The following is a 51,230-nucleotide window of genomic DNA, read 5'->3' as shown; positions in this document are numbered from 1 at the left end:
TCGGCATGCACCCCTCCGACCCCCCCCCCCCCCCCCACCCCCCCAACCCCCCCCCCCCCCCTCCCCCCCCCCCCCCCCCCCCCCCCCCCCCCCCCCGCGCAGGCTTGGTCTAGACCTTGACAGGTACAGACCATTCCGGTTCAGTGGCGGAAAGCCGTCGGCTCCGGCGGCAACTCCCCCCACTCGAGGAGCATTTCCATGTTCCGTGCGCTACGCCGCCGCACCCTGGCCCTGCTGGCCACCACCGCCACTGCGCTCTCGCTCGCGGTCGCCATGCCCGCCTCGCCCGCCGCCGCCGCGGCCTGCGCGGGCGCCTGGTCCGGGTCCGCCGTCTACACCGGCGGGGCCACCGTCTCGCACGCAGGCCACAACTGGCAGGCGAAGTGGTGGACCCAGGGAGAGACACCCGGGACCACCGGAACCTGGGGCGTCTGGGCCGACCAGGGCGTCTGCGGCGGTACGGACCCCGGCCCGGGACCGGACCCGCAGCCGGGCGGATTCGTCGTCAGCGAGGCGCAGTTCCAGCAGATGTTCCCGAACCGCAGCGCCTTCTACACGTACAGCGGCCTGACCGCGGCGCTCTCCGCGTACCCGGGCTTCGCGACCACGGGCGGCGACACCGTCAAGCGCCAGGAGGCGGCCGCCTTCCTCGCCAACGTCTCGCACGAGACCGGCGGCCTCGTGCACGTCGTCGAGCAGAACCAGGCCAACTACCCGCACTACTGCGACGCGACGCAGCCCTACGGCTGTCCGGCCGGCCAGGCCGCGTACTACGGCCGCGGCCCCATCCAGCTGAGCTGGAACTTCAACTACAAGGCCGCGGGCGACGCGCTCGGCATCAACCTGCTCGGCGACCCGTACCTCGTGGAGCGCAACTCGGCCGTCGCCTGGAAGACCGCGCTGTGGTACTGGAACACGCAGAACGGCCCCGGCCGGATGACCGCGCACGCCGCGATGACGGGCGGCGCGGGCTTCGGCGAGACCATCCGCTCCATCAACGGCGCACTGGAGTGCAACGGTGGCAATCCGGCCCAGGTCCAGAGCCGGATCGACAACTACCGCCGCTTCACCCAGATCCTGGGCGTGCCCACGGGCGCCAACCTCAGCTGCTGACCGGCACACCGGCCGGCCGCACAGGCGCGCGCCCCTGCCGCCCCGGCACTCCGGGGCGGCAGGGGCGCGCGCACGACCTGCGGCCCGGCGCGTCAGCGCGGGCAGGCGGCCTCGATCTCGGCGAGCAGTCCGGCGTCCAGCGGGCGGTCCGCCGCCGCGGCGTTCGCGCGCACCTGCTCGGCCGAGGTCGCACCGGCGATCACGGAGGAGCAGCCCGGCTGTGCGGACAGCCAGCCGATGGCCAGTTCGAGCAGGGTCCGGCCGTGCTTCTCGGCGAGCGCCGCAAGGGCCTCGACCCGGTCGAGCCGCTCCTCGGTGACGTAGTCGTCGTTCTCCAGGCGCGAACCGGCCGGGACGGGGACACCGCGGCGGATCTTGCCGGTCAGCAGGCCGTTGGCGAGCGGGTAGTACGGCAGCACACCGAGGCCGTAGTGCCGGGCTGCGGGCAGGAGTTCGGCCTCCGCGCCGCGCTCCAGCAGCGACCACTCGTTCTGCGCCGAGACGAAGGGCACGGCACCGAGCTCGCGGGCCGTGTGGGCCGCCTCGGCAAGCTGCCAGCCGCTGAAGTTGGAGTGGCCGAGGTAGCGGACCTTGCCCTCCGCGACGAGCTCGGTCAGCGCGGCGAGCGTCTCCGCCACGGGGGTGGAGGGGTCGTGGCTGTGCAGCTGGAGCAGGTCGATGTGGTCCGTGCCGAGCCGGCGCAGCGAAGCCTCGACGGCACGCCGGATGTAGGCCCGGCCGCCGAGCGCGCCGGCCGCCGGACCGTATCCCATGTCGGCGTCGTCGTAGCCGAACTTGGTGGCGAGGACGACCTCGTCGCGGCGCCCCTCGAGGGCCTTGCCGAGGAACTCCTCCGAAGCACCGCGCGGACTGCCGTAGATGTCGGCGGTGTCCAGGAAGGTGATGCCCGCGTCCAGGGCGGCGTCGACGACTTCCCGGGTGGCGTCGGCGTCGAGGCGCGCGCCGAAGTTGTTGCAGCCGAGGCCTACCGCGGAGACCTTCAGTCCTGAAGTGCCCAGAGATACGTAACGCATGGGTGGGACGGCTCCCGTTCATGATCGGTGTGCAGTGATCCAAATGGGTGAGGGCCCCAAGCCTCGCACGAGGAGCGGCTCAGTCGGCCGCCCCCCGGTCGAGGAAGCGTCCAGACTTGGTCCTGAGCTGCTCGGCGAAGTACCCGGGGGCGTCCGGCCGCATCCGGGCGAGGGCCACCAGCGCCGTGACGGCCACGTCGGCGACCTCGGCGTGCACGTCCTCCCAGGTGTGGGAGCGCCCCTTGCGGGGGTTGGTGCCGCGGGCGCCGATGACGGCCTGGGCGGCTTCGCCGTACTCCTCGCCCAGTTTGAGCACTTGGAGGGACCAGCGCTCCTCCTGGCCGATCCCCAGCTCCGCGTGGTGGGACTCGAAGGCCTCCGCCAGCTCTCCGACGATCTTCCAGACGTCGTCCATGCGTCTCCTGTCAGTGCGCCGTGCGCTGCGGGCCGGGTCCGGGGCGCGGGCCCTGGAGCCGGGAGCGGCGCGGGTTGCCGAGCGTACGGGGCAGGCCGGGCAGGGCGGAACCGGGCAGCCCCGGTTCCGGCGGGGGCAGGCCGAGGTTCCGGCGGAGTCCGGCCAGGGCCGCGTACACGGGGGCGAGCACGCCGGGCGCCGCCGGGTGCGCGGTGGCCAGGGCCTGCGCGGTGGTCTCGATGACGTCGAGGGCGTCCTCGGCCGCTTCCCGGCTCCAGCGACCCGGTCCGACGGCGTCGTGCAGATGACAGGCGGCTTCGGCGGCGTCCGCGGCGCGCTCCCCCACGCCCGGCGCCGCCGTCTCGGGCAACACGTCCATGCCCGGGTCAACGACCCCGGGGCCCCGGGGGGAACGGGTCGGCTACGGACCGGCGATGATCCAGATGACAGCGACGGTGCGGGTGTCGGGGATGACGCGGTAGAGGACGGTGACGACGCCTCCGGTGTCGGCCGCGGGGGCGGTGAGGACCCGGCGGAGTTCGGCTCCGCTGACCGGTTCGGCGGAGCTGTCGGCCCGCGGGTCGACGGCGAGCTGCTTCAGGGCGACGTAGAGGGACTTGCGTTCACCCGGGGTGAGTTCGGCGACCTCGCGGTTGAGCCGCTCGGGCAGCAGAACGTTCCAGTCGCTCAACGGCCCCCCTCGCCGAACGCCGGTCCGCCGTACGGATCGCCGTACGGGGCATCGGGTGAGGCGTCGAGCGAGGCGAAGAAGTCCGCCATGCCCATGGTCTTCTCGCTGCCGTCGAGCGCGTCCGCGACGGCGGCGGCGACCTCGGGCCGGGTGCGCAGGGCCAGGACATGGCGGTACTCGGTCAGGACGGCCGGGACGGCGGCCAGCACGGCGGCGTCCAGCCGGGCGTTGAAGGCCGCAAGGTCGAGCGGCGCTGCCACGGCGAGTGCGGCACGCAGCTCGGCGATGGTCTGGGGGCCCTCGTCGGCCTGGATGCGGTAGGGGTCGGCATAGGGGCGGGCGGGCGGGCCCGGGGGCGTCGCGCTCATGGTGACCTCCGTCTCTTTTACCACCGTACGCCGATATCCGGCCGGGTCGAGCCCCCTGGCGGGGCCAATGTCCGGGCTGGTCAGCCGAGTTCGAGGCTGGTGATCCCGTACAGGCCCGCGAGGTGCAGTTCCGGGGCGTCGCCGGTGTACATCCGGGCGGTCTCGAAGGCCGGTTCGAGGCCGAGGGCGGACATCAGCGCGACGGCCGCGGGGTTGGCGTCGGGGACGTCGACGGCCACGGCGCGGCCGGGGGCGGCGGCCGCCAGCCGGTCCAGCAGGGCGGCCGCGGTCCGGGGGTCCTCGGCGTACAGCGGTCCGACGCGCCACGGTCCGCTGGACGGCCGGACCACGCCGAGGCCCTCGATCCGGCCGTCGCGGACGGCCGCCACGGCGGTCCGGCCCGGCAGGCCCGTCCAGGCGGCGAGGAAGCCGTCGCGCGGCTCCGGGAAGAAGCGCCGGTCGTACGCCGCGAGCAGGGCGAAGGACAGGGTGCCGGCGTCCACGAGGGCGAGGCCGCCCGGCAGCGGTTCCGGAGCCTGCGGCACGGTTCCCTGGAAGCGCGTGTTGGTCCAGGCGGAACGGAAGCCGGAACGGCGGTAGTTGGGCTGCTGCTCGACCACCCCGTCGAGGCCGACGAGCCGCCCGGCGAGCCGCTCCATCCCCGCGCGCCACAGCCGGATGCCGTAGCCGCGGCCGCGGACCTCGGGGCGGGCGATGTAGAGGCCGATGAAGCCGAAGCCCCGGCCGTACCGGACGGCCGAGATGGAGGCGACCGGCTCCCCGTCGAGGCGGCCGATGAGGAAGCCGGCGGGGTCGGTGACGGCGAACGCCGTCGCGTCGCCGTCGCCGGGGTTCCAGCCCTCGTCGTCCGCCCAGCTGCGCAGCAGGGCCATGTCGGCGCGGCTCGCGGCCGCGATCTCGAATCCCTTGGTCCGTTCCATGCCCGGTTTGTAGCAGATTCCGGACGACCGGGGCGGCGGGTGGCCTGATCCCCACCAGCGGAATGCCGGATACCGCCTACGGGCTGGTAACTTCCGCGAGTTGATCTTGCCGGCCGCCCCGTACGGCGGTCGGCCGTGCGCCGTCGCGCGCCGTCGCGCGCCGTCGCGCGCGTCCCGCCGCAGCGCTCTACCCGCTCCGACCGGTCGACCTTCTCGACTCTCAGGCAAGGAACCACATTGCACCGCCTTCGGCTCAGCCGCTCCCTGATCCCGGCCTTCGCGCCGGCCCTCGCCCTCGCCCTGCTGCCCGCCGTCCCGGCCGCAGCCGACACCGGCGCCTCCGCGACCCCGCACCTCGACTCGATCGAGCAGACCCTCCGCCAGGTCTCGCCCGGCCTCGAAGGCCGCGTGTGGGAGCGCACCGACGGCAACCGCCTCGACGGGACCGTCGCCGAACAGGACGGCTGGCTGCTCCAGACCCCCGGGTGCTGGGGCGACCCGGCCTGCGCGGAGCGGCCCGGAACCCGCCGGCTGCTCACCAAGCTCACCGAGAACATCTCCAAGGCGCAGCGGACGGTCGACATATCGACCCTGGCGCCGTTCCCGGACGGCGGCTTCCAGGACGCGATCGTCGCAGGCCTCAAGGCGTCCGCCGCGAACGGCAAGCACCTCAAGGTGCGCATCCTGGCCGGTGCCGCGCCGCTCTACCACATGAACGTGGTGCCGTCGAAGTACCGCGACGAGCTGGTCGCCAGGCTGGGCGCCGCCGCCGGGAACGTCACGCTGACCGTGGCCTCCGCGACCACGTCGAAGACCGCGCTGTCCTGGAACCACTCCAAGATCGTCGTGGTGGACAACCAGTACGCGATCACCGGTGGAGTGAACAGCTGGAAGGCCGACTACATCGACACCACCCACCCGGTGGCGGACGTCAACCTCGCCCTGTCCGGTCCCGCGGCCGGTTCCGCGGGCCGCTACCTGGACACCCTCTGGGACTGGACCTGCCGGAACAGGAGCAGCTTCGCCAGCGTCTGGTTCGCCTCGACCGGCGGAGCCGAGTGCATGCCGTCGTTCCAGCAGGAGACGGCCGGCCTGCCCGCCCCGGCCGGCGGTGACGTCCCGGTGATCGCCGTCGGCGGCCTGGGCGTCGGCATCCAGCGCAACGACCCCTCCTCGCAGTTCCGGCCCGTCCTGCCGACGGCCTCCGACACCAAGTGCGGTCTGGTCGGCCTGCACGACAACACCAACGCCGACCGCGACTACGACACCGTGAACCCGGAGGAGAGCGCGCTGCGGGCGCTGCTGTCGAGCGCCACCGGCCACATCGAGATCTCGCAGCAGGACCTCAACGGCAGCTGCCCGCCGCTGCCCCGCTACGACATCCGGGTCTACGACGCCCTCGCCGCGAAGCTGGCGGCCGGGGTCAAGGTCCGCATCGTGGTGAGCGACCCGGCCAACCGCGGTGCGGTGGGCAGCGCCGGCGGCTACTCGCAGATCAAGTCGCTCTCCGAGATCAGCGACACCCTGCGCGACCGCCTCGCCCGCGTCACCGGCGACCAGGGCAAGGCCCGCGCGGCGATGTGCGCGAACCTCCAGCTGGCGCCGTTCCGCGCCGCGTCCGGGTCGAAGTGGGCCGACGGCAGCCCGTACGCCCAGCACCACAAGCTCGTCTCGGTGGACGGCTCCGCCTTCTACATCGGCTCGAAGAACCTCTACCCGGCGTGGCTCCAGGACTTCGGCTACATCGTGGAGAGCCCGGCGGCCGCCGCCCGGCTGGACGCGGAGCTGCTCACCCCGCAGTGGCAGCACTCCAAGTCCGCGGCGACGTTCGACTACGAACGCGGCGTCTGCCAGGCCTAGTTGCGGCCGGGGTACGCCGACAGGGCGGCGAGGGCCGGCCGGGGCGTGCTCCGGTGGGCGTCGCTGACCTGGCCGTCACCCACCTCGACCACGCGCCACGCGCCGTCCTCGCGCAGCGCGAGGTCGGTGGTGACGAAGCGGCACCCGAGGGCCCGTACCGCGCCCCGCACCGGACCGAGGTCCGGCTGCGGGGCGCGGTCGTACGGGCTGTCCGGATGGGGCGTCACCAGCCGCGCGTCGCCGTCCACCCACCACACGCGGACCTCCGCGGCCGTGGAGTCGCCCTGTACGAACGGTTCGAACGCGCGCAGCACGACGCCGCCCGCCAGGTACTCGCCCTGGAGGTCGAGGAAGCGCCCCACCACGCGGGCGAGCGCGGCGGTGTCGGCGAGGTCGGGGACGTAGCAGGCCTGCGCCCATTCGTGCTTGCGGGACTTGACGTAGTCCTTGACGATCGCCGGTCCGGGCGGCAGGGCGGCGGCCAGCGCGGCGAGCCGGGTGCCGTCGGGCCGCTCGCCCGGCGCGAGAGGCTGCCACACGCTGACCGGGGTGAGCCGGTCGAACGCCCGGTACCAGCCCGGGAGCTCGTGCGCCGCCCGGTACATGCCGGGGGTGGTCAGCAGGGCGCAGCCCCGGGCCTCCAGGGCCGCGTCCAGGCCGTCGTACCGCTCGCCGGGGATCATCCACCCGCGGTACGTGACGGGTCCGGTCCCGGCCGGCACCCGCGCCACGGCCCGCTCCGCCTCGCCCCGCAGCAGCGCGTCGTGGTCGATCAGCGCGATCCGGCCGCCGTCTTCCCGCACGGCGCGGGCCTCGGCGGCGAAGTGCGCGTCGGGCAGCCGCGGATCGAGCGGGTCGGCGCAGTAGAGGACGGTCGCTGTCATGCCCGTCAGCCTAAGGGCTGTCCCGTGAGCCCCGGCGGGCGTACGACGCCGGCGGGGGTCAGCTCGCGGGGATGATCACCACGGCCGTGCCGTAGGCACAGATCTCGGTGCCGTTGCCGCCCGCTTCCGTCACGTCGAAGCGCGTGGCCAGCACGGCGTTCGCACCGCGGGCACGGGCCGCGGCGACGAGGCGTTCCATGGCCTGGTTCCGGCTGGCGACCAGGGTCTTGGTGAGCCCGCGCAGTTCGCCGCCCGCGAGGGACTTCAGGCCCGCGCCGATCTGGCTGCCGATGTTGCGCGAGCGGACCGTGAGGCCGAAGACCTCGCCGATGACCCGTTCGACCCGGTACCCCGGCGCGTCGTTCGTGGTGACCACCAGGACGTCGGTCCCCTGCTGGCCGCCGCTGTACTCATCGAGATCGGACATGTTCCGTAGTCTGCTCCGCATCCGCGCCACCCGCAGCCCGAACCGCGCCGGGGCCCGTGATGGGATGCGGTCATGGGCGAACCCCCACTGCGCGACCGGATCGAGCGGCACTACGCACGGGTGCCCCTGCCGTTCGCGGAGGCGGAGGACCGCGGCCCGCCGCGGCTGTTCGTACGCCGGGCAGCGGGCGCCCCGTACTACCGCGGGCCCTCGCACGCACAGCCGGTCGCGGGCGCCGGTGCGGGGCAGGTGACGGCCGCGGACCCGGCCCGGGTACGGGCCCGGCCCGGCAGCGCGAGCTGGGGGTGCCGGAGGCCCTCGAACGGCCCTCCGAGGTGTGGCCGGAGCTGTGCGCCCCGGTCACGGCGGCGGGGATGGCGGCACCACGGAGACCGGCGGCATCGCAGCCCTCCCCGCCGCGCGCCGCCAGGGCCTCGGGGCCGCCGTCACCGCGGGGCTCGCCGCCCACGTCGCGGCCCACGGCGTACGGACCGTCTTCCTCCCGTACGCCCTGGAGGGTCAGTGGTGGAAGCCGGTGCGGGCGGTGTCGGAGGGGCCGGCGCCGACGAGATGGGCAACGGCCCGGCGCATGTCCTCGGCGAGCAGGACGATCTGGTCGCGCGTGATGCCGTGCCGGACGAGGACGCGCTGGATGACCGTCTCCTCGCGGTCGGCGGGCAGCGGGTACGAGGGGACCTGCCAGCCGCGCATGCGCAGCTGGTCGGAGAGGTCGTACAGGCTGAAGCCCGCGCCCCCGGGGTCGGTCAGGGTGTAGGAGACGGCGGGCAGGGCGCCCTGGCCGTCGTAGAGCAGGGTGAAGGGGCCCATCTCCCCGATCAGGCCGGCCAGGTGGCGGGCCGTGTCCGCGCAGGCCTGCTGGACCTTGCGGTAGCCGCCCCGGCCGAGCCTGAGGAACATGTAGTACTGCGCGATGATCTCGCCGCCGGGGCGGGAGAAGTTGAGGGCGAAGGTCGGCATGTCGCCGCCCAGGTAGCTGACGCGGAACACCAGGTCCTCGGGGAGGAGTTCGGCGCTGCGCCACACCACCCAGCCGACGCCGAGCGGGGCGAGCCCGTACTTGTGGCCGGAGGTGTTGACCGAGGCGACCCGGTCGAGCCGGAAGTCCCAGACCACGTCGGGGTGGAGGAAGGGCGCGACGAAGCCTCCGCTGGCGGCGTCGACGTGGATCGGGACGTCCCAGCCGTGCTCGGCCTGGATGCGGTCGAGGGCGGCGGCGATCTCCTGGACGGGCTCGTAGTCGCAGGTGTAGGTGACGCCGAGGATGGCGACGACGCCGATGGTGTTCTCGTCGACGTACGTCTCGAGCTGGTGGGGGCGCAGGCCGGTGGCGCCGGGCTCCAGGGGGACCTGGCGCAGCTCGACGTCGAAGTAGCGGGCGAACTTCTCCCAGCAGATCTGGACCGGACCGCACACCAGGTTCGGGCGGTCGGCGGGCTTGCCCTCGGCGCGGCGGCGCTCTCGCCAGCGCCACTTGAGGGCGAGTCCGCCGAGCATCGCGGCTTCGCTTGAGCCGGTGGTGGAGCAGCCGGTCGCGCGCACCTCGGGACCGCGGGACGCGGGCGCGGGCGCGTTCCACAGGTCGGCGAGCATGCTGACGCAGCGCGCCTCGATCTCGGCCGTCTGCGGGTACTCGTCCTTGTCGATCATGTTCTTGTCCATGCACTCGTCCATGAGGCGGTGCACGGCGTCGTCGGACCAGGTGGTGCAGAACGTGGCGAGGTTCTGGGCGGCGTTGCCGTCGAGCAGGAGCTCGTTGTGGATCATCTCGTAGACGATCTCGGGCGGGGCGTGGTCGTCCGGCATCCGGTGCTTGGGCAGGACGTGTTCGCTCAGGACGGAGGCGAAGGCGTCGGTGCTCTCGTCGTCCGGCTGGGGCCGTGTCGCATGCAGTGCCATCACCCGATTGAACACGCGATCCACCACGGAACAGGGCATTTCACCCATCACGGCATGGCCGCGGCGGACCCTGGCCGGCCGTCCGATCTACGCCGGTTCGCGCCAGCTTTGCCCTGTGAGGGCGACCACTACAACGCGCGTAGACCGAAGATCTTCCTGCGCCTGTGGCGTGTCGCAGGGAATCCTTCTGTTGCAGCAGGGCGGCTCGCGGCTACCGCCAGGAAGATCGCCAAACTCGTTTTCCGTGCAACTTATCCCCGCATGTCCGGATCGAGCCTGAACGTTTCAGCAGTGTTTCCTCGGGCCTCGACCTCACTGATAGTCATCGGCTCGCACCATTCGAGCGACCACCGATCAAGGACTGTCATGCCTCAACTCACGCGCCGCCGGGCCCTGATAGCCGGCGCCGGCGCCGTCTCCGCGCTCAGCCTGGTTGCCGCCACCCGCGCCACGGCGACGGGCCGCACCGACCACGCGGCCCACGACGCGCGCCCGGGCACCGCCGGCCACACCGGCCACGGCACCACGGCCAACGGCACGCCCGCACCCTTCAACGAGGTGTTCCAGGGCCGCCGGATCCAGGGCGCGCCCGACCCGCACGCCGGCCACGGCGGCCACCACGGCACCGGGTACTCCGTCAGCATCGACGGCAAGGACCTGCACGTCATGCGCAACGCCGACGGCACCTGGATCAGCGTGGTCAACCACTACGAGACCTTCGCCACGCCGCGGGCGCTCGCCCGCGCCGCCGTGACCGAGCTCCAGGGCGCCACGCTCGTCCCGATCCAGACCTCCTGAGCACGTCCGAACAGGGAACAATCCGATGACCATACGCAAGAACCAGGCCACCCTGACCCCGGACGAGAAGAGCCGCTTCGTCAAGGCGGTGCTCGAGCTGAAGCGCACCGGCGCCTACGACGCCTTCGTCACGACGCACAACGGCTTCATCATGGGCGACACCGACTCCGGCGACCGGGTCGGCCACCGCTCCCCGTCCTTCCTCCCCTGGCACCGCCGCTTCCTCCTCGAATTCGAGCAGGCCCTCCAGGCGGTGGACGCGAGCGTCGCGCTCCCGTACTGGGACTGGACGGCCGACCGCACCACCCGCTCCTCTCTGTGGGCGCCCGACTTCCTGGGCGGCACCGGCCGGGCCCGCGACGGGCAGGTCCTGGACGGTCCGTTCGCCCAGGCCCAGGGCAACTGGCCCATCAACGTCCGCGTGGACGGCCGGTCCTTCCTGCGCCGCTCGCTCGGCACCTCCGTGGCCCAGCTGCCGACGCGGGCCGAGGTGGACGGCGTGCTCGCGATGGAGGTGTACGACACGGCTCCGTGGAACAGCTCCTCCAGCGGGTTCCGCAACCACCTGGAGGGCTGGCGCGGCGTCAACCTCCACAACCGGGTGCACGTGTGGGTCGGCGGCCAGATGGCCACCGGAGTCTCCCCCAACGACCCGGTGTTCTGGCTGCACCACGCGTTCATCGACAAGCTGTGGGCCGACTGGCAGAAGCTGCACCCGCAGTCCACGTACCTGCCCGCGGCGGGCACGGCGAACGTCGTCGACCTCCACGACACCATGCGGCCGTGGAACGACGTGACCCCGGCCGACATGCTCGACCACCGGAAGTTCTACACGTTCGACACCGAACCGGCCGCCTAGCGGCGGGAGTCCGGGGCGCCCGGCACCCAGCGGTAGTGGAGCTCGGGGCGGCCCACCTGGCCGTAGCGCGGGGTGCGCACGGCCCGGTCCGCGCCCACCAGGTGCTCCAGGTACCGACGGGCCGTGATCCGCGAGATCCCGGCCGCCTCGGCGGCCACGGCCGCCGTCACCCCGTCGGGCGCCCCGCGCAGGATGCCCGCGACCCGGTCCAGGGTGGGGGCGCTGAGCCCCTTGGGCAGGGCGGCGGGCTGCGGGGCGCGCAGCGCGGCGAGGGCGCGGTCGACGTCGTCCTGGCCGCCCGCCTCACCGGCCGCGGTCCGGAACTCCGCGTACCGCAGCAGCCGGTCGCGCAGGGTGGGGAAGGCGAAGGGCTTGAGGACGTACTGCACGACGCCCAGGGAGACGCTCTCCCGGACCACGGCGAGGTCGCGTGCCGAGGTCACGGCGATCACGTCCACCCGGTGCCCGGCGGCGCGCAGCCCGCGGGCCAGCCGGAGCCCGTGCCCGTCCGGCAGGTACAGGTCGAGCAGGAGCAGGTCGACCGGGGCCCGTTCGAGGGCCCGGCGGGCCTCGGCGACGGAGTGGGCGGTGCCCGCGACGGTGAAGCCGGGGACCCGGTCGACGTAGAGGGCGTGGGCGGCGGCCGCGACGGGGTCGTCCTCCACGACGAGCACGCGGACGGGCCCGGGGGCGGGCAGGGGTCCGTCCGCAGGCTCGCGCCCGGCGTGGCCCGGGGCAGGGGTCGGGGTGGTCATCCGGTCGGCTCCGATCCCTGCCGGGCCGCCGCCGGCAGTGGCAGGTGCACGGTGAACTCAGCTCCCCCGCCGGGCGGTTCGCACACCTCGACGGTGCCGCCGTAGCGGTGGGCCGTCTGCCGGACCAGGGCCAGCCCGAGGCCGCGGCCGGGCCCCTTGCCCGACCATCCGCGGGCGAAGACGTCCGCTCCGGCGGGCAGGCCGGGGCCGTTGTCGGCGACGGTGAGCCGCAGGCCGGTGCCGGTGCCGCGGGCGGTGACCGCGACCGTGGCGCCGGGGGTGCCGGTGACGGCGTCGACGGCGTTGTCGATGAGGTTGCCGAGCACCGTGACCAGGTCCCGGGCGGGCAGTACGGCGGGCAGGGCGCTGTCCGGGGTGACGACCAGCTCCACCCCGCGCTCGTGGGCCTGGGCGGCCTTGCCGAGCAGCAGGGCGGCGAGGACCGGCTCGTCGACGGCGGTGACGACCTGGTCGGTCAGCGCCTGGGCGAGTTCCAGTTCGGCGGTGGCGAACTCCACCGCCTCGTCGGTGCGGCCCAGTTCGATCAGGGAGACCACGGTGTGCAGGCGGTTGGCCGCCTCGTGTGCCTGCGAGCGCAGGGCGCGGGTGAAGCCGCGTTCGTGGTCCAGTTCCCCGGTGAGCGACTGGAGCTCGGTGTGGTCGCGCAGGGTGACGACGGTGCCGCGGCGGCCGCCGCCGGCGACCGGCGAGGTGTTCACCACCAGCACCCGGTCGGCGGTCAGGTGCACCTCGTCCACGCGGGGTCCGTCCGCGAGCAGCGCACCGGCCAGCGGGGCGGGCAGGCCCAGTTCGGCGAGGTTGCGGCCGAGGACGTCCCCGCCGACGCCGAGCAGTTCGCGCCCGCCGTCGTTGACGAGCGAGATCCGGCGCTGCCCGTCGAGCATGAGCAGGCCCTCGCGCACGGCGTGCAGGGCGGCCTGGTGGTAGTCGTGCATGCGGCTCAGTGCGGCGGCGTCCATGCCGTGGGTGTGGCGGCGCAGCCGGGCGTTGATCACGTACGTGCCCAGGCCGCCGAGCGCCAGGGCGGCCGCGGCGACCCAGGCGAGGGCGGCGAGGCGCCCGCCGAGCCGCTCGCTGACGGCCTGGACGGTGATCCCGGAGCTGACCAGCCCGAGGATCCGCCCGTCGTCGGTGATCGGGGTGACCACGCGGATCGAGGGTCCGAGGGTCCCGGTGTACGTCTCGCTGAAGGTGCGGCCGCGCAGCGCGGGGCCGGTGTTGCCGAGGAACCGCTCGCCGATGCGGCGCGGATCCGGGTGGGTCCAGCGCACCCCGGCCGGATCCATGATCGTCACGAAGTCCACCCCGGCGTCGGCCCGGACCCGCTCGGCGTACGGCTGGAGCGCGGCCGTGGGGTCCGTACCGGCGATCGCGTCCCGCACCGACGGCGAGTCGGCGACGGCTCGCGCGACGGCCCCGGCCTGCCGCTGGGCGGCCTCCTCGGCCTGGTCGCGGGCCGCGGCGTACGCGAAGACGGCGCAGCCGGCGACGACGACCGCGACGAGCACGGCCTGCATCGCGAAGAGCTGGCCGGCCAGGCTGCGGGGGCGGGGGATGCGGAACATGGCGCTCAGTGTGCACCGGTCGGTGAACTCAATGAACGCAACGGTGACCGGGGTCACAGCCTGATGGACAGTCTTCGGGACCCACTCCGATCCATCTCAGGGAGCCACCGTGTCCGCACCACGTGAGCGCAGCGCCGGCCGGGACAGAACGCACTACCTCTACCTCGCGGTGATCGCCGCGGTGGTGCTCGGCATCATCACCGGCTTCGCCGCGCCCGGCGTGGCCGTCGAGCTCAAGCCGATCGGCACGGGCTTCGTCGACCTCATCAAGATGATGATCTCGCCGATCATCTTCTGCACGATCGTGCTGGGCGTCGGGTCGGTCCGCAAGGCGGCGAAGGTGGGCGCGGTCGGCGGGCTGGCCCTCGGCTATTTCCTGGTGATGTCGACGGCCGCCCTGGGGATCGGCCTGCTGGTGGGCAACCTCCTGGAGCCGGGCAGCGGCCTGCACCTCACGGAGGCCGTGCGCAGCGCGGGCGAGGCGCAGGCGAAGACCGGCGGCGCGGAATCGACGGCGGACTTCCTGCTGGGGATCATTCCGACGACGCTGGTGTCGGCGTTCACGGAGGGCGAGGTCCTCCAGACCCTGCTGGTGGCCCTGCTGTGCGGGTTCGCGCTCCAGGCGATGGGCCGGGCCGGCGAGCCGGTGCTGCGCGGCATCGGCCATGTGCAGAAGCTGGTCTTCCGGGTGCTCGGCATGATCATGTGGGCGGCGCCGGTGGGCGCCTTCGGGGCCATCGCGGCCGTGGTCGGCGCGACCGGCATCGATGCCCTCAAGTCGCTGGCCGTCATCATGATCGGCTTCTACACGGCCTGCGTGCTCTTCGTCTTCGTGGTGCTGGGGACCCTGCTGCGGGTGTGTACGGGCATCAGCGTCTTCGCCCTGCTGAAGTACCTGGGGCGGGAGTTCCTGCTGATCCTGTCGACCTCCTCGTCCGAGTCGGCGCTGCCGCGGCTGATCGCCAAGATGGAGCACCTGGGCGTCTCGAAGCCGGTCACCGGGATCACGGTGCCGACGGGGTACTCGTTCAACCTGGACGGTACGGCGATCTACCTGACCATGGCGTCGCTGTTCGTGGCGGAGGCGATGGGTGACCCGCTGTCGATCGGCGAGCAGGTCTCGCTGCTGCTCTTCATGATCGTGGCGTCGAAGGGCGCGGCGGGCGTGACGGGCGCGGGGCTGGCGACGCTGGCGGGCGGGCTCCAGTCGCACCGGCCGGAGCTGGTCGACGGGGTCGGCCTGATCGTGGGCATCGACCGCTTCATGAGCGAGGCGCGGGCGCTGACCAACTTCGCGGGCAATGCGGTCGCGACCGTGCTGGTCGGCACGTGGACCAGGGAGTTCGACAGGGAGCGGGCCGCCGAGGTGCTCGCCGGACGGCTGCCGTTCGACGAGACGACGCTGGTGGAGGAGGGCGGACCGGAGGTATACGACGACGAGCCGCTGCTGCCGGAGCCGCGCCCGGTGGGCAAGGACCAGGCCATGGCCTGACGGGTCGGCCGCGGAAGGCCCCGGCGGCCCGCCCCCTCTGCGGGGGGGGGGCGGGCCGCCCGGTCAGTAGTAGCCGCGCTCCCCGTCGATGATCTCGCGGATCGCGTCCAGGTGGCCGGCGTGGCGGGCGGTTTCCTCGACCAGGTGGAAGAGGATCCACCGCAGGCTGGCCGCGGACGACTCGAAGTCCGGGTGGCGGCCCGTCTCGTCGAGCGGGCGGCCCGCGATGATCCCGTCCGTGACCGCGCACTGCTGCTCGTACTCCTCGAGGAGCTGCGCGAGCGGTATGCCCTCGACCATCATCTCGGAGTCCTCTGGGCCGTCGAAGCCGGGGCCGCTCGCCTCCCGGCCCAGCAGGATCACCTCGAACCACAGGTGCTCGACCCAGCGCAGGTGGGCGACCAGTCCGGCCGTCGTCATGAGGGGCGAGTGCGGCAGGACGGCCCGGTGGGCGTCCTCCTCGGAGAGTCCTTCGCACTTCCAGCGGACGACGGCGCGCTGCATGCCGAGCCAGCCGGTCAACTGGGTTCGCTCGTCCGCCTCGTAGGGAGGGCGGAGGCGGGGAGGGGGCGCAGAGGTCATGGCCGGGGACGCTACACGGCGCCCTCGCCGCCGGGCACCCGGATTTCCACCACGGTCACCACGGCGTGCCGGGCGGGGCCGGTCACGGCCAGCACCGTCATGCCTGCGGCGCAGGTGGCGTACGGCTCGCCGTCGCCGGTGCGGGCCCGGCGGCCGGGTCCGGCGGCGGTCAGGAAGGCGGTGGCCTGCGCGGCCTGGGCGGGGGTGAGCGGCCGGGCGGCCCGGAGGCGGCCGTCGGGGAGCCGTACGACCAGGCGCTTGGGCACGGCGGCCGCTCCGGTGTAGCCGAGGACGGGCAGCTCGGTGCGTTCGGCGTGCCGCCGCCGGATCCAGCTGCCCGGTGCGCCGTAGCGGGACGCCGCGTGTTTGGCGACGACCGCCTCGACGCCCTGGTCGCGCAGGGAGTCGTACCAGACCTCGGCGATTCCGGGGTCGTCCGCGGCGGGAACGGGCTGCAGGGGCGGCCCCATCAGCTCGAGCACCTCCAGGAGCAGCAGCCTGCGCTCGTGGTACGGCAGGGTGCGGACATCGCCGTGCGCGGGGTGCGCGAGGAGGTCGAACGCGGCGTAGGAAGCGGGCAGTTCACGGGCGAGCCGGGCACCGCCGGCCGGTCCTGCGGCGGTGCGCCGCCAGGCGGCGGACGGGTCGATCGCGCCGTCGCGCCAGATCACGGCCGCGCCGTCGAGCACCGTGCCCGCGCGCAGCCGCCGGCCGGCGTGGGCGAGGTCCGCCCAGGCGGCGGTGATCTCGCGTCCGGTACGGGTGTGCAGCCGGGCCCCGGACGGGTCGCGGTGCAGCACCGCGCGCTGCCCGTCGAACACCGGCTCGAACCACCAGTCCGGGCCCTGTGGCAGGGCGTCGGCGTCCTCGGCGGTGGCGGCGGCTACGGGGAATTCCACGGGACCAGCCTGCAGACGGATGCCGGGTCGCGCGCGTCCACTACGCCACCGGGCCCAGGCCGGCCGTCGCACCGCTCCCAGGACGGCCGGAACCCGGGACGGACGCGCCCGGCAGCGCTCACTTGACCTTCGGCGGGACGAGGAGGCGTTCGGTGCCGAGCCGGGTGGTGGTGTCCTGGTAGGAGGAGAGCCGGCCGTCGGCCCAGCGGACGAGCAGGTCGTCGGGGCGGCCGCCCGCGGTGTGGCTGCCTGCGGCGGCGAGCTGCGCGGTCTTGTTCCACGCGGACGGCGGCCGGAGGGTGACGCTGGGACGGATGCCCCCGGGGCCGAGGTCGGGGCTGACGGTCTGCCGGCCGTCGGCCCAGCGCACGACGAGGTCCCAGCTGCCGGTCGCACTGCCGGTGAAGTTGCCGCCGACGATCTGGGCGGCGTGCTTCCACACGGCGTTGGGGGCCTGGAGCCTGGTCTCCCTGCGGAGCTTCACGGTGGCGCTGACGTCGCTGTAGAGGCTGACCTCTCCGTCGGACCAGCGCACCACGAGGTCGTCGGGCCGCTGGTTGGCGGTCCAGCGGCCCGCGGCGATCTGGACGGCGTGCTTCCAGGTGCTGCCGGCGCCCTGCAGGACGGTCTGGCGGCCGAGCTTGTTCACGGTGCCCGGGTTCGCGTGCAGGGTGACCCTGCCGTCCGGCCAGCGCACGACCAGGTCGGTCGTACCGCCGCCGGTGAACTCGCCGCCGGTGACGGCGACGGCCTTGGACCAGGTGGTGTTCGGGGCGGCGAGCCGCACCTCGCCGGTGTAGCCGCCGCGTCCGTCGCCCGTGTAGAGCGTGATCTCGCCGTCGCTCCACACGACGAGCAGGTCGGCCCTGCCGTCTCCCGAGTATTCTCCGGAGACCATGTGGCGGGTGTGCACCCAGGTTTCGCCGCCGCCCATGACGTCCGGCAGCGGGGGCTTTCGGGCGGGGGTGCGGCCCGCTACGGCGTCGTCGTAGAGCTCGAAGACCGCGGAGTCGTAGAGCGGGCTGAAGGAGATGGCGTGGTCGTTGTTCTCCAGCCCGCCGCCGTTCCAGCCGCCGAGGTTGCCGACCAGTTCGCCGGTCCGCTTCTTCTCGTCGTAGTTCAGGAGGAACGGGCTGCCGGAGGTGCCGCCGTAGTAGCCGCCGCAGGCGAAGCGGAGCTGCTTGTAGCCGGTCAGGCGGGTGGTCGTGGTGCGGCACTTGATGGCCTGGTCGGCCGGGGCGCTGCGGCTGTTGGGGTAGCCGACGACGGTGACCGGGACGGCGTAGCCGGGCGTCCGGGTGAGCTTGTTGCCTCCCGTGACCTGCTGGATCTGCTTGCCGGCCGGGTTGGGCCGCACGGTGGCGAAGGCGAAGTCCAGGTCGGAGCCGGGGCCGATGCGGGTGTGCCGGCTGTCGCGGAAGGCCCGGTCCACGGCCCAGATGCCGTGGGGCTGGGCGGCCGGGGCCACCCCGGTGCGGTACTGGGGGACGAAGGCGGTCTTGGTGCCGAGGGAGCAGTGCGCGGCGGTGGCGATCAGGTTGCCCTGCGGGCTCTGCACCACGCTTGCCGTGCAGCTGTGCGTGGCGAGGGCGCTGTCGACGTAGTAGAGGACGCCGACCGTGGGCGACCCGGTGTAGCGGGTCGAGGTGACGGGGGCGTACGCCGACCGGGCCGGGAGGGTCGGCGGGGCGGGGGCCCCGGTGGGCGGGGTGGCCGTGGCCATGCGGTCGGCGGTCCAGAACCGGGCGGCGGCCTCGCTGGTCCAGTCCTGTGCGGCGGGCGCTCCGGCGGCTCCGCGGGCTCCGGCCTGGGCAGCGGCTCCGTCCCGGGTGACGGGTCCCGCCTGGGTGACGGGTCCCGCCTGGGCGGTCGGCGCAGCGGCGGCGGTGATCAGGGCGGCACCGGCCACCGCTGCAAGGGCTCGCGCCCGTCGAGAGGTACCCACAACGGCCTTTCTGCCATGGAAAGGACGCATGCGAGCGGTCGGCCGGGCCGACGTTTCGCCTATCCCCCCGGATAAGATCACGGCACGTGGAGGGCGAGGTCGGTGCTCTCCGTTCGAGCCAGAGGATCCCACCCTATGTCACGCATACGCCGCAGCTGCGTGGGCCTGGCCCTGCCGGCACTGCTCCTGCTCACGGCCGCCCCGGCGAGCGCCGGGACGGGCGGACTCGACGTGTCGCCGGGGTCGGTCCGGCGCGGCGACCGGGTGACCCTCAGCACGCTCAACCCCGAGCTGATGAACCACGCCGACGAGGACGGGGAGGTCGCCGTGACCTCGCCCGCCTTCGAGGGCGAGGTCCGGCTGAAGCCGGCCGGGAGGGTGAGCTGGCGGGCGAAGGCCCGGGTGCGCTGCGACACCGGGCCGGGCACGTATCCCGTCACGTTCCGGGAGCCGGTCGAGTTCGACGGCAAGCCCGTCGAGGGCCGGCTGACGGTGGTCGCCGACCGGGCCGGGGAGCCGGACGCCTGCGCGCGGACCACGGCGTCCGAGGACACGTCCGGCGGCGGGCTGCTCGCCCTCGGCGTCGGTGCGGCGGCAGCCCTGGCGGCGGCGGGCGGCCTCACGTACATCGCCCTGCGCCGCCGCAGCGCCCGCCACTGACCGCCCGCCACACGTACGCGCCGTCAGGCCGGGCCCGGCGGGACCCGTGGTGCCCGGAGGGGCGCGGTCCGCCCGCGGACGGTCGCGAGGACGGGAGCGGACGGCTGGAGCGTGAGGCCGGTGAAGGGGCGGGGGATGCCGCCCGCCGCGGTCTCCAGCCGGAAGCGTCCGGCGAGCACGGCGAGCAGCAGTACGGACTCCACGAGGGCGAAGCGCGCGCCCAGGCAGGCCCGCGGGCCGCCGCCGAACGGGAACCAGGCCTCTTCCATGGCGCCCACCGGCGGTTCGGCGGACCAGCGCTCGGGGCGGAAGGCATCCGGGTCCTCGAACCAGCGCCGGTCGCGGTGCACCGACCACTGGCTGCACCAGACGGTGGTGCCGGCGGGCACCGGGCGACCGCCGAGGGCCGCGCCCTTCCGGGCGACCGCGCTGATCAGCCAGATCGGCGGGTAGAGCCGCAGCGCCTCCTTGACGACCTGCCGGGTCCACGGGAGCCGGGCGTAGTCCTCGAAGGAGGGGAGCCTGCCGCCGAGGACCCCGTCGAGCTCCTCCTCCAGGCGCAGCCGGGCCGCGGGGTTGCGGGAGAGCAGCTGCCAGGTCCAGGTGAGGGTCGTGGACGTGGTCTCGTGTCCGCCGACGTACAAGGTGACCGACTCGTCGCGCAGTTCCTTCTCGGAGAGCGGTTCGCCGTGTTCGTCGCGGGCGGCGAGGAGGCGGCTGAGCAGGTCCTCGCGCTCCTCCCCCGCTGCCGCGGCGGCGCGGTGTTCGGTGACGACCCGCTGGATCTCGTCGTCGAGGCAGGCGACCGCGCTGCGCATGCGGCGCCGGCCGGGGGTGCTCAGCCAGGGCGGCAGGAAGAGCGTGACCCCCCGGAACTCCGCGCCCAGTTCGCGCTGGGCGACGGCCATGGCCCGGCCGATGACCTCCTCGCGGCCCGAGGCGTCGCTGCCGAACAGGGTGCGGACGGCTATCCGCTGGGTGAGTGCCGCCATCGCCTTGTGGAGGTCGATCCGGTCCCCGTCCTGCCAGCCGGCGGCCGCGGCGTCCGCGCACTCGACCATGGTGGCGGCGTACGCCTTGACCTGGCGGGGCCGGACGGCCGGCTGGACGAGGGCGCGTTTGCGCCGCCAGTCGGCGCCGGTGGCCACCACCACGCCGTCGCCGAGCAGTTGGCGGAAGGCCCAGCCGAGTTCCGTCGGCTGGAACGTGCTCTCCACCCCGGCGAGGAGCTCGGCGACGTGCTCGGGCCGGGAGACCAGGATGTTGCGCCGGGGGCCGAGGGACCAGGGGACCCAGTCGCCGTGCCGGTCGCGGAGCTGCTCGAAGAAGCCGAGCGGGTCGCGGGCGAAGGAGGGCAGGTTGCCGAGCAGCGGCCAGCCGCGCGGTCCGGTGACGGTGTGGGGCTCCAGAGTGGCGGTCACCGCGGCATGGTCCCACCGCGGCCGTGCGGACACCAGACCGATGGGGCGGCGCGGTGGCCGCACCGCCTGCCGTGGGTGCGGGCTCTCAGCGGCCCGCGACCAGGTCGGCGAAGCGGGTCAGGTCGATGTTGCCGCCGCTGACGAGGACCCCCACGCGCCGGACGCCCTGTTCGCGCAGTTCACCGGCGCGGGCGCGCAGTGCGGCCAGGCCCAGGCAGCCGGTGGGTTCGACGATCAGCTTCATGTAGGTGGCGAACATCCGCATGCAGTCGACGAGTTCGTCGTCGGTGGCCGTGACCGCCTCCGGTGCCTCGCGGCGCAGGATCGCGAAGGTCAGTTCGCCCAGGTGCTGGGTCTGGGCGCCGTCGGCGATGGTCTTGGGGGTGTCGATGTGCACGATGCGGCCTTCGCGGAGGGACCGCCGGGCGTCGTCGCCCGCCTCGGGCTCCACCCCGTACAGGCGGCAGCCGGGGGCCAGTTCGCGGGCGGACAGGGCGGTGCCGGAGAGCAGCCCCCCACCGCCGAGCGGCACGAAGAGCGCGTCGAGCGGACCGGCTTCCTCGAAGAGCTCCTTGGCGGCCGTGCCCTGTCCGGCGATGATGTGCGGATGGTCGTACGGCGGGATGAGCGTGAGGCCCTGCTCCTCGGCGAGCGAGCGGCCGATGGCCTCGCGGTCCTGGGTGAAGCGGTCGTACGTGACGACCCGTCCGCCGTACCCGCGGGTGGCGGCCACCTTGGCGGCGGGTGCGTCGTGCGGCATCACGATGGTGGCGGGGATGCCGAGCAGCTGCGCGGACAGGGAGACCGCCTGGGCGTGGTTCCCCGAGGAGTAGGCGACGACGCCGGCCTCGCGCTGGCGGGGTGAGAACCGGCTCAGCGCGTTGTAGGCGCCGCGGAACTTGAAGGCTCCCATGCGCTGGAGGTTCTCGCACTTGAACACCACCTGGAGGCCGAGCTGTTCGTCGACCAGCCGGGATCTCAGCACCGGGGTGCGGTGGGCGACCCCCTCGATCCGCTCGGCTGCCGACAGCACGTCCTCGTAGGCGGGGAGCCCCGTCATCGCGGTCATCGCACACGACCCTCTCGGTAGGGAGCGAACCAAGAAGGGGGAACTTATCAGGGTGATCACCCGGAGAAGGAAGTGATGTGTCTGGGCGCCACCCCCGTGGGCGCCGAGACACATCACGTGCACGGCCGCCGGTCATACCGGCCGCCCTGCCGGGCCATCTAGTCAACTAGATGGAACATCCAGAACCTACGCCAGGACCCTCGACCGTTGTCAAGCCCGCAAGACGCCCCACCCCCGGTTGCGACCGTTTCCGTCTAGTCGAGTAGATTGCTCGCGGCACGGCGAATCCGCCGGGCAGGACCGGTGCACGGAGGAGGGCCCCCCGCGATGAGTGAGCGACCCCCCGGCAGCCGGCCCGACATCGCCCGCAAACTGGGCCACCTCATCGACACGCTGCACCCCGAGAACCGCGGCCCGTACACCTACCAGGAGATCGCGGACCTGATCCGCCGGCGAGCCGGGGAGGGCGACCCCACGGTGTCGCACGGGACCATCCAGTCCATCAGGACCGGCAAGGTCACCAACCCGAGCGTCGACTCCCTGCGGGCACTGGCCTCGTTCTTCGGCGTCCCGCCGGGCTACTTCCTCGACGACGCCGTCACCGAGGCCGTGGACCAGCGGATCCGCGAGATCAAGGAGAGCGTCGAGCGGGCCACGGCGGGCGACGAGCTCGCCAAGGCGCTGGAAGACCAGGAGGTGCGGGCGGTCGCGTTCCGCCTCAGCGGCCTCTCGGCCCGTTCGCTGCGCGGCATCAAGGGCATCGTCGAGGGCTTCCGGCAGGCGGAGGGACTCCCCGAGGTCGAAGCGCGCCGGCGGCGCCGCGGCGGCCGCGCCGAGTGACATTTCGGTCCGTGCGCCACCTCGCCCTCTGCCTGCGGCTCCACGGGCACTAGGGTGTGGTCGCAGCGCTGACGACCCTCGGCCTGCGCGGCGGAGGACAGCCCCCGCCGCTCGCCGGACGGACGGGGCAGAGCGGGAATGTGGCGGTGGGGACGTCGGCGCAGGACGTGCGCCGCCCTCGCGAACGGCCTGGAGATTCCGCAGCCGTTCGACCTCGGCGCGTTCTGCGACCTGATCGCCGGGCAGCGCGGCCGGCCCCTCGTCCTCCTCCCCCTCGACGGCCCCGGCAGCGAGGACCTGCCGTGCGGGGTCTGGCTCGGCCTCGACACCGCCGACCTCGTCTTCTACGACGCAACCGCCCCCGACATCCTGCGCGTCCACATCGTCCTGCACGAGATCGCCCACATGCTGCTCGGGCACGTGGCCCCGGAGCTCGACCTCGCCGAGGACGCCACGCAGCAGGAACTGGACACGGCCGCCGCCCACTTCGGCCGGCTGCTGGCCCGCGCCGACGGGGCCATCGAGCGCGCCGACCGGCCCGACCTGCCGATCGCCGCGATCGTACGGGCCGAGTCCGCGCGGATCCGTGCGGCGACCGCGGCGGCCCGCCCCTCGGACGATGCCCTGGGGCTGTCCGCCGACCGGATCGTGCACCTGCTCGGGCGCACCAAGTACTCCAGCCGCGAGGAGCAGGAGGCCGAGACGGTCGCCACCCTGATCCTGGAACGGGCCAGCAGGCGCAGCGAGATCGAGGCCACCTCCGACGCCGCCGCAGACGTACTCAACCGCCTCAACGACACCTTCGGCCACCCGGTTCGGAACGAATGAACACCTTCATATGAACACCTTCAAACTCGTCATAGCCGTCCTGCTGTGGATCGTCACCTTCTGGCGGCTCCCGGCAGCGATACGCCGTCCCCAACAGCGCGCCACCTGGCTCGCGTTCACCGGCCTCGCCGTCGCCACCACCGTGGCGATCCCGCCGATCGCGCTCGCCATCGACACCTCCACCGGGGTCAACGACCTCTGCGTGCTCATCAAGAACGTCATCGGCATCGGCGCCTGCGCGGCGGTCCTGGACCTGGTCATCGCCATGGCGCGGCCCGAACTGCTGCGCCGGTCCCGCCCGTTGAACGCCGCGGGCAGCATCGTGACTTCGGCCCTGATGGCCGCCCTCTTCTTCCGGGTCCCGCGGCCCGTGCGGGTGGACAACTTCTACGAGGACCACGCGGACTCGGCCGCCGCGACCGGTTACTGCCTGACCTTCGTGGCCTACCTGGCCCTGGCGACGGCGTTCGGCTCCTGGCTCTGCCTGGGCTACGGCCGCAAGTCCGGGCGCAGCTTCTTGCGCACCGGGCTGTACCTGCTCGGGGCGGGCCTCGCCATCGGTACGGTCTACAGCCTCTTCCGCGCCGGCCACCTCTCGGCGCGCCTGCTCGACCTTCCGTTCCCGCTGGCCGAGGCCCGGGTGCAGTACGTCGCCGACGCGATCGAGTACGCCGCCATCTTCCTGATCATCGTCGGCAACTCGCTGGCGCCGCTGGGCGCGCTGGTGCAGTCCGTGCGCGACTGGCGCACGCTCAAGGAGATCCGGCCGCTGTGGGTCTCCCTGACGGCAGTGGTCCCGGACATCGTGCTGGGCACGCGGGTCCGGCGCGGTCCGCGCATCCGGCTGCACCGGGTGGCGATCGAGATCCGGGACGCCGCCCTGGTGCTCGCCCCGTACGCGGACGCGGCGACGCGCGAACGCGCCCGCTCAGCAGCGCAGGCGACGGGTCTGACCGGCGAGGCGCTGGAGACCACGGCCGAGGCGCTGTGGCTGCGGGCGGCCGCCGAGGCCCGCTCCCGCGGCGCCGCACCCGCTCCGGCGGAGGGCCCGGCGCCCCGGGTCTCGGACGGACTCGACTTCGAGGCGGAGGTGGTACGGCTGCGGCAGCTCACGGCCGCCTACCACTCCCCCGCGGCGGAGGCCTTCGCGGCCGGTCCGGACCGGGCGGCTGCGGTATGACGCGTCTGCGCGCGGCCCGGTGGGTCACCGACGGCCTGGAACCGAAGAACTGGCTGCTCGTGGTGACCCTGCTGATCGGCTGGCACGCCGACCGTCTGGCCGGGGTCGCCTGGGGCCTGCTCGCGGGGATCTCCTGCGCGGTGCTGCCGGTGCTGTGGATCGGCTGGGGCCGCCGCAGGGGGTGGTGGGGGGACCGTCACGTCCGCAGGCGCCAGGACCGGTTGCTCGTCCTCCCCGGCATCGCGGCCTCGGTGGCCGCGGGGATCACGCTGATCGTCCTGCTGGACGGGCCGTTCGAGCTCGTGGCGCTGATCGCCGCGATGCTGGTCTCGCTGGTGGTGTTCCTGGGGATCACCACCGTATGGAAGATCTCCTTCCATACGGCGGTCCCGGCCGGCGCGATCACCGTCGCGGCCGTGGCCTTCGGCCCCTGGGCCCTGCTCTGCCTCCCCCTGCTGGTGCTGGTGGGCTGGTCGCGGGTGGTGCTGCGGGACCACACCCCGGGCCAGGTGTGCGCGGGAGCGCTGCTCGGCGGGGCGATCGCAGGCTTCGTGTTCACCGGCCTGACCTGAGCCGGACCGGGGCGCCGCGCCGGGTCTCGGCGCCGAGCCGGATCAGGGGGTGAACACCTGGTGCAGGGTGTCGATCGCCCCGTCGGCCCCCCGGTGGTAGCGGAAGACCAGACCGGAGTCCGGGTGGGCGTCCAGCCAGTCCAGGAACTCCTGCACGCCGATCTTCTGGTTCTCGGTGCTCTCCACGATCGGGGTCGTGACGGTGACGTGGGCCGCCTGGTCCATCGGGAGGGACGTCTCGGCGCCGACGGGCTCGAAGGGGGCACCGTCCGAGTCGGGGGTGCCACAGCCCCAGTTCCCGTGCTTGACGACGAGGCTCAGGGACCCGCCCTCGGGGGTGTAGCGGTAGACGGCGATCTCGTCCGGCGAGATGGGCATCTTGTGGTCGCAACCGGGGTCCGGTTCCGGGTCCGCGCCGCCGGGGGGCTCGGGGAGCCCGGGCGCGGGCTTCACGGGGGCCTTGACGGACGGCTTGGCCGCGGGCTTGGCCGACGGCTTCGCGGAGGCCTCGGCCCCCGGCGCGGCCGGGGCGGGGTCCGCCGGCGCGGTCGTGGCGGCGCCGCCCTTGCCCGTGCCGGAGCCCGCGGGACCGCGGGCGCCGTCCTCGCCGTTGTTGCACGCGGTCAGCGCCAGAGCGCAGCAGAGCGCCAGTGCGGCCAGGGGCCGTCTGTGAACCATGTCCGTCTCCTCCGTGGGAAGTCCGCGCCACCGTAGCGTGGCGCAAAGCGGGCGGAGAACGGCCGGATGTCGTTTGTCACCGAGCCGGGATCGTGCCGTTGCCGGTCACGGAACTTGTCCGCCGCAGACCCTGTCCGATAAGCGGACGGAGTTCGCCGGACCGGCCGGGCGGCGCGCTGTCACCCGGCATACGGAACACCTCATTCCGCCCAAGTGACCTGCACTGCAAGGGTTTTCCCTGCTTCCCTTGCGCGGCGCCCGTCTGACATCTTGCGTTCACCCCTTTATTCACACGGCCCGGTGCTGCCCGCAGCGCCGGGTTTTCGGAGGACGCATTGATACCCCACATATTCAGTCGGCTTCGAACCTCTGCCGCGGCGGCCACCGCCCTGGGCGCCGCGCTCGCCTTCGCGACCCCGGCGGCGTTCGCGGACACCGCCCCGCTCGCTCCCTCGGCCTCGCAAGCCCGTACGGCCGCCCCCGCCCCGGCCGCGGCGTCGGCCGCCTGGGCCGCCGGCACCCGCGCCTACCTGGTCATCACCGCCCCCGGTGACACCACGGCCGTGCGCACCGCCGTGACGAACAACGGCGGCTCGGTCTACGCCCACTACGACGCCATCGGCGTGATCGTCGCGCACTCGACGTCCTCCACCTTCGCCGCCACCCTGCGCGGGGTCAGCGGAGTGCAGCAGGTCGGCGCCACCCGTACCTCCGACGTCCCGGCCGACGCCTACAACCCGGCCCTGCCGGCGAACCCGTCGCAGGCGACGACCACGCTCACCGAGTCGAACCGCTGGGACATGACCCAGATCAAGGCCGACCAGGCCTGGGCCGTGACCACCGGCTCCTCCGCGGTGAAGGTCGGCATCCTCGACACCGGCGTGGACGACAAGCACCAGGACATCGCCCCGAACTTCAACGCGGCCGACTCGGCGTCCTGCGCCTACGGCAAGGCGGACACCCGCGCCGGCGCGTGGCGCGACGTCGGCACCCACGGCACGCACGTGGCCGGTACGGTCGCCGCCGCCAAGAACGGCAAGGGCGTCATCGGCGTCGCGCCGGGCGTGAAGATCTCCTCGGTCCGCATCGCCGAGCCGGGCAGCAGCCTCTTCTTCGCCGAGAACACCGTCTGCGGGTTCATGTGGGCCGGTGACCACGGCTTCAAGGTGACCAACAACAGCTACTACACGGACCCGTGGCAGTTCAACTGCCCGGACAACGTGGACCAGGCCGCCATCATCGAGGGCGTCAAGCGCGCCCAGGAGTACGCCGAGAGCAAGGGCTCGCTCCAGGTCGCGGCCGCCGGCAACAGCAACTACGACCTGGCGAACAAGACGACCGACAGCGAGTCCCCGAACGACTCCACCCCGGTCACCCGCACCATCACCAACGCGTGCCTCGACATCCCGACCGAGCTGCCGGGCGTCGTCACCGTGGCCTCGATGGGCAACGGCAACGTCAAGGCGTCGTACTCCAACTTCGGCAACGGCGTCATCGACATCGCCGCTCCGGGCGGCGACGGCGCGTCCGGCGTCTACTCCACCCTGCCGGGTGGCAAGTACGGCAACATGAACGGCACCTCGATGGCGTCGCCGCACGTCGCGGGCGTGGCCGCGCTGATCGCCAGCGTGAACCCGTCATTCACCCCGGCCGACATCCGCGACCGCCTCGGCGTGCAGGCCAACGACACCGCCTGCCCGTCCGACAGCCGCTGCAAGGGCACCACGGCCAAGAACGGCTTCTTCGGCGAGGGCCAGACCGACGCCCTCAAGGCCGTCGGCAGCACCCCGCCTCCCGGCAAGTACTTCGAGACGCTCGCGGACGTGACCGTCGCGGACAACTCCACGGTCGAGAGCCCGATCTCCGTGACCGGTGTCACCGGCAACGCGCCGGCCACCCTCAAGGTGGGCGTGGACGTCAAGCACACCTACCGCGGTGACCTCGTCATCTCGCTCGTCGCGCCGGACGGCACCGTGTACCTGCTGGAGGACTTCTCCAACAGCGACAGCACGGACAACGTGGCCAAGACGTACACCGTGAACGCCTCCTCCGAGGTCGCCAACGGCACGTGGAAGCTGCGGGTCCAGGACGTCGCCTCGCAGGACACGGGCAAGATCGACGCCTGGAACCTGACCTTCTAGGGTTCCGCGCCCCCAGTCCCACCCCCCACACCACCGCCCCTGGGGCCCGACGTGACCGGTCGGGTCCCGGGGGCGGTGTTTCAATGTCCGGATGATCGAAATCCTCGCCCTCGTCGCCGCCGCGTCCGTGACCGGATGGCTGCTGCGCCGCACAGCCCGCCGGCGCCGGGAAGCCCCCGCGGCCGGCGAGCCCGTGGGCGTCCCCTGCATGCTCCGCTTCCCCGCCCGCGCCCGGCGGTGGCGCCCCGGCCGCCTGCTCACCGCCGGCCCCACGGTCGTCTGGGCCCCGTCCCCGGGCCGCCGGACACCGGTCCACCTCCCCGCGGACCTGCACCGCACGGCCCTGCGCGCCCCGACGACCCGCGAGGGCATGTCGATCAACCCCGCCTCCCGCATCGTGGACTGCGTCTGCTCCGAGGGGCCCGTCCAGATCGCGGTGATGCCGCACGACGTCCCGCTGGTCCTCGAGGCGGTCCCGGAAGCGCCGGCTCCGCCGCCGGCCGGCTAGTCGCGGGGCCGGGACCGGTGGGCCTGCCAGGACGCGAGGGCCTCCGTGCGGGAACCCGCGGGGTGGGCGGCGTGCCAGTCGCGCAGGAAGCGGTTCAGCTCGAACTGCGCGCCGATCTCCTGGGGGCGGGCCGCCTCCGACCGGGTGTCCCGCCAGTGCTGCGCGGCCTCGGCCAGGGTACGGCCCGCGTTCTCGGCGACGTACGCGCGCATGAAGGCGTCGAAGTGGAACGCCGGTCCCAGCTCCTGCTGGAACCAGGCACGCAGCACCTGGCTGCACCGCTGCCCCTCCGGGATCACCGAGTCCCCGTCCACCGGAGCGGCCAGCTGAGCCGCCCCCGCCGTGCGCCGGGCCGGGGCGGGCGGCAGCGGCAGTCCGTCCAGGGCCGCTGCGAGGCGTGCGGTCAGGGCGGCCTTGCCGCCCCCGGCGGGTATCCCGAGCCTGCGGGCGAGCGCCGTCAGCTCGGCGAGCGTCCAGTACCAGCGGAGCAGCTCCGCACCGGTCAGGTCGGGCGTCGGCTCGGGCCGCGACGGGTCGGCGGGCCTCACGAGAGCCCGTCCGGGGACGGCTCTGTGCAGCGCTCCGGGCAGAGGCATACGGTCATCGCGCGATCCTAGCCGCGCCGCAGCGCGCCCGTACGCGCGGGAGCCCTGTGGCGTCAGCGCAGGTCAGGGCCCCTGGCGGGCGCGCGCGCCCTCGCGTGTCCGGCCTGCGGACGGCGCACGCCGGGGGTGCCTGTTCAGGTACTCCTCCTCCAGCGCCGCCATCCGCCGGCTGTGCGTCGCCAGTGCCTCGTCCGAGCCGTGCAGCAGCGTTTCGTGGCGCGTGCGGTGGATCGCCTCCAGCTCCTTGAGCAGCCGGTCCTCCGCGAGCTCCGCCGGCGGTACGCCTTCGTAGTGGGCGGGCATATGGGTGACTCCTCCCGGAATCCGGTCTCGCCTGTGACCAGTCTCGCCTTCCGGAACCCTCCCGGCCATCCGGACCGGACCCTCTCGCCCGCTAGCGTGTGCGAGGTCCGGAACGGGAAGCGCCGGATCCATCGGATGAACGGATCTGAGTATTTCTGTTATCGGGCGGGCGCACTGGGGTCTCCCAGGTGTTGGGCAAACATCGTCGTCCGGGACAGGCAGGGTTGATCGGAACATGGGTACACAGCAGGGCACGGCACTGGTGGTGGCCGCACAGGCCGGCGATCAGCGGGCTCAGGACGAGCTCGTCTCCGCGTATCTGCCGCTCGTCTACAACGTCGTCGGCAGGGCGCTGAACGGCCACTGTGACACCGACGACGTGGTGCAGGACACCATGCTCCGGGCCCTGCACGGCCTGGGCGGTCTGCGCACTCCCGAGAGCTTCCGGTCCTGGCTGGTCGCCATCGCGATGAACCGTGTCCGGGCCCACTGGGAGGACCGGCAGGCCCGCCAGGGCTCGACGGGGATCAGCAGTCTCGACGAGGCCCAGCAGTACGCCGACCCGGGCGCGGACTTCGTGGACCTGACCGTCGTACGGCTGAACCTGTCCGGACAGCGGCTCGAGACCGCCGAGGCCACCCGATGGCTGGAGCCCGACGACCGCGCCCTGCTCTCCCTGTGGTGGCTGGAGTGCGCCGGGGAACTGACCCGGCCGGAGGTGGCCGCCGCGCTGGAGCTGTCCCCGCAGCACACGGCGGTGCGGGTGCAGCGGATGAAGGCCCAGCTGGAGTCGGCCCGGGTGGTCGTACGGGCGCTCCAGGCCAATCCCGCGTGCCCGGAGCTGCACTCGGGGCTCGGCGCCTGGGACGGCCGGCCCAGCGCGCTGTGGCGCAAGCGAATAGCCCGGCACGCCCGGGACTGCTTCCGCTGCTCGGGTCTGTGGAGCGGGCTCTTCCCCGCCGAGGGGCTGCTGGCGGGGCTGGCGCTGCTGGCGCCGACCGCCGCGCTGGTGGCGGCGACGCGCGAGAGCGTGCTCATGGGGATGGCGGGCGCCGGCTACACGATGACCGGCGGACCGGGCGCTGCGGGCGCGCCGGGCGCCGCGGGCGGGTCCGAAGCCGTTTCCGCGGCCGGGGCGGCCGGCGGACGGACGGCCCGCCGGAAGCTGCAGCGGCAGCACGGGCGCCGCCGGGCGGTCACCGCGGGCACCGTCGCCGTGGTGGCGGTGTCCGGAGGGGCGTTCTACTTGTTCGGCGGGCCGGACGAGAAGGAGGCGGACACCGCGCGGCCGCTGTCGGTCCCCGCGACGCCCGCGGCCGTCCTCACGGTCCCGCCCTCGCCGACGCCGACGCCGTCGCCCTCCCGGAGCGCCTCCCCGAAGGCCTCCCCCTCTCCGTCCCGCAGCGCGACCCGGTCACCGAGCCCGTCGCCCACGACCCGCAAGCCCACGCCGAAGGCCACGCCGTCCAGCCCGCGCCCGAAGCCCACGACGCCCCGCCCGGGCGGCGGCGGCAGCGGTGGCGGTTCCGGGACGGCCGGCCAGGTGATCTCACTGGTCAACCAGGAGCGGGCACAGGCCGGCTGCGGTCCTCTGACGGAGAACAGCAAGCTGCGCGCGGCGGCTCAGGGGCACTCGGACGACATGGCCGCCCGGGACTACTTCGACCACACCAACCCGGACGGCGCCGGTCCCGGCGAGCGGGTGACGGCGGCCGGCTACCGCTGGTCCACGTACGGCGAGAACATCGCGATGGGCCAGCGGACCGCGGCGCAGGTCATGGATTCGTGGATGAACAGCTCGGGACACCGGGCGAACATCCTCAACTGCTCGTTCAAGGAGATCGGGGTCGGCATCCACACGGGTTCGGGCGGCCCCTGGTGGACGCAGGTCTTCGGCGCCCGCTGACGGGACCGGCACGGCCGGGGGCCGGGGGCGGGGGACGAGCCTCGGCCCCGCGCCGCCCGGCGGCCCGCCGGGATCAGATCTCCAGTTCGGATTCGATGGCCTTGAGCTGGTGCCGGGCCATGGCGAGGTTCGCGCGCCCCTTGTCCAGCGCGAGGTAGAGGAAGAGCCCGTTGGTGCCCCGGCCCTTGAGGAGCCGGATGAGGTGGTACTGGTTGCCGAGTGTGATCAGGACGTCCTCGATCTCGTCCTTGAGCTTGAGCATCTCCATGGTGCGGACCTTGGCCCTGACCACGTCGGTGTTGCCCGCCGCGGCAAGGTTCAGGTCCAGGTCCTTGCCTCCGCCGACCATGCCGAGGGCCATGCCGCTGGTGTAGTCGACCAGGGCGGCGCCGATGGCACCGTCGATGGAGGTCATGGCTTCCTTGAGGGCGGTTTCGGTGTTCGCCATGTGTGGAGCACTTCCTTCTTGTCTGGGGGATATCGGGGATATCCCCGAGGCGGCGGACCGGGGCCGGCCCGCCGAGCGGATCGGGTCAGATGTCGCGGCGGGCGAGGGCCTCGTCCACGAGTTCGCCTATGCGGGCGCTGGAGCGGCGGGCCTCGAGGTGCAGGCGGCCCACGTTGATGCGGGGCTCGGCGAGCAGGGTCAGTACGGCCGAGTGCCCGGCGGCGTAGGTGGCGACGTAGCCGCTCTCCCCGCGCACCAGGAGTTCGCGGAAGGCGCCCTGGCCCGTGAGGTCGGTCAGCCGCTGGGCGACACCGAGCGCGGAGGCCGTGAGGGCGGCGACGCTGTCGGCCTCGTCGGCGGCCGCCTCGCGGGCGAGCACGAGGCCGTCGACGCTCGCGGCGAGCGCGCCGGTCAGCTGCGGCAGCCGGGCTCTTAACCTTCTGAGCTCACCGAGCACTTCGGGCTCTGCCGTCATCAGCTGTCTCCTTTCGTGGTGACTCCGGCTCGCCGGCCTCACGGTGCGCTGCTGGCGCATCGGGAGCCTCATGACGTCGTACACGGGGCCTGGCCGGCGGAACGGGGGAAGAGCACAGTCACAGGGATGCCTCCAAGGCGTCACGGAGCCGACGGAGCAGGGCGATGTCCGGGGAGGCGACCTGCGTGACCCAGCCGGGCAGGGCGGACGGTGGTACGGGGCGGGGGTCGCGCGGCGTCTCGACCAGCCCGGTCGCTGCCAGCCGCCGTACCTCCAGCAGGGTGTGGAAGGCGGACCGGCCCAGTTCCCAGGCGAGCGCCGCCGGGGTGCGCACCCCGTCGGCCTTGCACAGCAGCGCGCGCTGGCGCGGGGTGACGGTCTGCCCGGGTGCGGCGGGCCGGGCCACCACGGGGGCGGTGTCCAGGACGGGGTACGGCCAGACGCTGTCGAGCAGCTCCCGGCGGCGTACGGTCTCGCGCTCGACGGCGGCGGCGGAGACGGAGCGCAGGGAGCCGATCCAGTGGGTGGCGCCGCGGCGGAACCGGGTGGGGCCGCTTCCGGGGGCCAGGGCGAAGAAGGCCGCGTCGAAGACCGCCCCGAGGTGGCAGATTTCCAGTTCGCCGCCGCCGACCCGGCCGGATTCGACGAGGAACCGGCCGACCTGTCTGCGGGCCCCCGCCCGGTCGACGGCTTCCTGCCAGCCGGAGAGCGGCAGCCGGCCGCCCGCGGTGAGCAGGACGTCGAGCCCGGGGGTGGCGGGGCTCTCGGCGTGGACGACCCGGCCGTCCTCCAGGAAGAGGGTGCCGTGGTCGCGCAGCAGGGCTCCGGTGGCGCGCTCGTCGGCGAGCCGCAGGAGCATGGGGGAGACGGCGGCGGCGTGCACCGCGACCTGGGCGTTCATCCGAGCACCAGCTCTGCGGCGAGGTCGCGCAGTCTGATCCGGGCGAGGGCGAGGTTGCCCGAGGCGCGGTCGAGCCAGAGGTGGAGGAAGACGCTGCTGTCGAAGCTGGTCTCGACGAACCGCAGGATGTGGTAGCCGGTCCGGGTGGTGACGATGACGTCTTCGAGGGGCGGTCCTTCATCCGGTCCGCCCGGTCCCGCAGCCGTGCCGGGCGGGCCGCCGGGCGCGGCCGGGCCGGGTTCCGGGTCGGGCGCGAAGGACTCGTACTCCGCTGCCGCGCGGGCCAGTTCGGCCGTTTCGGCGGCGGTCGTCTCGTGGTCGCCGACCGGCGACTCCCCTGCCGTTCCCAGCGCCAGACCGCTGCTCCAGTCCACGAGAGCAGCACCACGGGCACCGGGCACCGCCATGGCCTCGGACAGGCATTCATCGATCCCGGGCACGCGGGCTCCCCTCCCTGCCGACCGTCGAGTATTCGTTCGCGTACGGGCAGCGACACAGCACGCTACTCAACAACGGCTGGGGGTAAGCGAGTTCTGGCACATTCCATCGGAACATGCCGAAAAACAGCCGCCCGCGGCCGGAAGAAGATCTTCCGGCCGCGGGCAATGACCGTTCATGACCGGCGACGACCGATCGGGACCAGGCTCCGACCCCGGCCTACCGGGTGCCGGAGGCGCGGCGGCGCCGGGCGGCGAACACGGCGAGGAGCCCGAGCGCGACCGCGGACACCGCTGCCGCGGCAACGGGCAGGGCCGCGTCGGAACCGGTGTTCGGGAGGTTACCGCCGGGCGCCGGGGACGCGGTGGGCGTGGGGGTCGCACCCGGGGCCGGGGTCGTGCTCGGGGAGGCGGTCGGCGTGGCGCTCGGGGAGGGGGTCGGCCCGGTGCTCGGACTGCCGGTGGAACCACCGGTGATCTCCAGCGCGACGGGCGCGGTGTTGTCGGCCGGGTCCGGGTCGCCGTTGGGCGGGGTCCCGACCGAGAGGCTGCCCTCGGCTCCCGGGACCTTCTCGAGGATCCGCAGCCGCAGGACGTTCACGCCGCGGACCCCGCAGTAGATCTTCTCGTCGTCACCGAAGGCGCAGTACCCGACGCCGGGGCGCTCCTTGCCGTGTCCGGGCAGCTCCAGCTCGGTGCCCTCGGGGAGTTCGACCCTGATCTGCTGCGGGCCGGGCCCCTCGGGGGTCCAGGCGGGGCGGGGGACCTCGGTTTCGACGACCTCGCCGACCCTGCCGCGCACGGTGATGCCCGCGATGCTCCAGTCGGCGCCGTCGTCGTAGTCCTCGGAGACGAACGCGAGCCGGCCGTCGCCGGTGAGCGTGCCGGGGGCGACGGGCGTGAGGCCGAGCGCGGGCCCGGTGCCCTTCGTCAGCCGCCGGTAGTCGGACAGGTACTCCGGTACGGCGCCCAGGGAGTGGACGGAGTATTCGTACGCGCCCTTCATCTGGCAGCAGTACGGGGTGCGGGCGGTCAGGGGCACGTCCGTACGGTAGCCGGTGCCGGGCTGCAGTCCCCCCTCCACCGGGAACTCGCAGTAGGCGTAGGTGAGATCGCGCGGGTAGAAGCAGTTGGAGTGGGCCGCCTTCTCGAAGGCCGCGCCGGTGATCCCGATGCGCAGCAGCACGCCGCGGGGCGCGGCGGCCTGGCCCTTGTTGCCGAAGGCCGGGGTGAGGGCGGGCGCCTTGCCGCGCTCGGAAGCGGGGATGGTGTAGGCCGGGTGGGCCCCGAGGGCCGGCTGCGGCTTGCCGACGTACACGGTGGTGTCCTGGGTCAGGGTGCCGGCGTTGGAGCTGGTGATCCTGGCCTCGATGGTGCCGGCCTCGCCGACCGGGACGCCCCGGACGGAGGTGAGCGCGAAGGGCACGAGTTCGGTCCGCTGGTAGAAGTCGCCGAGCTCGCAGGTGAAGACGTGGTCGGCGCGGGTGCAGCCGTAGCCGGTCCGGGAGAGCGTGAAGCGGCCCTTGAGCGCTGAGGCGTCGAAGACGGCGACGACGTCCTTCGCCTCGAGTTCGTTGCCCTGGCTGTCGGAGCCCTTGGAGCTGAGGATCGTCTCGTAGCGGTTGCCTCCGTCGGCACCGCCGTCGGGAGTCGCGAAGTAGAAGTCCTGCGCGGCGTACTGGACGAGTTCGGGCTTGTCCTCGGCCGCTCGGACGGGGGCGGTTGCCCCGAGTCCGAGGAGTGCGGCCGCCGCCAGCACGGCCACCGGTCCCCGGTGGCGCCAACTCGCTTTCATGCAGTCTCCCTCGCCGGCTGGACGGCCTGGCCGCCCCGGGGTGTTTCCCCCTGTCCGTACAAGACACACGAGGGGCGTCCGAGGTTGTACGGCGGCCGGCCGCCTGTCGCGGATCCGAGTCAAGCGCCGGGAATCACGGGCCCGGCCCGGTACGTCCGGATGTACGGCACCCAGCGCGCGACGGGCTGGGGCTACTCGCTCCGGGAGTTCGAGGTGTACGGCACCACGGACGGCGGTCCCGTGATCCCGGGCGGCGGTGACCTCGGCCCCAACGTCCTGGTCTTCGACCCGTCCACGCCGGGGATCCAGGCCAGGCTCGACGAGATCTTCCGGCGCCAGGAGTCGGCGCAGTTCGGCTCCGGCCGCTACCAGCTCTTCTTCAAGCCCGGAACGTACACAACATCAATGCGCAGATCGGCTTCTACACCTCGATAGCAGGACTCGGCCTCAGCCCCGACGACACGACGTTCAACGGCGACGTGACGGTCGACGCGGGCTGGTTCGGCGGCAACGCCACGCAGAACTTCTGGCGTTCGGCCGAGAACCTGGCCCTCAACCCGGTCAGCGGCACCAACCGCTGGGCCGTCTCGCAGGCGGCGCCGTTCCGCCGGATGCACGTCAAGGGCGGGCTGAACCTGTCCCCGGCGGGCTACGGCTGGGCCTCGGGCGGCTACATCGCCGACAGCCGGATCGACGGCCAGATCGGCAACTACCCCCAGCAGCAGTGGTACACCCGCGACAGCTCCATCGGCGGGTTCTCCAACGGCGTGTGGGACCAGGTGTTCTCGGGCGTCCAGGGCGCGTCGGCCGACCACTCCGCGAACCCGACCACCGTGCAGGACGTGTTCGTCCGCGTCGGCGGCGCGGGCGCCGGGAAGGCCACCCTCGGCATGGTGGTCAACAGCGACGACACGATCGTCGACCACACCTGGATCTGGCGGGCCGACCACGGCGACGGCGTCGGCTGGGAGACCAACCGCTCCGACTACGGCTTCCGGGTCAACGGCGACGACGTGCTGGGCACCGGTCTGTTCGTCGAGCACTTCAACAAGTACGACGTGGAGTGGAACGGCGAGCGCGGCCGGACGATCTTCTTCCAGAACGAGAAGGCGTACGACGCCCCGAACCAGGCAGCCATCCAGAACGGGCCCTTCAAGGGCTACGCCGCCTACAAGGTGGCCGATTCGGTGAACACCCACGAGGGCTGGGGCATGGGCAGCCACTGCTACTACAACGTCGACCCGACGATCCGCCAGGACCACGGGTTCCAGGCCCCGGTGAAGCCGGGCGTGCGCTTCCACGACCTGCTCGTGGTCTCGCTCGGCGGCAACGGCCAGTACGGGCACGTCATCAACACGACGGGCGCCCCCACCTCGGGGACCTCGACCGCGCCGTCGACGGTGGTCGGCTTCCCCTGATGCCCGGCCCGCGGCACGACGGGCCGGCTCCCTGCCCCGCCGCATCCGGTCCCCCGGGTGCGGCGGGGTCCGTCCGCCTCAGAGCTCGATGACGATCTTGCCCGCGGTGTGGCCCGTCTGGCTGAGGTCGAAGGCCTCGGCCAGCTCCGCCAGCGGGAACGTCGCCGCGACCGGGACCTTCAGCTGGCCGCTGCCGGCCAGCCGGCCCAGCCGCGCCAGGTCGCTGCCGACCGGCCGTACCCACATCCACTGCCCGCCGGCGCCGAGGACGGTGGGGTCGGCGATCGAGGCGTGCCGGCCGCCCTTGCCGAGGACGGCCGTCGTGACGTCGAGGACCCCGCCGACGAAGTCGGCGACGACGCTGACGCCCACGGGAGCCATTTCGCGGACCCGGTCCACCAGGCCCTCGCCGTACTGGACGGGCTCGGCACCCAGCTCGCGCACGCGGTCGTGGTTGCGCGGGGAGGCGGTGCCGATCACCCGGGCGCCGAGGGAACGGGCGATCTGCACACCGAGGGAGCCGACACCGCCGGCCGCGCCGTGCACCAGGACGGTGTCGTCCTCGCCCGCGCCCAGCCGGGTGAGCAGCTGGTACGCGGTGAGCCCCGCCAGGGGCAGGCCCGCGGCCTCGTCCCAGCTGAGGGAGGGGGGCTTGGGCGCGAGGGCGCGCACCGGCACGGAGACGTACTCGGCGAACGTCCCGCCGTGGACGTAGTCCTTGCGGGCGTAGGCGATGACCTCGTCGCCGACCTTGAACTCGGGCACGTCGATGCCGAGCCTCTCGACGGTCCCGGCCACGTCCCAGCCCGGTACGACCGGGAACATGACGTCCATCAGTCCGTCGAGGTGACCGCCCATGATCTTCCAGTCCACCGGGTTCACGGCGGCGCGCCGGACCCGGACGAGGACTTCGCCCGGAGCGAGCTTGGGGAGCGGCAGACGCGTCTCGGCGAGCACCTCCGTCCCCCCGTACGACGTGTACGCCATCGCCCGCATGGTGTCCTCGGACATGTCTCCGGCCTTCCGTGAAAGGGTCGCGCTGTCACACGCGGCTCATCCCACCACACCGGCCGCCGTGTCCCCGAGAGGCGTGGCGGGCGCGCGGCGGCCGGTATGGAAGGTCCGTGGGAGTACGGGGTCCGGGGCGGGGCGGCTGCGGTCAGAGGGCGCGGTGGGCGGCGACGATGTCCGCGTGGCGGCGGGCGGCGCGTGCACAGGCCGTCAGGTGGGACTCCAGATAGGCGGTGCGCTCCGGGTCCTCCACCGTCCCGCCGGGCCCGGCGGTGTCGGGGTACGGCGAGCCGTTCTCGCTGACGTAGAGGCGGCGGCCGCCGTACTCGCCGGTGAGGCGCATCAGCAGGGTTTCGATGCCGTCGGCGTCGACCTCCCAGTCCATGCCGGTGCGCGGGACCCCGGGGCGGCGGATCTGGCGGGCGCGCGGGGCGGGGCCGCCGGGGTCGTCGGTGACGACCTGCGGGAAGTAGTAGTTGAGGCCGAGCCAGTCCAGCGGCGTGGCGATGGTGGCGAGGTCCCCGGCGCGCCCGGGGAGCTCCACGCCGTAAACCTGGCGCATGTCGGCGGGGAATCCGCGGCCGTGGACGGGGTCGAGCCACCAGCCGTTGACGTGGCCGTCCATCCGTACGGCGGCGGCGCGGTCGGCCTCGTCCCCGGTGGCGGGCACGACCGTGGAGAGGTTGTTGACGATGCCGATCCGGGCGGCGGGGGCGGCCGCGCGCACGGCCTGCGTGGCGAGGCCGTGGCCGAGGAGCAGGTGGCAGGAGGCCCGGACCGCGGCCGTGAGGTCCGTCAGGCCGGGGGCCATCAGGCCCTCGAGGTGTCCGATCCAGGCCGAGCACAGGGGTTCGTTGAGAGTGGTCCACTGCACGACCCGGTCACCGAGGCGCTCGGCGACCAGGGCGGCGTACGAGGTAGCGCTGCAGCAGCAGGAATCCGGCGACCACGGGCACGCTGACCACGAGCGAGGCGGCCATGATCTGGTTCCAGTGCACGTCGGTCCGGGTGGAGTAGCCCTGCAGCCCGACGGCCAGGGTGCGGGTGGTGTCGTTCGTCATCACGGAGGCGAACGGCACCTCGCCCCAGGCGGTCATGAACGCGTACACGGCCACGATGCCCGGCACCGCGGCCGGCACGACCACCCGGAACAGCGCGCCGAGCGGCCCGCAGCCGTCCACGGTGGCGGCCGCGTCGAGGTCCCGCGGGACGGAGTCGAAGTACCCGATGAGCATCCAGATCGAGAAGGGCAGGGAGAACGTCAGATAGGTGAGGATCAGGGCGCCGCGGGAGCCGTAGAGGGCCACGCCGGTCGCGTTGCCGATGTTCACGAAGATCAGGAAGAGCGGCAGCAGGAAGAGGATGCCGGGGAACATCTGCGTGGACAGCACGGTCACCGTGAACAGGCGCCGGTCGCGGAACCGGTGGCGGCTGACGGCGTAGGCCGCGAAGACGGCGATGACCACGGAGCAGACCGTCGCCGCGCCCGCCACCCGGCGGAAGGCCCCCGAGACGTCCTTGAGGGGTTTGAGCGAGCTCGTGACCATGACGTACACGGGCAGCAGGACGAGGAACACCGCCCGGATCCACCGGAAAGAAGCGGGCGGGTCGAGCGGTGAGCGGCTACGCGGCATCGGTGCGCCTCCTGCTCCGCGTGGTGAGGAAGAGGTACGGGGAGGTGACGGACAGGAGGAAGAGGAGCAGAAGTACGGACATCGCGGATCCCGCGCCGAAGTTCCCGGTCACGAAGGACGACTGGTAGATGTGGACCGAGATCAGGTCGGCCGCCTCGGGTGCGGACCTGCAGCGCCCTGCCCACGGGCGCGCGGACGTCCACGGCGAGCCGGTAGTTGTCCAAGCCCGACCACGGGGCGCGGGACCAGTCCCGGATGAAGAACTGGGTGAGCTCGCGGAAGCCCATCAGGATGCCCATCGCCACCGGCACGACGTGGATGAGCGCAGGTGTTGCCGATGTTGAGGACGTCCGGGCCCTGGCCGGAGGCGGTGGCGGCCAGGATCCGGTTGAGCAGGTCGGACCAGGGGATCACCTCCAGCTTCACCTTGATCCCGGTCCGCTTCTCGAACCTCTCCAGCTACGGGCCCAGGACCGCCCGGTCCGCCGCAATGTCGGGCCCCTGGTTGGAGGCCCAGTAAGTGAGCTCCTTCGGGGCGGTGTTGGACCCCCCTGCCCCGGAACCGCCCCCGCAGGCGGTGGCGGCGAACAGGCAGGCGGCAACGGCCGCGGCCCCGCTTCAACGCATGACGGATCAACCCCTCTCGGCTTAATTTATTACGTGAGTTAAGCCGCGCAGGAAGGTCGCGTCGAGGGGCCCCACAGGGGTATGTTGCCGATCGGACGCGGGGCGGAAGGAGCCACATGACGGGCCGGAACGGGCGTACGGTGCGGGATCTGCGCCGCGGGAACCGCAGCGCGGTGCTGCAGCGGCTGTACTTCGGCGGACCCATGAGCCGGCAGGAGCTGGGCCCGGTCACCCGGCTGAGCTCCGGGTCGGTGAGCAACGTGGTCGGCGAACTGGTCGCCGACGGGCTGGTCGAGGAGGCCGGCGTCGTCGACTCCGACGGCGGCCGCCCCCGCACCCTGCTGCGGGTGACCGCGGGCGCCGGGCACGTGATCGGCGTCGACGTCGGCGAAACCCGCGTGCGCGTCGGGCTGTTCGACCTCACCCTCACCGAACTGGCCCGGGCGGAGCGTCCGTTGGAGCCGCGCGGAGACTACGACGTCGACCGGATCGTCGGCCACGTCACCACGGGGGTCGCCGCCGTACTGGCCCAGGCCGGCACCGGTACGGACCGCCTCCTCGGCGTCGGCGTCGGCGTCCCCGGCATCGTGGAGCGCGACGCACCGGGCGGTGCGGTGGTCCACGGCCAGACCATCGGCTGGGACGCCGTACCCCTGGAGGCCCTCCTGCGGGCCTCCGCCGCCCTCCCCGACGGGGTCCCGTACCTCATCGACAACGGCGCGCGCACCCTGGGCCAGGCGGAGATGTGGTTCGGCGGGGGCCGCGGGGCGCGCGATGCGGTGGTCGTCCTCTTCGGCTCGGGCGTCGGCGCCAGCGTGATCACGGACGGCTCGCCGAACACCGTGACGGAGGGCACCGCGCTCGAATGGGGACACCTGACGGTCTCGGTCCGCGGCCGACGCTGCCGCTGCGGCGCCCTGGGCTGCCTGGAGGCGTACGCGGGAGCGGAGTCCCTGCTCGCCCGCTGGGCGGAGCAGGGCGGCCGGGTCCCCGAGGGCGCCGACGAGGAGGACGCCCTCGGCGCCCTGCTGGCGGCCGCGACGGCCGCCGACCCCGTCGCCCTGGCCGTCCTCGACGAGACCGCCGAGTACCTCGGCGCCGGCCTGTCCGACGTCATCAACCTCTTCCAGCCGGAGCGCGTCCTGATCGGCGGCTGGGCGGGCCTCCTGCTGGCCCCCCACCTCCTCCCCGCGGTCCGCCGCTACGCCGCGGCGTACTCCCTGCACCACCCGGCGGCCCGCGTCACCATCGACGTGGGCCGCCTGGGCCCGGACGCCGTCACCGTGGGCGCCGCCACCCTCCCCCTTGCGGCCTTCCTCGCCAAGGGCTCCACGGCACGCACCGTCCCCGGACCCACCTGAGGCCGGTCCGCTGCGCTTGGCTCGGGCGGGGCCGGTGGCCCGGCTGGCGCCGGCGGGGGCTGCGCCCGCGCTCCGCGCGGGCTGGGGACACCCACCAGCACCACCCGTGCGGCTGGGAGGGCACGGCTGAGGCCTTCCAGTGGTCGGCCACCCACCGCCGCCGGCCTTCCCGCCGTGCGCACCTCCGTCCTGCGCCCGGACGGCCGCCCCACCGAGCTCTGCTGCCGACAAGCGTCCGCCGCCGGACGGCCGCGGCGGGTTTGGCGACCGCTGGCGGCCTATGCCCGGCCACAGACAGCCCGGCCGCCGCCGAGACGAGCGGACCACGTAGCGATCGTGGGCGGCTTACGCCCGGCCACAGACGGCCCGGTGGCCGCCGGTCGGCCTCGGCTGTGCAGCGATCTGCCGCGTGCCCTTTCCGCCCGAAGGGCGGGCCCGCGCCCCCGCCCCCGCTCCGCGGGCCGACCCCACCGGGTGGTGGCCCGTCCCCCCTGCCATCCCTCCCCCTCCGGGGGATGCTCGCAAGTCTGTGGACTTCCGGGACGACGCCTGGAGTCAAGGGTGGAGCGAAGCGCAATCGCGAAGCGACGCGACCGAAGGGAGCGCCCTTGACGCCAGACGCCGGCACGGACGGACACTCAGACATGCGGGCAGACCACGGAGAACCCCGCCACCCCGACCCACCGCAAACCCGCCCCCATCACCCCGCCCACCACTCACGTCCCCGACCTACCGGAACAGGCCGCCAACACCGGCCACGCATCACGCTGACTGCAGCAGGACTCGGCTGCGCCGAGGGGGCGGGTGGGCAAACACCGGCTGGCAAGAACCAGCTGGGGGGAGAAGGGCCGAGCCGGCAGAGCGCCGCCCCACCCCGGCAGCGCCCCCTACCCCCGCTTCGCCCGTAGGACACAGTCCCCGCACGTGCCTCCGCCGGGGGCGCGGTAGTACAGACAGCAGCTGTTGCGGACGAAGGCGAAGCCCAGGCCCTCCTCGTGGATGAAGGTGCCGCTGCCGGCCAGCGGGCCGGTCTCCAGCAGGGCGGCGACGAGCGGCACCGGCGGATGCGGAGTGTCCGGAAGCGCTCCCGTCAGCACCCGCAGCGCCCCGACCAGCGCGGACGCCGCGTTGCCCCGCAGCACCTTCGGCGACAGGGCGTACCGCCGGCGGACGGCCTCGTCGAGGACGCGCAGGTTGCCGTCGAGCACCTCAGCCAGGCCCTCGGCAGGCGGCCCGGGCAGGGCACGGGGACCGGGCAGTGCCAGTTGGAGCGAACCGCCGCGCGGCAGCCGCCACCAGACCCGCTCCGGGGCCAGGTCCGGCACCCGGCCGCCGAGTGCGGCCGCGCCCAGCGCCAGGGACCAGAGCCGCGAGGCGATCCCCAGCTGCGCGGTGGAAGCGGCGATCCGGTCCGGGCCGGTGCCCAGACGCCGGCCGACCTCTTCGACGTACGGGCCGAGCTCAGACCCGTACAGCTCCGTCAGCGGCCGGAACCCCGTACCAACACCACTACGACCGGAACCGCCACCGGTATCCGCGGTGAAGAACGGCCCGACGGCGGCCAGTCGCCCCATGATCTCGTCCACGACCCCAGTATCACCACAGATCACCCCACCCCATCAGGCACCCTCCCTGCCTCCCCCTCCCCTTCTTCCTGCCCCTCCCCTTCTTCCTCCCCCTGCTCTTCTTCCTCCCCCTCCCCCTCCCCCGCCGACGAGCTCCGCCGCCGCGCTGTCGAGCAGCATCTCCAGCGCCACCGGGTACGCGCTGTCCTTCATCCGCGCCGCCAGCAGCCCGGCCGTCGCCGCGATGTGCGGATGGGTGTCCGCGGGCAGCCGGGCGTACGTGCGCTCCCACATCTCCTCGTCGGCGGCGCGCGCCTCCGCGGCGAGGGCGAGGGCGCCCGCGTCCAGCGCCGCGAAGGCCAGGCTCTGGTCGATGAAGGCGTGGTATATCCGCACGGCCGCCGGGTCCGGGAATCCGGCCGTGCGCAGCACGCCGAGCACCGCCTCGTCCGCGGCGATCTCCCGGGGCCGTCCGGTCACCCGGCTCGCCGTGAGCACGGCGGCCTGGGGATGGGCGAGGTAAGCCCGGTGGATGCGCAGGCCGAGAGCACGCAGGTCGGCGCGCCAGTCGCCGCCATTCCCCCCGCCACCCGGCTCCCAGCCGTCGAGCGCCCGCCCGGTGAGCTCCTCCCCGATGGCCCGGGTCAGCTCGTCCATCCCGGCGAAATACCGGTACAGCGTGCTGGGGTCGGCGCCGAGGGCGGCGCCCAGCCGGCGGGCGCTGAGCCCGGCGCTGCCGTGCTCGCGCAGCATGCGCAGCGCGGTCTCGACGATCAGCCGCTCCGACAGGACCGTCCCGCTCCGGGTCGGCCTGCGCCGTTTGCGCGCCGTCTCGGGCACCACCTGCTTGGCCATGGGAACCTCACCCTTCCACGGCCGAGCCGCAGCCGTGCGCCCTCTGCCGGGCGCCTTATGCCAACACCATTGACGTTATCGCGACCCCGCGGGTTTCATCACCCGCACAGACCTCCGGGCCCGGCAAGGCAGCCGCTTCGCCGACGGAACGTCCCGGAAACCGGAACCTAAACCGGGAACCGGGAACCCGGAACCCGGAACCCGGAACCCGGAACCGAAACACGGAACCGGAACCCGGAACCCGGAACCCGGAACCCGGAAATCCAACCCTCATGGAACATGGAAGAGAGTCCGCCATGCGTGTCCTGCTCGTGGGTGCCGGCGGTGTGGGTACCGCGATCACCCGGATCGCCGCCCGCCGCTCGTTCTTTACCCACATGACCGTCGCCGACTACGACCTGTCCCGCGCCGAGGCCGCGGTGAGTGCGCTCGGCGCCGCGGAGAGCCGGTTCGAGGCGTGCCGCCTCGACGCCTCCGACGAGGCGGCGGTCACCGCGCACCTCGCCGAGGGCCGCTACGACGTCCTCCTCAACGCCACCGACCCGCGCTTCGTCCTCCCGCTGTTCCGGGCGGCGCTCAGCGCGGGCAGCCACTACCTCGACATGGCGATGTCCCTGTCGTACCCCCATCCGCAGAAACCCCACGAGCAGTGCGGGGTGAAGCTCGGAGACGCTCAGTTCGAGCTCGCGGCCGAGTGGGAGAAGGCCGGCCGCCTCGCGCTCGTCGGCATGGGCGTGGAGCCGGGCCTGTCCGACGTCTTCGCCCGCTACGCCGCGGACGAGCTGTTCGACGAGATCGAGGAGATCGGCATCCGCGACGGGGCGAACCTGACCGTCGCGGGGTACGACTTCGCACCCTCCTTCAACATCTGGACCACGATCGAGGAGTGCCTGAACCCGCCGGTGGTCTACGAGGCGGACCGTGGCTGGTTCACGACCGAGCCGTTCAGCGAACCCGAGGTCTTCGACTTCCCCGAGGGCATCGGCCCGGTCGAGTGCGTGAACGTCGAGCACGAGGAGGTGCTGCTGATCCCCCGCTGGGTGGATGCCCGGCGCGTCACCTTCAAGTACGGGCTGGGCACGGACTTCATCGACAAGCTCAAGACCCTGCACGCACTGGGCCTCGACCGCACCGAGCCGCTGACGGTCCCGTCGGACGGCGGCACCGCCCGCGTCTCGCCCCGCGACGTCGTGGCCGCGGCGCTCCCCGACCCGGCGTCCCTCGGGGACAGGATGACGGGGAAGACCTGCGCGGGCACCTGGGTCAAGGGGCTCAAGGACGGGCAGCCCCGCGAGGTGTACCTCTACCACGTCGTGGACAACGAGTGGTCCATGCGGGAGTACGGCTCCCAGGCGGTGGTCTGGCAGACCGCCGTGAACCCGGTCGTGGCGATGGAGCTGCTGGCCGGCGGCAGCTGGGAGGGCTCCGGGGTGCTCGGCCCCGAGGCCCTCCCGCCCCGCCCGTTCCTGGACCTGCTCACGGAGTACGGCTCACCGTGGGGCCTTCGCGAGCAGTAGAGCAAGGCAGCCGGCCCCTCAAGACCCCCGAACCCCCGAACCCCCGAACCCCCGAACCCCCGGACCCCCGGACCCCGCCCCACAGGCCCCGGGGCCCCCGGGCCCCCGCCCCCCCCCCAGGCCCCCAGGCCCCCAGGCCCCCAGGCCCCCAGGCCCTCAGGCCCCCGGGCCCGGCCCCACCGGCGGGTAGGGGATCTCGGCCAGGACCGGGATCAGGGACTCCTCCTCGTAGTCGAGGTGCGTCCGCAGTTCCATGCTCATGCGGTCCAGGTCCGCGAGGAACGGCCCGGGTTCGGCGGTGCCGATGTCCCGCAGCAGGGCGAGCAGTTCGGCCTTGATGCGCGCCACCGTGACGTGCTCCTGGCGCAACCGCGCGAGGGGCGCGGCCAGATGGGCGTACTGCGCTTCGAGTGCGGGGAAGACGTGACGGTCCTCGCTGGTGTGGTGGAACTCGAGCGATTCGCAGAACGCCAGGCAGTGCTGGCGCAGTTGCAGGCCGAGCCCGGGGGCGGGCGCGTCGCCCGGACCCGCGTGGGCGGCCCGGGCGGCGAAGTGGGCCTCGGCCTCGGCCCGCACGTGACCCAACTGGGACCGCAGCCATGAGTGGATCTCCACCAGTTTTTCCGCCATGTTCACCGGCGCTGCGGGCGCCGCGCCCGGCTCGGGGCCCGAACGCTCCAGGACCACGACCGGCAGGATCCGGCTGGTCTGCTCCTGGTACTCCCCGTAGCCGGGTTCGGCGCGGACGACCTCGGCGAACAGCCGGTCGCGGCGCTCGCCCTCGGCCGGTACCGCGATCGCCTCGAACTCCTCGGTGCCCAGTTCCACGCGGACCATGGGGTGTGCGAGGACGTTGTGGTACCAGGCGGGGTGCCGCGGCGCGCCGGCCGCGGACCCTATGACCATCAGCAGGCCGTCGGTGCGGACGTAACCGAGCGGCACGGTGTGCTCGTTGCCGGACCGGGCGCCGACGGTGGTGAGAAGCAGCAGGTCGCCACCCTCGAAAGGCCCGCCGACCCGTCCGGCGTTGGCCCGGAACTCGTCGATGACGCCCTGGTTGAAGTCGTGGAAGGACGCCTGAGCGGCGTCGGTAGGAGCGGAAGAAGGCATGGGTGTGTCGGTCTCCGGACAGGTGTGATCGCGGATGAGAACGCGATGAAAGATGGCGCGATGAGGGCACACGACGACGCAGGTGTGAGGCCTCAGGAAAGACGAAACTAGGGAGTCAGGGGCAGCGCGCGCACGACGGCGCTCGCTCAGATGATCAGACGCTTGATGCGGAGTGTGAACTCATGACATCGCCCCTTTGTGAAGGGTGACTGCCCGACGACGGCCCGCCCACTGCTCTTCGGCCGGCGCCACGCAACACCGCCCCCATGAAAAACCAGCCGACCGGAGGCTGTCAACCTTCGACAGCCCCCGCGGCCCGAGTCGCCGTGCGGCGCTCACCCCGCCCGCCCAGCCGCCTCACACACCGTCATACGCCTTCTGCAGGGCGGCGATGTCTAGCTTGACCATCTTCAGCATGACCGCGGTGGTACGGGCGGCCCGCTCCGGGTCCTCGTCGCCGATCAGGTCGATCACGATGCTGGGAACCACCTGCCACGACACCCCGAACTTGTCCTTGAGCCAGCCGCAGGCCACGCCCTGCCCTCCCCCTGCGGTCAGCGCGTCCCAGTAGTAGTCGACCTCCTCCTGGTCCTTGCAGTGGATCTGGAAGGAGACGGCCTCGTTGAAGGTGAACTGCGGGCCGCCGTTGATCCCGACGAACTTCTGGCCGTTGATCGTGAACTCCACGGCGAGGACCGATCCGGCCGGGCCGGGACCCAATTCGGTGTAGTAGCCGATCCGCCCGAGGGCGGCGTCCTTGAAGATCGACATGTAGTGCTGCGCGGCCTCCTCGGCCTGGCCGTCGAACCACAGGCAAGTGGTGAAGCCCTTGGCTGCATTCTCACTGGACATGACAGTCTCCTTGCCGTTTCTTGCCACGCGCCGCTTTCTGCGGTCTCGACAACCTCGCCGTTCCGACGGTCCTCATCTGTACCGACTGCCCGACCCGCCGAAACTCATCGCTCGCACGGGCGGCCGACCGCCCGGATAGCGGACGCCGGACTCCGCAGAAGCGGGCGATTTCCGGCCAGGGGCCGAGTCCGCAAGGATGGGGCCCATGACCGAGATCTACACCCCCCGCCTCCTCCTGCGCCGCTGGCGCGAAGAGGACCTGGTCCCCATGGCCGAGATCAACGCCGACGACGAGGTCATGCAGTGGATCGGCGACGGCGCCGTGCTCGACCTGGAGGAGACCGCCGAGGCCATCGAGCGGTGGGAGGAGGAGTGGGACGACGAGGGCTTCGGGCTCTTCGCCGTCGAGCTCCTCGGCTCGGGCGAGCTGGCCGGGTTCACCGGCCTGTCGGTGCCGCACTTCCTGCCCGAGCTCAGCCACGAGGTGGAGATCGGCTGGCGGCTCGGGCGCCCGTTCTGGGGCCAGGGCTACGCCTCCGAGGCCGCGCACGCCGCTCTGGAGTTCGCCCTCCAGGACCGCGGGCTGGACCACGTCATCAGCATCTGCCGCCCCGAGAACAGCGCCTCCGAGAACGTCATGACCAAGCTCGGCATGGCCCTGGAGCGCGAGACGACGGATCCGCGTCACGGTCACCCGCTGCGGGTCTTCGGCATCGACCTCACGGAATTCGCGGCCTAGCCGCGCAAGCCGACCCGACCGACCCGAGCCGACCCAACCCGAGCCGAGCCGAGCCAACCCGAGCCGACCCAACCCGAGCCGACCGACCGACCCCGAAGCGGAACCAGTCGGCCCATCCGAATCACACCAGACTGAACCACAGCGAACCGAACCACCCGCAAGCCCCCGCAGGAACGAGGAAGCGACCATGACCATCGAGTGGCGTTACACGACCCAGAAAGGGCTGGGAGTCCTCTCGCTGGCCGGCTACCTCGGCGCCGATGCCACCGCCCGGTTCACCGGAGCGGTCGGCTGGGCCCTGGCCCGGGGCACCGGCCCGGTCGTCCTCGACCTGACCGAGCTGCGGGGCTGGTCCACCGGCGGCCGGCTGGCCGTCGCCGATGCGGCCAGGCGGCTGGCCGAGGGCGGCCGGGCCCTGGAGCTGGCGGCCATCCCGGCCGACGGCTCGCTGGTCCCGGACGGCGCGCACCCGCCGATCCCGATCCACTGCGACCTGGAGTCGGCCCTCGCCCGGCACGGCGACCCGGCCGGGGAGGCCCGTGAGTGGCGTACGGACGACTGGCCCGCGAGCCTCTGACCGGCCGGCCGGAGCTCTGACCAGCCCAGCCCCGGAAAACCCGTTGGCCGGGCCGCTCACCCGATGCGTACGCTCGCGCCATGGGAAGACCTCTTGTCGCGATCCTCAGCGGTGCCGGCATCTCCACCGACTCGGGCATCCCCGACTACCGCGGGCCGAACGGCCTGTGGCGGCAGCGCCCCGGCGCCGAGAAGCTGGTGACCTACGACTCGTACATGGCGGACCCGGAGGTACGACGCGCCTCCTGGCAGCTGCGCCGCGACGTGGGGACGCTCGGTGCCGAGCCCAATGCCGCGCACCGGGCCGTCGCCGAGCTCGAGCGCAGCGGGGTGCCCGTCCGGGTGCTGACCCAGAACGTGGACGGACTGCACCAGCTCGGCGGCATGCCGGACCGCAAGGTGTTCGAGCTGCACGGCACGGCGCGGGCGGTGACCTGTACCCGGTGCCACGTCCGCTCCTCGATGGACGACGCGCTGGACCGGGTGGCCGCCGGTGAGCCGGATCCGCCCTGCCTGGCGTGCGGCGGGGTGCTGAAGGCCGCGACCGTCATGTTCGGCGAACGGCTCGACCCGCAGGTGCTCGGGCAGGCGATGGCCGTCGCCAAGGGCTGCGAGCTCTTCATCGCGGTGGGTACGACGCTCCAGGTGCAGCCGGCCGCGTCGCTGGCGGGGATGGCCGTGGACCACGGCGCCCGGCTGATCATCGTGAACGCCGACCCGACTCCGTACGACGACCGGGCCGCCGAGGTGATCCGCGAGCCGATCGGCACGGCGCTGCCCGGTCTGCTGGCCGGGATCGCCCGCGAGTCCTGACCTCGCACGACCGAACCACACCGCACCAACCGAACCGAACCGGCCCCGGCAGCCGTGGCTGCCGGGGCTCCCATGAACCCGACGCGAAGGTGACCGGCGGCCGCTCAGATCACCGCTGCGGGCGAGGCGATCACGAAGTCGGAGGGGTCGGCGCCGCCCTCCTTCGTGTCGTCGTTGACGAACACGACCGACTCGATCGGCACCCCCCGCTCGGCACTGAGCTGCGCCACCAGCTCCTGCAGCACCACCGCCTCGAGCACCGTACGAGGCCCCTCGGCGATCCCGGCAGCCCCACCGAGCCCGGCGGCCCCGCCGCCCTCCGGCAGCCGGACCGTGAAGAGGTGTTCGGCGGGCTCCACCTCCGCGGTGGTGACCAGCAGGGTGCAGTGCCCCGCGCCGGACAGGGAGCGGGCGAGCCCGATCTCCCGGCCCGCACCGAGGACCACGTGCAGGGTGTTCCCCGCCGACTCCATCGCCCCGTGGAGGTAGTTCCGGGTCGCAGAGGCCGCCGCCGTCATCCGGACCACCTCGCGCAGGAGCAGCGCCCCCTCCTCGGCGGAAGCGCGGGAGGCTCCCGAGGCGACGACGTCGGCGGCGATACAGCGGGCGGCGCGGGCCCGCAGGGCGGCGATGACCTCGGCGGCCCGGTGCCGGACCGCGACGGTCCGCGCGGCGATGTCGTGCCAGGGGTCTTCGTCCGCCTTCCGGCCGGTGAGGGCGCCCGCGATCAGGTCCAGGGCGACGAGGGTGCCGGTGTAGCCGACGGTGGAGGCGTGCGAGTCGGGCTCGTTGCCGAGGTCGACGGCGAGGTCGGCCAGCCTCCCGAGGGGCGACGGCACGACGTTGAGCACGGCGGTCTTCATCGCCTCCGGGGCGTTGCGGAACGCCGCGAGCGTGTCGGAGCTGCGCCCGCCCTGCGACACGGCGATCAGCGCGTCCGTATCGAATCCCCGGGTGCCGTCCTCGATCTCGCTGGACAGGACGCGCTGGGTGACCAACCCGTGGGCGCGCAGCTGGTGGACGGGGAGGGCGAGGGCGGCGTACGAGGCGCCCATGCCGGTGAACAGCGGGCGCCGGGCGGACCGCAGCCCGGCCGTCCCGGGTTCGGCGAGAGCGTGCCGGACCCGGCCGGCGATGCGTTCGAGGGCGGCACCCTGGTCGGCCTGGCCCTGGAGGAAGGTGGTGCGGGATCCGGTCATGACGGGGATTCCTTTCGGTCAGGACTTCTGGGCGACTCGACGGCGTACCACTCCGCGGCGTGCCACTCGACCACGTGCCACTCCACGACATGCCACTCCACGGCGTGCTACTCGACGCGTGCTCAGGTTCGCGTTCCCGGCCTGGTGTCGGCAGCCGAACGCCGACGATGGCCTACCTGAAGATCACGTGGTAGAGGGCCGAGAAGCCGCCTCCTGCGGCGAGGGCGCAACACCGCTCCCCGCTGCCTCCGTGGCCGCTCACGACACGGGCACGGTCTCCATGAAGGCGAGCAGGGCGGCGTTGAACCGGGCCGGCTGCTCGGCGCCGGGGAGGTGGCCGGCCTCGTCGATGACGGCGAGGGTGGCGTGCGGGAGCAGCTCGTGGAGGGTACGGGCTTCGGACACCGGGGTGTACTCGTCGTCGGCGCCGACCAGGACCAGCGCCGGGGCGGCGAGCGCGGCCAGGGAGGGCCGGTAGTCCGGGCGTTCGGCGCGGCCGCGCAGGGCCGCCGCTGCCCCCTCGGGTGCGGTGGCCCGCATCATGCCGAGCACGTGCGCGGCGACGTCGGGCTTCCCGGTGACGTGGTACGGAGCGATCATCTTGCCGATGACCTCCTGCG

At 73.2% G+C, this 51,230-nt stretch carries 50 protein-coding genes and 4 pseudogenes (1 of these 54 cut by a window edge); 19 read left to right on the top strand and 35 right to left on the bottom strand.

The window, feature by feature from the left end; translation table 11 throughout:
* Window positions 1-198 precede the first annotated feature (198 nt).
* Window positions 199-1,113 carry a glycoside hydrolase family 19 protein gene (locus ACZ7H1_RS04730; RefSeq protein ID WP_470783736.1) on the top strand — a complete coding sequence of 305 codons (915 nt, stop codon included), beginning with the start codon at window positions 199-201 and terminating at the stop codon, window positions 1,111-1,113.
* Between the two features lie 92 nt (window positions 1,114-1,205).
* On the opposite strand, the gene ACZ7H1_RS04725 is transcribed toward ACZ7H1_RS04730, so the two are convergent.
* From ACZ7H1_RS04725 to ACZ7H1_RS04700, 6 genes are all read right to left on the bottom strand, one after another.
* Window positions 1,206-2,147 carry an aldo/keto reductase gene (locus tag ACZ7H1_RS04725; protein ID WP_470783734.1) on the bottom strand — a complete coding sequence of 314 codons (942 nt, stop codon included), beginning with the start codon at window positions 2,145-2,147 and terminating at the stop codon, window positions 1,206-1,208.
* A gap of 79 nt (window positions 2,148-2,226) precedes the next feature.
* Window positions 2,227-2,562, bottom strand: coding sequence for a MazG-like family protein (locus ACZ7H1_RS04720; protein WP_470783732.1), 336 nt, complete (start codon window positions 2,560-2,562; stop codon window positions 2,227-2,229).
* A gap of 10 nt (window positions 2,563-2,572) precedes the next feature.
* Window positions 2,573-2,941: a hypothetical protein gene (locus ACZ7H1_RS04715; RefSeq protein ID WP_470783731.1), complete on the bottom strand. Its 369-nt coding sequence runs from the start codon at window positions 2,939-2,941 to the stop codon at window positions 2,573-2,575.
* A 42-nt stretch (window positions 2,942-2,983) separates the two neighbouring features.
* Window positions 2,984-3,253, bottom strand: a complete 270-nt coding sequence (locus ACZ7H1_RS04710; RefSeq protein WP_470783729.1) for a hypothetical protein — start codon at window positions 3,251-3,253, stop codon at window positions 2,984-2,986.
* A complete protein-coding gene (locus ACZ7H1_RS04705) occupies window positions 3,250-3,621 on the bottom strand; it encodes a hypothetical protein (protein WP_470783728.1) in 372 nt (123 codons plus the stop codon). Before ACZ7H1_RS04705 ends, ACZ7H1_RS04710 begins: the two co-directional genes overlap by 4 nt.
* Before the next feature lie 80 nt (window positions 3,622-3,701).
* A complete protein-coding gene (locus ACZ7H1_RS04700; RefSeq protein ID WP_470783727.1) occupies window positions 3,702-4,562 on the bottom strand; it encodes a GNAT family N-acetyltransferase in 861 nt (286 codons plus the stop codon).
* A 237-nt stretch (window positions 4,563-4,799) separates the two neighbouring features.
* On the opposite strand from ACZ7H1_RS04700, the gene ACZ7H1_RS04695 reads away from it, so the two are divergent.
* Entirely contained in the window at window positions 4,800-6,422 is a 1,623-nt protein-coding gene (locus tag ACZ7H1_RS04695) for a phospholipase D-like domain-containing protein (protein WP_470783726.1), read from the top strand.
* Here the strand turns inward: ACZ7H1_RS04695 and ACZ7H1_RS04690 are convergent.
* The 3 genes from ACZ7H1_RS04690 to ACZ7H1_RS04680 all read right to left on the bottom strand — a co-directional run bounded on the left by ACZ7H1_RS04690 (window position 6,419) and on the right by ACZ7H1_RS04680 (window position 9,650).
* Window positions 6,419-7,306: an ATP-grasp domain-containing protein gene (locus ACZ7H1_RS04690; protein ID WP_470783725.1), complete on the bottom strand. Its 888-nt coding sequence runs from the start codon at window positions 7,304-7,306 to the stop codon at window positions 6,419-6,421. The genes ACZ7H1_RS04695 and ACZ7H1_RS04690 overlap by 4 nt on opposite strands.
* A gap of 58 nt (window positions 7,307-7,364) precedes the next feature.
* The gene (locus ACZ7H1_RS04685) at window positions 7,365-7,733 is read right to left on the bottom strand and encodes a YbjQ family protein (RefSeq protein WP_470783724.1); all 369 of its coding nucleotides are present in this window, start codon (window positions 7,731-7,733) and stop codon (window positions 7,365-7,367) included.
* A 519-nt stretch (window positions 7,734-8,252) separates the two neighbouring features.
* Window positions 8,253-9,650, bottom strand: coding sequence for a glutamate decarboxylase (locus ACZ7H1_RS04680; RefSeq protein ID WP_470783723.1), 1,398 nt, complete (start codon window positions 9,648-9,650; stop codon window positions 8,253-8,255).
* A gap of 366 nt (window positions 9,651-10,016) precedes the next feature.
* On the opposite strand from ACZ7H1_RS04680, the gene melC1 reads away from it, so the two are divergent.
* Window positions 10,017-10,448, top strand: a complete 432-nt coding sequence (gene melC1, locus ACZ7H1_RS04675; protein ID WP_470783722.1) for an apotyrosinase chaperone MelC1 — start codon at window positions 10,017-10,019, stop codon at window positions 10,446-10,448.
* Between the two features lie 25 nt (window positions 10,449-10,473).
* Window positions 10,474-11,307 (top strand): tyrosinase MelC2, encoded by an 834-nt coding sequence (gene melC2, locus ACZ7H1_RS04670; RefSeq protein ID WP_470783721.1) that lies wholly within the window; start codon window positions 10,474-10,476, stop codon window positions 11,305-11,307.
* Here melC2 and ACZ7H1_RS04665 read toward each other — a convergent pair.
* Both ACZ7H1_RS04665 and ACZ7H1_RS04660 read right to left on the bottom strand, forming a co-directional pair.
* On the bottom strand, window positions 11,304-12,062 hold the full coding sequence (locus tag ACZ7H1_RS04665; RefSeq protein WP_470783719.1) for a response regulator: 759 nt from the start codon (window positions 12,060-12,062) through the stop codon (window positions 11,304-11,306). The two genes, melC2 and ACZ7H1_RS04665, sit on opposite strands and share 4 nt — an antisense overlap.
* The gene (locus ACZ7H1_RS04660; protein ID WP_470783717.1) at window positions 12,059-13,648 is read right to left on the bottom strand and encodes a sensor histidine kinase; all 1,590 of its coding nucleotides are present in this window, start codon (window positions 13,646-13,648) and stop codon (window positions 12,059-12,061) included. Before ACZ7H1_RS04660 ends, ACZ7H1_RS04665 begins: the two co-directional genes overlap by 4 nt.
* 109 nt (window positions 13,649-13,757) lie before the next feature.
* Here ACZ7H1_RS04660 and ACZ7H1_RS04655 point away from each other — a divergent pair, with 109 nt between their 5' ends.
* Window positions 13,758-15,140 carry a cation:dicarboxylate symporter family transporter gene (locus tag ACZ7H1_RS04655; protein WP_470783716.1) on the top strand — a complete coding sequence of 461 codons (1,383 nt, stop codon included), beginning with the start codon at window positions 13,758-13,760 and terminating at the stop codon, window positions 15,138-15,140.
* 63 nt (window positions 15,141-15,203) lie between these two features.
* Here the strand turns inward: ACZ7H1_RS04655 and ACZ7H1_RS04650 are convergent, their stop codons facing one another.
* From ACZ7H1_RS04650 to ACZ7H1_RS04640, 3 genes are all read right to left on the bottom strand, one after another.
* Window positions 15,204-15,722 carry a DinB family protein gene (locus ACZ7H1_RS04650; protein ID WP_470783715.1) on the bottom strand — a complete coding sequence of 173 codons (519 nt, stop codon included), beginning with the start codon at window positions 15,720-15,722 and terminating at the stop codon, window positions 15,204-15,206.
* An 11-nt stretch (window positions 15,723-15,733) separates the two neighbouring features.
* Complete coding sequence (locus tag ACZ7H1_RS04645; protein ID WP_470783714.1) at window positions 15,734-16,621, bottom strand: ATP-dependent DNA ligase; 888 nt, start codon at window positions 16,619-16,621, stop codon at window positions 15,734-15,736.
* 118 nt (window positions 16,622-16,739) lie between these two features.
* The gene (locus tag ACZ7H1_RS04640; RefSeq protein ID WP_470783713.1) at window positions 16,740-18,566 is read right to left on the bottom strand and encodes a trypsin-like serine peptidase; all 1,827 of its coding nucleotides are present in this window, start codon (window positions 18,564-18,566) and stop codon (window positions 16,740-16,742) included.
* Between the two features lie 135 nt (window positions 18,567-18,701).
* On the opposite strand from ACZ7H1_RS04640, the gene ACZ7H1_RS04635 reads away from it, so the two are divergent.
* Window positions 18,702-19,226, top strand: coding sequence for a hypothetical protein (locus ACZ7H1_RS04635; protein WP_470783712.1), 525 nt, complete (start codon window positions 18,702-18,704; stop codon window positions 19,224-19,226).
* Window positions 19,227-19,249: 23 nt separating this feature from the next.
* On the opposite strand, the gene ACZ7H1_RS04630 is transcribed toward ACZ7H1_RS04635, so the two are convergent.
* Together ACZ7H1_RS04630 and ACZ7H1_RS04625 are read right to left on the bottom strand one after the other, a co-directional pair.
* Window positions 19,250-20,647, bottom strand: a complete 1,398-nt coding sequence (locus tag ACZ7H1_RS04630) for a cytochrome P450 (RefSeq protein ID WP_470783711.1) — start codon at window positions 20,645-20,647, stop codon at window positions 19,250-19,252.
* An 85-nt stretch (window positions 20,648-20,732) separates the two neighbouring features.
* Entirely contained in the window at window positions 20,733-21,716 is a 984-nt protein-coding gene (locus ACZ7H1_RS04625; protein ID WP_470783710.1) for a threo-3-hydroxy-L-aspartate ammonia-lyase, read from the bottom strand.
* A gap of 327 nt (window positions 21,717-22,043) precedes the next feature.
* Between ACZ7H1_RS04625 and ACZ7H1_RS04620 the strand changes: the two genes are divergently transcribed.
* From ACZ7H1_RS04620 to ACZ7H1_RS04605, 4 genes are all read left to right on the top strand, one after another.
* The gene (locus ACZ7H1_RS04620; protein ID WP_470783709.1) at window positions 22,044-22,556 is read left to right on the top strand and encodes a helix-turn-helix domain-containing protein; all 513 of its coding nucleotides are present in this window, start codon (window positions 22,044-22,046) and stop codon (window positions 22,554-22,556) included.
* A gap of 138 nt (window positions 22,557-22,694) precedes the next feature.
* On the top strand, window positions 22,695-23,384 hold the full coding sequence (locus ACZ7H1_RS04615; RefSeq protein ID WP_470783708.1) for a hypothetical protein: 690 nt from the start codon (window positions 22,695-22,697) through the stop codon (window positions 23,382-23,384).
* Window positions 23,385-23,394: 10 nt separating this feature from the next.
* Window positions 23,395-24,564, top strand: a complete 1,170-nt coding sequence (locus ACZ7H1_RS04610; RefSeq protein WP_470783707.1) for an MAB_1171c family putative transporter — start codon at window positions 23,395-23,397, stop codon at window positions 24,562-24,564.
* Window positions 24,561-25,136: a hypothetical protein gene (locus ACZ7H1_RS04605; RefSeq protein WP_470783706.1), complete on the top strand. Its 576-nt coding sequence runs from the start codon at window positions 24,561-24,563 to the stop codon at window positions 25,134-25,136. Before ACZ7H1_RS04610 ends, ACZ7H1_RS04605 begins: the two co-directional genes overlap by 4 nt.
* A gap of 42 nt (window positions 25,137-25,178) precedes the next feature.
* Here ACZ7H1_RS04605 and ACZ7H1_RS04600 read toward each other — a convergent pair whose 3' ends face one another.
* Window positions 25,179-25,814, bottom strand: a complete 636-nt coding sequence (locus ACZ7H1_RS04600) for a hypothetical protein (protein ID WP_470783705.1) — start codon at window positions 25,812-25,814, stop codon at window positions 25,179-25,181.
* Between the two features lie 335 nt (window positions 25,815-26,149).
* Between ACZ7H1_RS04600 and ACZ7H1_RS04595 the strand changes: the two genes are divergently transcribed.
* Complete coding sequence (locus tag ACZ7H1_RS04595; RefSeq protein ID WP_470783703.1) at window positions 26,150-27,955, top strand: S8 family peptidase; 1,806 nt, start codon at window positions 26,150-26,152, stop codon at window positions 27,953-27,955.
* A 91-nt stretch (window positions 27,956-28,046) separates the two neighbouring features.
* Entirely contained in the window at window positions 28,047-28,463 is a 417-nt protein-coding gene (locus tag ACZ7H1_RS04590; RefSeq protein WP_470783702.1) for a hypothetical protein, read from the top strand.
* Here the strand turns inward: ACZ7H1_RS04590 and ACZ7H1_RS04585 are convergent.
* Both ACZ7H1_RS04585 and ACZ7H1_RS04580 read right to left on the bottom strand, forming a co-directional pair.
* On the bottom strand, window positions 28,460-29,011 hold the full coding sequence (locus ACZ7H1_RS04585; RefSeq protein ID WP_470783700.1) for a DUF6434 domain-containing protein: 552 nt from the start codon (window positions 29,009-29,011) through the stop codon (window positions 28,460-28,462). The two genes, ACZ7H1_RS04590 and ACZ7H1_RS04585, sit on opposite strands and share 4 nt — an antisense overlap.
* A gap of 120 nt (window positions 29,012-29,131) precedes the next feature.
* Window positions 29,132-29,371: a DUF6158 family protein gene (locus ACZ7H1_RS04580; RefSeq protein ID WP_470783699.1), complete on the bottom strand. Its 240-nt coding sequence runs from the start codon at window positions 29,369-29,371 to the stop codon at window positions 29,132-29,134.
* A 235-nt stretch (window positions 29,372-29,606) separates the two neighbouring features.
* Between ACZ7H1_RS04580 and ACZ7H1_RS04575 the strand changes: the two genes are divergently transcribed.
* A complete protein-coding gene (locus ACZ7H1_RS04575; protein ID WP_470783697.1) occupies window positions 29,607-31,277 on the top strand; it encodes a sigma-70 family RNA polymerase sigma factor in 1,671 nt (556 codons plus the stop codon).
* Window positions 31,278-31,350: 73 nt separating this feature from the next.
* Here ACZ7H1_RS04575 and ACZ7H1_RS04570 read toward each other — a convergent pair whose 3' ends face one another.
* The 5 genes from ACZ7H1_RS04570 to ACZ7H1_RS04550 form a co-directional block, all read right to left on the bottom strand.
* Window positions 31,351-31,725 (bottom strand): hypothetical protein, encoded by a 375-nt coding sequence (locus ACZ7H1_RS04570; RefSeq protein ID WP_470783696.1) that lies wholly within the window; start codon window positions 31,723-31,725, stop codon window positions 31,351-31,353.
* Between the two features lie 85 nt (window positions 31,726-31,810).
* Window positions 31,811-32,200, bottom strand: coding sequence for a roadblock/LC7 domain-containing protein (locus ACZ7H1_RS04565; RefSeq protein ID WP_470783694.1), 390 nt, complete (start codon window positions 32,198-32,200; stop codon window positions 31,811-31,813).
* Window positions 32,201-32,318: 118 nt separating this feature from the next.
* A complete protein-coding gene (locus ACZ7H1_RS04560) occupies window positions 32,319-33,101 on the bottom strand; it encodes a transcriptional regulator (protein ID WP_470783693.1) in 783 nt (260 codons plus the stop codon).
* On the bottom strand, window positions 33,098-33,541 hold the full coding sequence (locus tag ACZ7H1_RS04555) for a hypothetical protein (protein ID WP_470783692.1): 444 nt from the start codon (window positions 33,539-33,541) through the stop codon (window positions 33,098-33,100). The genes ACZ7H1_RS04560 and ACZ7H1_RS04555 overlap by 4 nt, the downstream gene beginning before the upstream one ends.
* A gap of 217 nt (window positions 33,542-33,758) precedes the next feature.
* Window positions 33,759-35,333 (bottom strand): LPXTG cell wall anchor domain-containing protein, encoded by a 1,575-nt coding sequence (locus tag ACZ7H1_RS04550; RefSeq protein WP_470783691.1) that lies wholly within the window; start codon window positions 35,331-35,333, stop codon window positions 33,759-33,761.
* 84 nt (window positions 35,334-35,417) lie between these two features.
* On the opposite strand from ACZ7H1_RS04550, the pseudogene ACZ7H1_RS04545 reads away from it, so the two are divergent.
* A pseudogene (locus ACZ7H1_RS04545) lies at window positions 35,418-36,751 on the top strand (hypothetical protein).
* A gap of 78 nt (window positions 36,752-36,829) precedes the next feature.
* Here ACZ7H1_RS04545 and ACZ7H1_RS04540 read toward each other — a convergent pair.
* The 5 genes and pseudogenes from ACZ7H1_RS04540 to ACZ7H1_RS04520 form a co-directional block, all read right to left on the bottom strand.
* Complete coding sequence (locus ACZ7H1_RS04540; protein ID WP_470784010.1) at window positions 36,830-37,747, bottom strand: NADP-dependent oxidoreductase; 918 nt, start codon at window positions 37,745-37,747, stop codon at window positions 36,830-36,832.
* 187 nt (window positions 37,748-37,934) lie between these two features.
* A pseudogene (locus ACZ7H1_RS04535) lies at window positions 37,935-38,678 on the bottom strand (glycoside hydrolase family 1 protein); the annotation flags it as partial.
* Window positions 38,644-39,396, bottom strand: coding sequence for a carbohydrate ABC transporter permease (locus ACZ7H1_RS04530; protein ID WP_470783689.1), 753 nt, complete (start codon window positions 39,394-39,396; stop codon window positions 38,644-38,646). The pseudogene ACZ7H1_RS04535 and the gene ACZ7H1_RS04530, both read right to left, overlap by 35 nt.
* Window positions 39,386-39,565 (bottom strand): annotated as a pseudogene (locus tag ACZ7H1_RS04525) (sugar ABC transporter permease); the annotation flags it as partial. The pseudogene ACZ7H1_RS04525 and the gene ACZ7H1_RS04530, both read right to left, overlap by 11 nt.
* A gap of 131 nt (window positions 39,566-39,696) precedes the next feature.
* Window positions 39,697-39,987 (bottom strand): annotated as a pseudogene (locus tag ACZ7H1_RS04520) (extracellular solute-binding protein); the annotation flags it as partial.
* Between the two features lie 152 nt (window positions 39,988-40,139).
* On the opposite strand from ACZ7H1_RS04520, the gene ACZ7H1_RS04515 reads away from it, so the two are divergent.
* Window positions 40,140-41,384: an ROK family transcriptional regulator gene (locus tag ACZ7H1_RS04515; RefSeq protein WP_470783687.1), complete on the top strand. Its 1,245-nt coding sequence runs from the start codon at window positions 40,140-40,142 to the stop codon at window positions 41,382-41,384.
* 887 nt (window positions 41,385-42,271) lie between these two features.
* On the opposite strand, the gene ACZ7H1_RS04510 is transcribed toward ACZ7H1_RS04515, so the two are convergent.
* Window positions 42,272-42,970 carry a (2Fe-2S)-binding protein gene (locus ACZ7H1_RS04510; protein ID WP_470783685.1) on the bottom strand — a complete coding sequence of 233 codons (699 nt, stop codon included), beginning with the start codon at window positions 42,968-42,970 and terminating at the stop codon, window positions 42,272-42,274.
* A 33-nt stretch (window positions 42,971-43,003) separates the two neighbouring features.
* Window positions 43,004-43,804 (bottom strand): TetR/AcrR family transcriptional regulator, encoded by an 801-nt coding sequence (locus ACZ7H1_RS04505; protein ID WP_470783683.1) that lies wholly within the window; start codon window positions 43,802-43,804, stop codon window positions 43,004-43,006.
* 296 nt (window positions 43,805-44,100) lie between these two features.
* Here ACZ7H1_RS04505 and ACZ7H1_RS04500 point away from each other — a divergent pair, with 296 nt between their 5' ends.
* The gene (locus ACZ7H1_RS04500; protein ID WP_470783681.1) at window positions 44,101-45,321 is read left to right on the top strand and encodes a saccharopine dehydrogenase family protein; all 1,221 of its coding nucleotides are present in this window, start codon (window positions 44,101-44,103) and stop codon (window positions 45,319-45,321) included.
* A gap of 156 nt (window positions 45,322-45,477) precedes the next feature.
* On the opposite strand, the gene ACZ7H1_RS04495 is transcribed toward ACZ7H1_RS04500, so the two are convergent.
* Window positions 45,478-46,431 (bottom strand): nitroreductase/quinone reductase family protein, encoded by a 954-nt coding sequence (locus ACZ7H1_RS04495; protein ID WP_470783680.1) that lies wholly within the window; start codon window positions 46,429-46,431, stop codon window positions 45,478-45,480.
* 357 nt (window positions 46,432-46,788) lie between these two features.
* A complete protein-coding gene (locus tag ACZ7H1_RS04490) occupies window positions 46,789-47,283 on the bottom strand; it encodes a VOC family protein (RefSeq protein WP_470783679.1) in 495 nt (164 codons plus the stop codon).
* Between the two features lie 205 nt (window positions 47,284-47,488).
* Here ACZ7H1_RS04490 and ACZ7H1_RS04485 point away from each other — a divergent pair, with 205 nt between their 5' ends.
* From ACZ7H1_RS04485 to ACZ7H1_RS04475, 3 genes are all read left to right on the top strand, one after another.
* Complete coding sequence (locus ACZ7H1_RS04485) at window positions 47,489-48,022, top strand: GNAT family N-acetyltransferase (RefSeq protein ID WP_470783677.1); 534 nt, start codon at window positions 47,489-47,491, stop codon at window positions 48,020-48,022.
* 187 nt (window positions 48,023-48,209) lie between these two features.
* Entirely contained in the window at window positions 48,210-48,599 is a 390-nt protein-coding gene (locus ACZ7H1_RS04480) for an STAS domain-containing protein (RefSeq protein WP_470783675.1), read from the top strand.
* Between the two features lie 80 nt (window positions 48,600-48,679).
* A complete protein-coding gene (locus ACZ7H1_RS04475) occupies window positions 48,680-49,411 on the top strand; it encodes an SIR2 family NAD-dependent protein deacylase (protein WP_470783674.1) in 732 nt (243 codons plus the stop codon).
* Between the two features lie 104 nt (window positions 49,412-49,515).
* Here ACZ7H1_RS04475 and ACZ7H1_RS04470 read toward each other — a convergent pair whose 3' ends face one another.
* Both ACZ7H1_RS04470 and ACZ7H1_RS04465 read right to left on the bottom strand, forming a co-directional pair.
* The gene (locus ACZ7H1_RS04470) at window positions 49,516-50,610 is read right to left on the bottom strand and encodes an SIS domain-containing protein (RefSeq protein ID WP_470783672.1); all 1,095 of its coding nucleotides are present in this window, start codon (window positions 50,608-50,610) and stop codon (window positions 49,516-49,518) included.
* A gap of 258 nt (window positions 50,611-50,868) precedes the next feature.
* Window positions 50,869-51,230 carry the end of an alpha/beta fold hydrolase gene (locus ACZ7H1_RS04465; RefSeq protein WP_470783671.1) on the bottom strand. It continues 463 nt past the right edge of the window, so only the last 362 of its 825 coding nucleotides appear in the window; the start codon falls outside the window, past its right edge; its stop codon occupies window positions 50,869-50,871.

The sequence above is a fragment of the Streptomyces sp. NPDC037401 genome (genome assembly GCF_055602345.1).
This window is presented reverse-complemented; position numbering and strand designations above follow the sequence as displayed.

What these genes read in the sequence shown, in the direction of transcription:
- ACZ7H1_RS04730 (WP_470783736.1), top strand. Translation starts at nt 199, where the DNA reads ATGTTCCGTGCGCTACGCCGCCGCACCCTGGCCCTGCTGGCCACCACC.
- ACZ7H1_RS04725 (WP_470783734.1), bottom strand. Translation starts at nt 2,147, where the DNA reads ATGCGTTACGTATCTCTGGGCACTTCAGGACTGAAGGTCTCCGCGGTA.
- ACZ7H1_RS04720 (WP_470783732.1), bottom strand. Translation starts at nt 2,562, where the DNA reads ATGGACGACGTCTGGAAGATCGTCGGAGAGCTGGCGGAGGCCTTCGAG.
- ACZ7H1_RS04715 (WP_470783731.1), bottom strand. Translation starts at nt 2,941, where the DNA reads ATGGACGTGTTGCCCGAGACGGCGGCGCCGGGCGTGGGGGAGCGCGCC.
- ACZ7H1_RS04705 (WP_470783728.1), bottom strand. Translation starts at nt 3,621, where the DNA reads ATGAGCGCGACGCCCCCGGGCCCGCCCGCCCGCCCCTATGCCGACCCC.
- ACZ7H1_RS04700 (WP_470783727.1), bottom strand. Translation starts at nt 4,562, where the DNA reads ATGGAACGGACCAAGGGATTCGAGATCGCGGCCGCGAGCCGCGCCGAC.
- ACZ7H1_RS04690 (WP_470783725.1), bottom strand. Translation starts at nt 7,306, where the DNA reads ATGACAGCGACCGTCCTCTACTGCGCCGACCCGCTCGATCCGCGGCTG.
- ACZ7H1_RS04685 (WP_470783724.1), bottom strand. Translation starts at nt 7,733, where the DNA reads ATGTCCGATCTCGATGAGTACAGCGGCGGCCAGCAGGGGACCGACGTC.
- ACZ7H1_RS04680 (WP_470783723.1), bottom strand. Translation starts at nt 9,650, where the DNA reads ATGGCACTGCATGCGACACGGCCCCAGCCGGACGACGAGAGCACCGAC.
- melC1 (WP_470783722.1), top strand. Translation starts at nt 10,017, where the DNA reads ATGCCTCAACTCACGCGCCGCCGGGCCCTGATAGCCGGCGCCGGCGCC.
- melC2 (WP_470783721.1), top strand. Translation starts at nt 10,474, where the DNA reads ATGACCATACGCAAGAACCAGGCCACCCTGACCCCGGACGAGAAGAGC.
- ACZ7H1_RS04665 (WP_470783719.1), bottom strand. Translation starts at nt 12,062, where the DNA reads ATGACCACCCCGACCCCTGCCCCGGGCCACGCCGGGCGCGAGCCTGCG.
- ACZ7H1_RS04660 (WP_470783717.1), bottom strand. Translation starts at nt 13,648, where the DNA reads ATGTTCCGCATCCCCCGCCCCCGCAGCCTGGCCGGCCAGCTCTTCGCG.
- ACZ7H1_RS04650 (WP_470783715.1), bottom strand. Translation starts at nt 15,722, where the DNA reads ATGACCTCTGCGCCCCCTCCCCGCCTCCGCCCTCCCTACGAGGCGGAC.
- ACZ7H1_RS04635 (WP_470783712.1), top strand. Translation starts at nt 18,702, where the DNA reads ATGTCACGCATACGCCGCAGCTGCGTGGGCCTGGCCCTGCCGGCACTG.
- ACZ7H1_RS04625 (WP_470783710.1), bottom strand. Translation starts at nt 21,716, where the DNA reads ATGACCGCGATGACGGGGCTCCCCGCCTACGAGGACGTGCTGTCGGCA.
- ACZ7H1_RS04620 (WP_470783709.1), top strand. Translation starts at nt 22,044, where the DNA reads ATGAGTGAGCGACCCCCCGGCAGCCGGCCCGACATCGCCCGCAAACTG.
- ACZ7H1_RS04615 (WP_470783708.1), top strand. Translation starts at nt 22,695, where the DNA reads ATGTGGCGGTGGGGACGTCGGCGCAGGACGTGCGCCGCCCTCGCGAAC.
- ACZ7H1_RS04610 (WP_470783707.1), top strand. Translation starts at nt 23,395, where the DNA reads ATGAACACCTTCAAACTCGTCATAGCCGTCCTGCTGTGGATCGTCACC.
- ACZ7H1_RS04605 (WP_470783706.1), top strand. Translation starts at nt 24,561, where the DNA reads ATGACGCGTCTGCGCGCGGCCCGGTGGGTCACCGACGGCCTGGAACCG.
- ACZ7H1_RS04600 (WP_470783705.1), bottom strand. Translation starts at nt 25,814, where the DNA reads ATGGTTCACAGACGGCCCCTGGCCGCACTGGCGCTCTGCTGCGCTCTG.
- ACZ7H1_RS04590 (WP_470783702.1), top strand. Translation starts at nt 28,047, where the DNA reads ATGATCGAAATCCTCGCCCTCGTCGCCGCCGCGTCCGTGACCGGATGG.
- ACZ7H1_RS04580 (WP_470783699.1), bottom strand. Translation starts at nt 29,371, where the DNA reads ATGCCCGCCCACTACGAAGGCGTACCGCCGGCGGAGCTCGCGGAGGAC.
- ACZ7H1_RS04575 (WP_470783697.1), top strand. Translation starts at nt 29,607, where the DNA reads ATGGGTACACAGCAGGGCACGGCACTGGTGGTGGCCGCACAGGCCGGC.
- ACZ7H1_RS04570 (WP_470783696.1), bottom strand. Translation starts at nt 31,725, where the DNA reads ATGGCGAACACCGAAACCGCCCTCAAGGAAGCCATGACCTCCATCGAC.
- ACZ7H1_RS04565 (WP_470783694.1), bottom strand. Translation starts at nt 32,200, where the DNA reads ATGACGGCAGAGCCCGAAGTGCTCGGTGAGCTCAGAAGGTTAAGAGCC.
- ACZ7H1_RS04560 (WP_470783693.1), bottom strand. Translation starts at nt 33,101, where the DNA reads ATGAACGCCCAGGTCGCGGTGCACGCCGCCGCCGTCTCCCCCATGCTC.
- ACZ7H1_RS04550 (WP_470783691.1), bottom strand. Translation starts at nt 35,333, where the DNA reads ATGAAAGCGAGTTGGCGCCACCGGGGACCGGTGGCCGTGCTGGCGGCG.
- ACZ7H1_RS04540 (WP_470784010.1), bottom strand. Translation starts at nt 37,747, where the DNA reads ATGCGGGCGATGGCGTACACGTCGTACGGGGGGACGGAGGTGCTCGCC.
- ACZ7H1_RS04530 (WP_470783689.1), bottom strand. Translation starts at nt 39,396, where the DNA reads ATGCCGCGTAGCCGCTCACCGCTCGACCCGCCCGCTTCTTTCCGGTGG.
- ACZ7H1_RS04515 (WP_470783687.1), top strand. Translation starts at nt 40,140, where the DNA reads ATGACGGGCCGGAACGGGCGTACGGTGCGGGATCTGCGCCGCGGGAAC.
- ACZ7H1_RS04505 (WP_470783683.1), bottom strand. Translation starts at nt 43,804, where the DNA reads ATGGCCAAGCAGGTGGTGCCCGAGACGGCGCGCAAACGGCGCAGGCCG.
- ACZ7H1_RS04500 (WP_470783681.1), top strand. Translation starts at nt 44,101, where the DNA reads ATGCGTGTCCTGCTCGTGGGTGCCGGCGGTGTGGGTACCGCGATCACC.
- ACZ7H1_RS04495 (WP_470783680.1), bottom strand. Translation starts at nt 46,431, where the DNA reads ATGCCTTCTTCCGCTCCTACCGACGCCGCTCAGGCGTCCTTCCACGAC.
- ACZ7H1_RS04490 (WP_470783679.1), bottom strand. Translation starts at nt 47,283, where the DNA reads ATGTCCAGTGAGAATGCAGCCAAGGGCTTCACCACTTGCCTGTGGTTC.
- ACZ7H1_RS04485 (WP_470783677.1), top strand. Translation starts at nt 47,489, where the DNA reads ATGACCGAGATCTACACCCCCCGCCTCCTCCTGCGCCGCTGGCGCGAA.
- ACZ7H1_RS04480 (WP_470783675.1), top strand. Translation starts at nt 48,210, where the DNA reads ATGACCATCGAGTGGCGTTACACGACCCAGAAAGGGCTGGGAGTCCTC.
- ACZ7H1_RS04475 (WP_470783674.1), top strand. Translation starts at nt 48,680, where the DNA reads ATGGGAAGACCTCTTGTCGCGATCCTCAGCGGTGCCGGCATCTCCACC.
- ACZ7H1_RS04470 (WP_470783672.1), bottom strand. Translation starts at nt 50,610, where the DNA reads ATGACCGGATCCCGCACCACCTTCCTCCAGGGCCAGGCCGACCAGGGT.